The sequence below is a fragment of the Dethiosulfatarculus sandiegensis genome, from assembly GCF_000931935.2.
GTDB classification, from domain to species: Bacteria; Desulfobacterota; Desulfarculia; order Desulfarculales; family Desulfarculaceae; genus Dethiosulfatarculus; species Dethiosulfatarculus sandiegensis.
The window spans coordinates 1-57,671 of the sequence record NZ_AZAC01000029.1 but is presented as its reverse complement, the minus strand read 5'-3'; the positions used below and the strand labels follow the sequence as shown (position 1 = coordinate 57,671).

The window sequence follows — 57,671 nt, the reverse complement described above, 5'->3', positions numbered from 1 at the left end:
ACAGGGCCAGGGAGTTAGCAACCGAACATGCCAGGTTAAAGGAACGGCAAAAAAACCTGCCTTCCGGGCTCGAGCTTGTTCATCCCCTGGCTATGGCCGTGGGCCGGGCCAGGGAGCAGGGAGACCTGGATACAGCCATAGCGGAGATGCAAAACCAGGTGATTGAGCTGGAACAAAGGCTGAATCAGTCAGTTATGGACTTACCCTTTTTCAAAGGCTCCCTGGAGGAGTTGCTCACCTTTAACGCACCTTATGAAGAAACCGCAGCCGAGCATGAAGCCCTTATGGCGGAAAACCGGCGCAGGAAAGATTCCCTGGAGCAAGGCAGGGAACAGCTTTTTTCCGAGCTGAACGACCTCAAGGTAGAAATAGAAAGCCTGACTATACATGGTTCCGCTCCCACAATGGAGGAGCTGACCAAAGCCAGGCAAAAAAGGGATCAAGGCTGGCAACTGATTAAAAAGTCATGGCTTATGCATTCACCTGATCCTGAGGCAGAGGCTCGCTTCAAAGGCTCCCTTTCCCTGGATCTGGCCTATGAAGCCTCTGTAAAAAAGGCTGATCAAACGGCAGACCGCATTTTTGAGCAGAGTGAAACCGTCACCAGACTCGAGGACCGCAAGGCCAGGCAAAAAAACTGTCTCGAACGCCTGAATGAAATCAACCTCAAAATCAAGGCCCAGGAAGAAGAGGCGATGACATCCTGGCAAAAATGGGCAAACCTGTGGACCCCCCTGATGCCCGAACCGGGTGCACCCAATGAGATGCAAAGGTGGCTAAGGGATTTCAAGGAAATAAAGCAATTATCCCTGGACCGGGAAAAAGCAAAACAAAAACTGGCCCGAATTCAAAAAACAAAAGGCACTTATCAAGCGGAGTTGACCGGCATCCTGAGCCAAATCCAGGGCCCCCTGCTCTCAAGCGGCCTTGACTGGCAGGCCCTTTTGAAAATGGCCGAAGGGCTGCACGCATCCTTAATCAAGGCCGGTCAAGATCAAAAAAACGCAGAAGAGCGCATCAGCGAAGTAAATGAACAGCTTAAGCAGGCCAACTCCGAGCAGGCAGAGCACAAGGAAGCCCTGGACCTGTGGCAGGAAAACTGGGAGAGGGCCCTTGATCAGGCCGGTATGAATTCAGGCCTTACGCCGCGTCAGGCCATGGCCGAGCTCAATACAAGGACAGAATTAAGCCAAACCCTGGCCAAGGCCAATAGTGCCCGGCAAACCATTGCGGCCCTGAGACAAAAAATCTCCACTTACCAAAAACAGGTTCAAGATCTTTGCACGGCCATCGCCCCCAGGCTGTCGGACCAAAAAACCGAAGAAGCAGTGGAAGGGCTTAACCGGCTCCTGGCCGACACCAAGACAGCGCAAACCCAAAAAGAGGCTCTCTCAGAACAGCTGCAGGACAAGGAAACCAGCCTTAACGGAATTGAAGCCAGGCTCAATCAGGCCAAGGAAGTTTTGGCCAAGCTTTTGATCCAGGCAGGAGTGGAAAAAGAAGAAAATCTGCCCCTGGCGGAAGACATTTGGCTTAAGCGCGAGGCAAAGCTAAGGGAAATCAATGAGCTGACCCAAAGCCTCCTCTCCCACGCCAGCCCGGGCATGGGAGCCGGAGAACTAAGGGAAGAAGCCGCCCAGGTCAAGGCTGATGAAATTTTTGCCCTTAAGGCGGAGACCCAACAACAACTGGATGACCTGGAAGAACAAAGAGCCGGGGAACAGGAAAAAACGGCCCAGGCCAAGCTTAGGCTTGAACAGATGAATGATCAGAAAGGGGCTGCCCAGGCCAGGCAGGAAGCAGGCAACCTTCTTGCCGAAGCAAGGGATAAGACAGAGGAATACTTAAAAATTCTGTTCGCGGTAAATCTCCTTAAAATGCAGATGGAGCGCTATCTCAAAGAGAACAAAAAGCCCCTTTTAGATAAGGCCGGAGAATATTTCCGGGAACTCACCGGCGGTTCTTTCAGCGGTCTTGCCATGGGCTATGATGAAAAGGATAACCCCATTCTTTTGGGTATTCGTTCTGGAAAAAACAAAGAACAATTACCGGTGGGAGCCATGAGCGACGGCACCTGTGACCAACTTTATCTGGGTCTGCGTCTGGCCGCCCTGGAACTGCACCTGGCAGCCAGGGAACCGTTTCCCTTTATCATGGATGACGCACTGGTGCACTTTGACGACCAAAGGGCAGCCCGGGCCTTATCCGCCCTGACCAGACTTTCGGCCCAAACCCAGGTTATTTTCTTTACCCACCACCAGCACCTGGGGGAACTGGCAGGCCAAGTCGCCAAAGATGGAGAGTTGTTTATCCATCGCCTTGAGGCCTGAAAACCTCGGCCGGGGCAGTCTTTGCCCCGGCCCGCATTATTTTTATCAAATCCCCGCGGTTATTTATAAAAACCGCTTAACCGGCCCTGCCCCCCTGATTCAATCTGCCCGGTTTTGGCTAAAGCTTCAAATCATAACGCTGTTCCAAGAGATTTCCGCCCCACTGGTCTACATTGTGCTCTTGGGTAACCACAAATCCGGCATCCAGGTAAAGGACCCTGGCAGCCTCAAGCCCTTTAAAGGTCCAGAGGTTTATCTTGGGATATTTTCTTTGCCTGCAAAAATCAACTGCTTTTGCCAAAAGCAGCCTGCCCAGACCATGGCCCTGAACCTTGGGGCTGACTATAAACCAGCGTAATCTGGCCCCGTCCTGCATGGCCTCCTTACCGTCTATGAAAACACTACCGGCAAACTCCCCATCAAGGCGGGCCGCCCAGACTCCATCCCGCGAAGGCTTAAACTCGTGCATGAATTCGCCGAGTTCCATGGCCACCTGGGTCTCAAAGCTCACATCAAAATCCCAGTTTTCCGCATAAAAACTACCGTGCAGCTCAACCACACGGCCGATAAGACCGGGGTAATAACCGGAAAAGACAAACTTAGCCGTCATATCGCCCCTTTGCCCCCTTCCTTTGCCTTGCAATCTTATTTAATACCAGTATACACTAGGATATCTAGTTGCTATTGTCAACTATTAAATCTTCAGAAACACGCCCTGGCCAATTGGCATCTGACAAAGTCCAGGAAGGCCTAAATAACAAAACGCGGGCCATGAAATCACCCCAAAAATGCTATGCATTTTTGGGGACCCCGTATGACGGCCCTCCGAATTAGGAGGCTTTCCCAAGCCGAGTAATTCGAATCCACTGGCAAAACCGCGTTTTTGACACTGGATGTCAGTCAAAGTATCAAAAGGCCTAAGTAACAAAGCGCGGGCCATGGATGGCCCGCCGAATTAGGAGGCTTTCTTAAGCCGAGTAATTCGTGCAATTGTCAAAACCGCGTTTTGGACAATTGGCATCTGACAAAGTCCAGGAGGACTTCGTCAGAAAGTAATAGTTGCTTTTGTCAACTATGAAGTTGACAAAAGCAATTCCCTGGGCCAAGATGCAGATACAAACTCAAACCAAAGGATTTTTTGTGCCTTTACCAGCCGAATCGGTACGACTGTTTAACCGCTTTTACACCAGGGTTCTGGGCCTCTTAAACGAGGGATACCTCAACAGCCCTGTGTCTCTCTCTGAAGCGCGTATTCTATTTGAGGTTAATGACCACCCCAAATGTCGGGCCAAGGATCTCATCGAGATGCTGGGCATGGACCGGGGTTATATGAGCAGGACCCTCCGCAGGCTGGAACGCCAGGGTTGGATTTTACGGGAAAAAGATCCCCAGGATAAAAGGGCCAGGGGCCTCACCCTGACCAATCAAGGGCAGATGGTGTTAAATACCATTATCAATAACAGCTCCGACCTGATCAACAGCCTGATCTCACCCTTGAACCCGGAAGAAATAGAACAAATGGTCAACGCCATGGAGCTGATCCAGCGGCTTTTAAGCAAAAACCAGGACCCCAAATAGCCCTGAATAACATTTTTCTCCGACTGACCAAACCTAACCCCGGACAGCGGTCTCCGGTCTAGATTATCAGCCGCGCCGTCTTTCAGGTTATCCACATGCCAAGGCAGTATTTTGTCTGTCACCTGGGCATCCCGGGCTATGCCCGGGATTCTTTTAATGCTACAATGAAATAAATTCTATTAGGACATATATTGTTTATTATTTTTCATCCTCATGCCTGACAGCCGTAAAAGGCATAAAAAAACAATTCTCCAGGGGAATAATCAGATCCATGCGTATATTCTTCAGGATTCTGTCTATCTTGTTTTTTGTAGCGGGCTTTATTATGCTAATGCTCTCCATCATGGTCTGGGACCATGCCCTGGGAGGGTGGCTTACAGGCAAGGGCCTGTATATGGTGGAAAGTCTGGGCCTTTTCTTTTTGGGGCTGGTGCTTCTTTTCACCTCGGGACTTTGCCACCGCAAAGTCAAACGCCTGATGCAAAATTAGGCCCCTCTTTTTTATCTATACAAACCGCCTGATGCAGCCAAATGCACCGGGTGGATACCCCCATTTACCTTTCTACAGGCTATCCCGGAAACTTTGCTCCGCAGGTCCAACCTGTACGCCCTCCTTTGCGGCAATTGTTCCCCTTGCCATGGATACTCCAATTAAGGAATTAGCTGATACTCAGGATTCCTTGTTCCTGCCTCCCTGAAACAAGTTTTTTCATGGACAGATCACAGGATGCTGTTTGAAAACCTTTTCCCGGCCCGCCCTTTTTTAGAAAAACCTGGTCTTCAAATCAAAAGACGGTTAGGATCAACCCCTTTAAAAAACACTTCCCTTTCCCAGCAAAATGGAGCCAGATTTTGAGCCCTGCCAATGGTATGGATTCCGCACTGATCAAGGTCTTGGCTGGAGCTGTGTTTATCAGCTTTTCCAGTGTCATGGCCAAACTCACCCACACAGAGCCGGTGGCAGCCGCCTTTTACCGGGTCCTTTTTGCCGGGGTAGCCTTAACCGCCCTGGCCCTTCAACAAAAAAATCCGGTTCCACCGGGTAAAAAAGGCATCTGCCTGGCTGCCCTGGCAGGTTTTTTCTGGGCTCTGGACCTGGGGGTGTGGCATTGGTCTATCCTGTTCATTGGTCCGGGACTGGCAACGCTTTTACTGAATTTTCAGGTCTTCATCATGGCTGGTTTTGGCTTTTTTCTTTTTAAGGAAAAACTAAACGGCATATATTTGGGAGCCGTTTTCCTTGCCTTGGCCGGTCTTTACCTGATTGTGGGCCAAAACTGGGGCCAACTCACAACCGAATATCGCACAGGCGTCTTTCTGGCCCTTTTGGCCGCCTTGGCCTACAGCTTTTACCTTATCAGCCTGCGCCACCTGGTGGGCGCCGCCCAAAGGCTCTCGCCCTTGAGCGCCATGGCCCTGGTCTCACTTTTCTGCGCCCTGTTTCTGGGCTTGGGCTCTTGGGGCACGGGCGAGACCTTTGCCATTCCCAGGGCCATAGACTGGCTTTGGCTTTTGATCTACGGCTTAGTCTGTCACAGCCTGGGTTGGTGGTTTATCTCAAACGGACTTCCCCACATAAAGGCCTCGCTCATCGGTTTGGTGTTGCTTATGCAGCCCGCCCTTGCCTTTGTCTGGGATGTGGTGTTTTTTGCCAGGCCCTTTTCCCCAAGTGAGGCAACCGGTGCGGGCCTTGCCCTTGTCAGTATTTACCTGGGTATAAACTTTGGGAAAAACAAAACCTAGCAGGACGCAGCCTTATGAGCAGAGCAAGAAGAAATAGCGGACGCTCCGCTGGAGTTTACGGGGGTTCATTTTTCAAGGAATCAGATGTATTTTTTAACCACCCGCCTCCTATTTGTCCAGTTTTCTTATAATGTAAACTTCCGGGCTCAAAAAAACTCTTTTGAAAACGAACCGAGTATCTTTAAAATAACTTTTATTCTCAACTAGTTTAAATATATCTTAAAGCAGGCGCCAATGAACAATTCTGAGTTTCATCCTAATTCACAAATTACTTTTTCTTAAAAAGACTATTTACTGACATGCAAATCAATTTTCCTTTCACCCCCTGCCAAAAAATAAATATTCTTTTCTTTTTTCGAATGATCTTTTTTTAAAAAATAAATTGTCTCAGCCATAGCTTTTCTGGTGTCTGGGATGTAGAATGCCTCGCTTTGATTACAAACAACAACAGGGCGAGATAATTCCATGAAAACCTTAACCCCCTCCCGAAAAGCACTCCTGATGGTCGGAGTGGGCGCTGTTCTTATCAGCTTTTCCAGCATAATGGTGGGACTGACCCGTACGGCCCCCACCACAACGGCTTTTTATCGCTTTCTTTTTGGAGGGTTGGGCCTTTTACTTATTGCCCTGCTTCAGAACAAGCCTCTCTTGAATGGTTGGAAGCCCCTTGGCGTGATTATTCCCGCCGGAATTTTTCTTTGTTGCGACCTGGGCTTTTGGCACAGATCCATACATATTATCGGTCCCGGCCTGGCCACACTCATGACCAATCTGCAGGTCTTTATAGTTGCCGGAGCCGGTGTTGTTTTTTTAAAGGAAAACCCCACAAAAAACTTTTTTCTGGCTATTCCCTTGGCTGTCGGCGGACTTTATCTGATCCTGGCCCCGGACTGGCAGGACACAGGAGCGGCTTACGAGTTGGGGATCTTTTTTTCCCTGGTCTCAGCCACCAGCTATGCCTTTTACATCCTATTCTTAAGGCGCTCTACTGTAAGCCGGGGAGCTGATTCGGCCCTGGGCAACATGACCATGATATCTTTGACCAGCGCCGGGATCTTGAGCATCGTCATTTTTGGGTTGGGTGAATCTTTTGCCATACCGGAGAAAAAAGACTGGGTTTTCCTTTTAATCTACGGCCTGTTGTGCCATGGCCTGGGCTGGCTGTTCATAGCTAAAGGCATAGCGGGCATCCCCGCATCCCTGACCGGATTGGTGCTCCTGCTTCAACCCACCCTGGCCTTTGTCTGGGATGTGCTGATTTTTGACCGTTCGTTTTCCATTACTGAAGCGGCAGGAGCAGGCCTCACCCTATCCGCCGTGTACCTTGGATCAAGCGGTATGAATAAATAGCCCTTCCGCCTGAAAGCATCCTGGATTTTCAGCCTGCCTTCCGGTTAGAATCATGCCTCATAACCAAATCCCGGCCAGGCGCAAACTTGAAAATACCAGGAAAGCATAATGCAAGACTCTACCTTGAAAAACCTTCCCCTGTTACAGGTGCTGGCCGGAGCCTCTTTGATAAGCTTTTCCAGCATCATGGTCAGGCTTTCCGAGGCTGACCCCACCGCAGCCGGAGTTTACCGGGTTTTGTTTGGTGGAATCGCCCTTCTGGCCGGGGCGTTAATCCGCAGGGAAAACCTTTGGATGGGGGCCAAGGCTTTCTTCGGCGCAGCTGCGGCCGGGCTTTTCTTTTGCTTTGACATGGTGTTCTGGCACCGCTCCATCCACTATGTAGGGCCAGGTCTGGCTACTTTGATAGCCAATTTCCAGGTCTTTCTGGTGGCTGCGGCCGGGGTGCTGTTTTTTAAGGAAAAAGTCACAACCCGCCTGATCTTTTCCATTATCACCGCCCTGGCCGGGCTATACCTGATCGTGGCCCAGGACTGGGCCGCCACGGCAGGCAATTACCGGGCAGGTGTTTTACTGGGCCTTTTAGCCGCTTTAAGCTACACCTTCTATCTCTTTGCCTTACGCCGCACCATGGTTTTGCCTGTAAAGCTGCCTTTATTTGCCAACATGGCGATCATGTCTTTGGTCAGTGCTCTTTTTCTTTACATAACAGCGACTGTTACCGGAGAATCTTTGGCCATTCCCCGGCCTGTAGACTGGCTGTGGCTTTTGATCTATGGGCTGGTCTGCCACAGCCTGGGCTGGATTCTGATCGGTACGGGCATGCCTCGCATCCCTCCCTCAAAAACCGGCCTTATCCTTTTAATGCAGCCCACCCTGGCCTTTATCTGGGATATCCTGATCTTTGCCCGACCCACCACAGCCATTGAGGCCCTGGGAGCGGTTATCACCCTGGGGGCTATCTACCTTGGCGCGGTTCGGCGCTGACTACCTCGCCTGTAGCTAAACCATGCCCAACCTTTTTATTCCCGTAAAAAGATAAGCTTCTATAGCCTTCTCCAAAAGTTCCTTTTTTCACATTTAATTCCCCTTTCTCACCCCCTGTATGGCCAGGAAACCCGGGGTTCGTTACAATCCTCTGCAATTGAAATATTTTCAATTAAATCCCTCCCAAACAAAGGAACTTAAAAGAATGACATCAACCTCAATGCCCAATTTGGGTTCCGGAATGAAAAAGGAGAAGATTACCACCGCAGCTGAAGCGGTGCGTTTGATTCCAGATGGAGCCGCAGTAGCCTTTGGCGGGTTTGTTGCGACAGGCCTGCCTGAGGAGATGACCAAGGCTCTGGAAAAAAGTTTCCTGGAGACAGGGCATCCCAAGGACCTGACCCTGCTATACAGCGCCGGACAGGCCGGAGGCCATTTCGGCGGCCTGGACCGTTTGACCCACAAAGGCCTTCTCAAAAAAGTTATAGGCAGCCATTTCAGCATGGTGCCTGGCCTGCAGGAGGTGATCCGGGATAACCAGGTTCAGGGCTACAACCTGCCTTTGGGCTGCATCGCCGCCCTTTTACGGGATACAGCGGCGGGCAGGCCCGGTCTTATCACCAAGGTCGGCCTCGGCACTTTTGTCGACCCTCGTCAAACGGGCGGCAAGCTCAACCAAAGCACCACCGAAGACATTGTGGAACTGATGGAGATTGATGGGGAGGAGTATCTGCGCTTTAAACCTCTCACCATCAATGTGGCGGTCATAAGGGGCACCACAGCCGACTCCCACGGCAACATCACCATGGAAAAAGAGGCATTTGACTTGGACCACCTGGCCATGGCCACGGCTGTGCGCAACCAGGGCGGAATCGTGATTTGCCAGGTGGAGCGTATTGCCGAAAGGGGCAGCTTAAACCCCAGGGATGTGCGCATACCCGGTATTCTGGTGGATTGTGTGGTCAAGGCAGAGCCGGATAACCATTGGCTCACAGGTCTTGATGCCTATGACGCAGCACTCACCGGTGAGATCAGGATGCCCCAAACCTCGGTCCAGGCCATGGATTTGAGCGTCAAGAAAATCATCGGCCGCAGGGCCTCTTTTGAACTCACCCCCAACTCAGTGGTGAACCTGGGCATTGGAATCCCCGAGACCGTGGCCTCAGTGGCGGCAGAAGAAAAAATCCTGGACTACGTCACCCTGACCACCGAGCCTGGAGTCATCGGCGGCCTGCCTTCGAGTAGCTTGCGCTTTGGCACCGCCTCGAATACCGAAGCTATCGTGCCCATGGCCAACCAGTTTGATTTTTACGATGGCGGCGGCCTGGATGTGACCTTTTTGGGCATGGCGCAGGTGGATAAAAAGGGAAACGTCAATGTCAGCCGTTTTGGCCCTAAATTCACCGGCGCAGGCGGTTTTATAAATATCAGCCAAAACGCCAGAAAAGTGGTCTTTACCGGCACCATGACCGCCGGGGGATTCAAGGCCTCTATCGATGAAAACGGCCTTAAGATCCAACAGGAAGGCAAGGTGCACAAATTTGTGGACCAGGTGGAAGAGATAACCTTCAGCGGTGAACTGGCCGCCCAAAATGGTCGACCGGTTTATTATGTCACTGAGCGCGCAGTCTTCCGCCTGGGCAAGAACGGCCCGGAATTGATCGAGATCGCACCGGGACTGGACCTGGGAAAAGATATTCTGGCCCACATGGACTTCAAGCCGGTGATCCCCAGGGAAATCAAAATCATGGATAAAAGGCTCTTTGCCGCCCACTCCATGGGCCTTATCAACGAACTCTTTGCCATTCCCAACAAGGAGCGTCTCACCTATGATCCCGCGACCAACTTCTTCTTTGTGAACCTGGAGTTCATGAGCATCAAGAGTAACGAGCAGATCGAGGACCTTAAAGAGGCGCTTACCAACAAGCTTTCACCGGTGGGCCACAAGGTTCAGGCTATTGTCAACTACGACAACTTCTTTATCATGCCTGACCTGGTAGATGAATTCGCCCAATTGGCCAGGTATCTCATTGACAACTTCTATGCCAGCGTAACCCGCTACACCACAAACGCTTTTATGCGCATGAAACTGGGCGACGCGCTGGAGGCCAAAAAGGTGCCGGTAAACCTGTTTGAAACCAAGGAACAGGCAGCCAGGCTCTTGACTACTGAATAAGCCGTTTTTTGATTGATATCACAAAACCGCCCGGATTTTCCGGGTGGTTTTGTGCTTGCTGACAAAGTCCTCCTGGACTTTGCCAGAGGCAACTTGGCAAAAACGCGCTTCAAAAAAGCAAAAGCCTATTTCCCATCCAGGACTTTTCTGACTCCCACTAAAAATTCCTCTTTGGTAAAGGGCTTATCCATAAAAGAACTGGCTCCCAGGGCCATGGCCTTATCAACCAGGGACGAGCCTGCATGCCCACTGGCTATCAGCACCTTGATCTCCGGTTTCTGCTTTTTCAGGCTTTCAAGACATCGCACCCCGCCCATGCCCGGCATATCAAGGTCCAGAATCACCAGCTCAACCTTTTCCCTTTCTTCGCCAAACAGCTCCAGGGCCTCTTCCCCGGTGGCGGCGGCCATCACCTCGTAACCGGAGCGCAAAAGCATACCTTGGAGCATTTGCCTTATGGCCGGATCATCATCAACTAAAAGTACTGTTTCATAACCCTGGAAAGCGGCCTTACCCTCGGACCTGAAGAGATCTGTGCCCAGCCATTTACTGTGATCCAAGGCAGGCAAAATAACCTTGAATATCGAGCCCTTGCTTTTAGCGCTTTCGCAGGTGATCACCCCGGAATGGGACTTGACAATCCCAAACACCGTTGATAAACCCAGGCCGGTGCCCTTGCCCACCGGCTTGGTGGTAAAAAAGGGATCAAAAATCTTTGCCAAAAGCGAAGGTTCAATGCCGCATCCACTGTCTTCAAGGCAAAGTTCCACATATGGTCCCGGCTCCAACTCATTGGGAGGTTTCCCGTAAGTAGAGTCTAAAGAAAGGCTGTTGGTGCTTATGGTGAGCGTCCCCCCTTCGACCATAGCATCGGCCGCATTGGAGGCCAGATTCATGACAACCTGGGCCAACTGATTGGAATCTCCGAGAACCAATCCGGGCTCCGCCTTCAACTCTTCGATTATCTTGATATTTTTTGGCAGAGTTCTTTTCAGGAGCCCGATAGCCTGCCTGACCTCCAGGTTGAGGTCCACGTTTTTCATCTCAAGGGAAGCCTTACGGCTGAAAAGTAGAATCTGACGTATGAGGTTACGGGCCTTTTCCGCAGCCCCGAGAACATGATCAAGTTCAAAAGAAGGATCTTCATGACCGGCTATCTTGTCTTTGGCAATATCGGTAAAGCCAACGATCGCCCCTAGTATATTATTGAAATCATGGGCTATCCCCCCTGCCAAGGTGCCTATGGCCTCCATTTTCTGGGACTGCCGCAACTGGGCCTCAAGACGCCTGTTCTCCCTTTCGGCCGCCTTGATGCGGGATATATCCCGGATAGTCCCAACCACCAGTTTCTCGCCGGTGACCGGGTCCGTAAAAAGGGACTTCTTGGTTGAGATTATGCGGGGCTTGCCCTCTTTACCCCAATTTATCTGAACTTCCTTTAGTATGGTCCGGCCGCTCTTCAAAACCTCATTGTCATGGGCCCAGAAGACATCCACCTGTTCGGGCGGGAATATGCTGTAGTCATCCTTACCCAGGAGTTGTTTTCTGGTTCTGCCCAGCATTTGGCAGGCGGCATCGTTTAAGAGCCACCAGCGATGTTTCTGGTCCTTGACATAAAACGGATCCTCAACCGTGTCCAAGGCCCGTTGCATGAATTTTTCAGAACGACGCAAGGCCTGTTCCATGCGTTTTATTTCAGCTATGTCTTGTCGCAGCCTTTCTTGTAAAACAAAATTTTTCCTTTCGGAATATTCCATTAAATAGGCTATAAACATGCCGGCTAAATCGGCGCCGAACAGATAAAAGCAGTTATTCAACAAAGTCAATGAATCGAGCCTCATATAAAATCTGGCAACCAGATAATAACCCAGAACTATCGACCCGCAGGTTACAGAGGCATAAATAAACCTGGCCCTGATAAAGGCATATCCCCAGAGAAATATAATAATGAATCCGGCATAGGTATGCTTACCGGTCAATTCATGGTTCAGGCCATGCATATAAAGGCTGCCCATACCGGTGACCAAAATGACCAGGTTCACCCATATTTGGTAATGCTTTGTAAAACCGGGGTAAAATGAATAGATCAGCACCCCCAGGCCAAAACCGACCATCACCCCGAAGCGCACCGGCCAAAGCAGGTCTAAATTTTGCGGATTATTAATTTGATCAAGAATGCCAAAGGCCGAGACAATAAAAATACCCAGAATCAATGAGATGCGAATATAAAATTTGGACTGCTCTGCCCGCTGATCGAGATAACGGGCTTCCAGCCATTGATTTTCACCGGAAAATGCAAGCGAAAGGGGGTTTAATCTGGTAGCACGCCCCTTAAGGGAAATACCGTGCATAGACCTCCTTGCCTGGGCGATAGTGGTGTGCTTTCTTTTAAATAACCTTTTGTTTTTTCAGACTTTACCAATATAACAAGCGGAAATTCAACTACAAACTGCTTCTCAGCGGTAAATCGCTTTGCCCTGGTGGATAATGATGTTTTACTCTCTTACCTAACCTGCATTTATCCCAATGTATTTAGTAAAAACACCCAAAAGTGGGGGAAATATAATATTTGGGTGACAAGTTATCTACTTATATATATAAGTAGATAATAAGATATAAAGCCAAATTGCGCGAACAGAACACGGAATCAAGTATGCTACGCAAAAACCATGAAAAATCAGATATTTTTTTCCAAGGCCAAGAACTGGATATTAAAAGCGCGGTGCCCCTTTATTATCAGCTCAAAGAGCTGATCCAGGCGCAAATAGCAGACAATCACTGGCGGCAGGGGCAAATGATTCCTTCGGAAAACGAACTGGCCGAAGCCTTTAAGGTCTCCTCCGGAACCGTTAAAAAGGCCCTGGGGGAGCTAGTAAGTCAGGGATTGCTGACCAGGCGGCAAGGGAAGGGCACCTTTGTGGCCAAGCCCGACTTTAACAAAAGCTTTATCCGTTTTTTCCGCTTTGGTTCAAAAAAAGAAGGTGTCTTCCCCCATTCCAAGGTATTAGCCAGCGGAACGGTTGATCCTATGCCGGAAGTTGCCAAGGCCCTGAAGCTTGAACCTGGCCAAAGAACCATTTTGATCCGCCGTCTGCGCATCTTGGAAGACATCCCCCTAATGCTGGAGGATATCCACCTGCCCGAAGAAATCTTCAAAGGTTTCGACGAACTGGATATCTCCCAAAAACTACTTTATCCCATATACGACCGAAAATACCACACCCCCATAATCTGGGCCGAGGAATTTTTAAAACCGCTCACAGCCACCCAGGAGGCAGCCGGTTACCTTGCCATTGAGCCGGGACAGGCTGTTATCTCCATAGAACGCATTGCCTATACCTATCAGGATCGCCCGGTGGAGTTCCGCAAAAGCCTGGGCCGAGGTGACAAGTTCAGCTACCACATTGAGATCAGATAAGAAAAAGGATTATCAATAATGCCTCTGGTAAACCTTGAAGGCGCCTTTGACCTACATATCCATACAAATCCCTCTCTTATTCAGAGAAGCAAGGGTGATCTTGAAACGGCCCGTGACGGGGCGGAATCCCCTTTGGCCGGAATAATGCTGAAAAACCATTTTGAATCCACGGTGGGCCGGGCCGCGACCGCATCCCAAGCAGTGGAAGGCATCCAGGTTTATGGAGGCCTGGTCTTGAATACCTTTTGCGGGGGATTAAACCCCGCGGCTGTGGATACAGCCATTAAACTGGGGGCCAGACAAATTTGGATGCCGACCTTAAGCTCCAGGGCACACAAAGACAAATTCCCGGTCCAGGGAAGCTCCCAAGGCGCGAAAGACAAGGGAATCTCTGTGCTGACGGAAGACAACAAACTGAAGCCCGAGGTAAAAACAATCCTTGAACTTTGCCGGGAATCAGGGGTGATTTTAGGCACCGCCCACCTGACCCCGGCCGAAATTTACGAACTGGCACGCCTGGCGCGAACCACCGGTTTTAAAAAACTTTTGGTCACCCACCCCTATTTTGCCCCACCCAGGCTTTCGGTTAAGCAGCAAAAAGAGCTCACCAGCCTTGGGGCCAGGCTGGAACTATGCGGAGGCAACCTCTATCCCATACCCGGCCTAGCCACCTTGGATAACTACCTCGAGACCATATCCGCCATAGGAGCTCAAAACCTGATCCTCAGTTCAGACGCAGGACAGCCCCGCAAATCAAAGCCCTATGAGGTGTTAAGGGTCTTTGCCCAGTGCCTCGTGGAAAAAGGAATCAAACAAGAAGATATTGACCTGATGACCAAAAAAGTCCCGGCTGAACTGCTGGGGGATTAATCTTTTACAAAGGAAAGGGATCATGCCCGAGAGAATTGAACAACATGCCAGTCAAACCCTTAACACCCCGGACCAGGTGATAATCCCCTTTATTGAAGGTGACGGTGTGGGGCCGGATATCTGGCAGGCCTCTTGCCCCGTGTTTGACCGGGCTGTGGAGCTTGCCTATGACGGTCAGAGAAAAATTCACTGGCTGGAGGTGTTGGCCGGGGAAAAGGCCCACGCAAAAACCGGTGAATGGCTCCCCAAGGAAACCCTGGAAGAACTGAAACGCTGCCGGGTGGGGATTAAAGGCCCCTTGGCCACACCAATTGGAGGCGGCATCCGCTCCCTGAATGTGGCGATCAGAAAGGAGCTGGATCTTTACGCCTGCATCAGGCCGGTTAAATACATAGAAGGCATGCCCTCTCCTGTAAAAGAACCTCACAAAGTGGACATGATCGTTTTCCGGGAAAACACAGAAGATGTCTACGCAGGCATTGAATGGGCCGCTGAAAGCAAACAGGCCGAAGAGGTGATTGATTTTCTGAATAAACAGATGGGTCAAAAAATCCGGCACGGCTCGGCTCTGGGCGTAAAGCCCATGAGCCATCCAGGCTCGGTTCGCCTTATCCGCCGCGCTCTTGAATGGGGGCTAAAGCACAAACTGAAATCCCTCACCCTGGTGCACAAGGGTAATATCATGAAATACACGGAAGGCGCCTTTAAGGACTGGGGTTATGAACTGGCGGCCAAGGAATACGGCGCTCATACCGTGTCCGAATCCAAGGCCCAAGCCAACGAAACCAGGCTGGTTATCAAAGACCGCATAGCAGACGCCATGTTCCAGCAGATTCTCTTGAGGCCCCAGGAATATCAGGTGCTGGCCACCCCGAACCTTAACGGAGACTATCTCTCAGACGCCCTGGCCGCCCAGGTAGGCGGGCTCGGCATGGCTCCGGGTGGCAATTTCAGCGACGAGGTGGCTGTTTTTGAGGCGACCCACGGCACAGCGCCCAAATACGCGGGCCTGGATAAGATAAATCCCGGCTCAATGATCCTCTCCGGAGCCTTTATGCTGGAGCATATGGGTTGGCAAGAGGCCGCGGATTTGGTCAGGCTGGGAGTGGAGCGGGCAGTCAAGGACAAGGTTGTAACCTATGATCTGGCCAGACAGCTTGAAGGAGGCAAAGAGGTGAAATGCTCCGAGTTTGGCGAGGCTGTTTCGGAACGTATGCAGGCCAACTAGACATGAATTCCGCCCGGTTAGAAAACCGGGCGGATCTATAACCGGCGGACAAAATCCTCCTGGACTTTCTTAGAGACCGTTAGGTAAAAATGCGGCTTTGCCAAATGGCTGCCAAGGTAATATCAGCGGTCAAAAACACGGGCCAGCTTACCAACAAAAACATGCCCGCACTGAATAAATATCAAGGAATCATTAACTTGAAATCTATAACTATTACTTTTTGTTCTGGTTTAGTTAGCGACTGGCAGGGTGTTGAGAAATGGCCACTTAATACGACAAAAGGGAAAAACAGAATCATTTCTCAATTCATAAACCGGTGCCCGGGTAACGATACAGGACAAAAACCGGTTTAAGTTAAATATCCTTATCCCCCAACCTCACACTTCCAACCTACGCAAAGTCATTAAAAAACGTAACCTTAGTTTGAGTATGCTAAGACTATCCTATATCATAGCGATAAAAAAGGGAGTTACCAGATGAGGATAATTCTGTTCGCAGGCAAGGGGGGAGTGGGCAAAACCACCATCGCCGCGGCCACAGCCGTGGCTGCGGCGCAAACAGGCTGCAAAACCCTTCTGATGTCTTTGGACCCTGCCCACAGCTTAAGCGACGCCTTTGACCTTGACATCTCCCTTTTAGCCGCCCACAAGGGCAAGCCCCTTAAGTTGGACAAAAACATCTGGCTCCAGGAGCTGGATATCCACGAAGAACTGGAATCCAACTGGGGCGAGGTGCACCGCTACCTGGCCTCGGTCTTCAACACCTCAGGCATAAACGACATCTTGGCCGAAGAGCTGGCTGTTCTGCCGGGCATGGAAGAAATCAGCGCGCTTTTACATATCAACACCTATGTAAAGCAAAAAACCTATGACCTGATTATCCTGGACTGTGCGCCCACCGCTGAGTCTTTACGTTTTGTAAGCCTGCCGACCACCTTGGAATGGTACATGAACAAGGTTTTCAGCCTGCAGCGCAACATCATGAAGATCGTCAGGCCGGTGGCGGACAAAGTATCGGATATCCCCCTGCCCAGGGATTCCTATTTCAATTCCCTGGACAAGCTCTTCGGCAGGCTGAAAGGTGCGGATAAAATATTGACCGATATGGAACACACCACAGTTCGCCTGGTCACCAATCCGGAAAAGATGGTTCTAAGGGAAACCCAAAGGGCTTTTATGTTCTTCCGCCTGCACCAGCTTGCCATTGACGCCGTGATCATAAACCGCATCCTGCCCAAGGACAGCCGGGATGAAAGATTCAGGGAATGGGGCGCTATACAGGATGGATATCTCAAAAAAGCGGAAGACTATTTCAGCCCGGTTCCGATTTTCCAATGCCCCTGGCAGGAGGGCGAAATCCTGGGCATGGAAAAATTGACCCGCCTAAGCCGGGCGCTTTATCCGAAAAAAAATCCCACAGAAGTTTTTTACCGCAGGCAGCCAACCAAATTCGTAAAAGAAAACGGTCACCTGGTATTAAGGATCCATGTCCCTTTCGCCGAAAGCAAGGACCTGGACCTTACCAAAGTCGGAGATGAACTGATCATCAAAACCGCCAACTTCAAACGCAACCTCATTCTGCCCCGTTCTTTTGCCGCCCTGGAACCGGTCGGAGCGCGCACGGACGGGGATGAACTGGTTATCAGGTTTGGAGGAGAAAATGAATCAGGACAATAAAAGCAAAAAGGATCAGGGCCCGTGTCAAGTGAACTGCCCCCTGGCCAGACTGGCCGAAAAAGCTGAAAAATGTAAAGAAGAACACCGGGTTTTTTTTGATCACCTAAAAAAGGCTGAAAACGAATTCCTTTTGGCTGTGCGCTCTCTATTGGACGACTTGGTGGAAGAAAAAAAAGAACCGCCCAAAACGGCAACCAAGATCAAAATTGATCCCGAAGAGTCAAAATAGGGGTTTCCCCGGCGAACCGGCTGCGGCCATAAAACCCGTTTTCGGTTTAACGGGAATATTCAGGGGCCATAGCCAAATGCCGGGCTAAAAGCCACGGTCAGCCAAACCAGAAGCCAAGGCATACTGCTGTGACAATACCACAACCAAACCAGACCGGCGCATGAACTCAATATCCAGGTCCGGACATATAGTATGGCTTTGCCTCTTTCTGGTGTCGGCTTGCCCGGTCTCAGGTTATGCCCTTGATAAGGCTATTGTTTTGCAGTTAAATGCGGCAGAGCAAAGCTATAGCCTGGACCAGGCCCTGACCATACTAAAAGATCCCACCAGAAAGCTTACTATCTCTCACGTCAGCAGCCCCCCCTGGAGTGGGGAGTTTAAACCCGCCGGTAATACGGCACTGGTTATACAAGACCCCAAGGCTGCCTATTGGGTCAGGTTCAGACTAGCACCTTTTGCACCTCAAGAATCAAAACAGAAGAGTGAAAGACTTTTTCTGAAACTCGGTTGCCCCTTGGTGGCGCTGGTGGATTTTTATATTCCCTCAGAAACGATTTCCAGAGGGTTTAAAGTGATAAGGGGAGGATTTTTCCGAAATCAACCGGACACGTCTTATCTCACTGAATCCCTGGTTTTTCCACTGCCCAAAAACCTTGCCGAACCTCCGACTTTTTATATGCGGTTAAAGTCTCTAAATCCCGTGGTTATCCCCTTTCATCTGGAAACGGAGCGTTCACTTTTTCAAAAAGCCAGGCAGGAAACTCTTTTGCTCGGCGGTTTTTACGGCCTTTTGCTGGCCCTGATCCTGTTTAATCTCTTTTTACTTGTTTCGTTACGCATACAGGCCATCTTCTGGTATATCGCCACCCTGATTTTCACCGGCCTTTTCCAGGTGGGCATGGACGGCCTGGCCAGGGAGTTTGCCCCGGCCTGGAGCCTTTTTTTATTCAACAATAATCAACTCTGCCTCTGGCTCTCCTTTTTACACCTGACCTCGATCATGTTTGCCAAAGAACTATTACAGACCAAAACTTATTTAAAAAACTGGAATCGTTCCCTGAACATACTGGCCCTGTTGTGGCTGACCGCAGCCGGAGCTTGCCTTTTGCTACCGATTTCCCTGTTAAATGACCCCCTTGATATGCTGGTTTTACTGAGCACCCTGGCTGTATTGGGACTGGGGATCACGGGACTGATCAAAAAAATTCGGATTTCAGGCCTTTTTTTAGCGGCTGTTTTAAGTTCGGGAATCGGCGGATCTTTATTTGTTCTGACGGAATGGGGCATACTTGCCTACTCCGCCTACAGCTATTACGCGCTTCACTGCGGCTTGGCCTTGGATGCGCTCTTTTTGTCACTGGCCCTTTCCCAAACAGTCCGCTATCTCCAAAAAAAGAACAAGGTGTTCCAGAAAAAACACGATCAACTGGAGGCTATCAGCCTGACTGACAGCCTGACCGGTTTAAAAAACCGCAGATTTTTGAAAAAACAACTTCCCGAGGATATCGAGGAAGCCAAGCTTAAAAAGGCGCCTCTGGGCCTTTTGATGATGGATCTTGATGATTTCAAAACCTTTAACGACCAATTCGGTCACCAGGCCGGGGACCGGCTTCTGGCCCAATTGGGTGGTTTGATTACAACCAACATCAGAGGAAAAGACTGGGCCGGCCGCTATGGCGGTGAGGAATTTGTAGTTGTGTTAAAGGGCGCTGACCAGGACGAATCCCTGATTGTGGGCGAAAGGATCAGAACCAGCCTGGAATCTTTGGAGTTCAACCTGGCGGATTCCGGAAAAAAGGCAAGGCAAATCACCATCAGCATAGGGCTTGCCAATCTTGAGCCCCATGATAATGACCGCACCTTGATCGGCAGGGCGGATCAAGCCCTTTACCAGGCCAAGGCCAAAGGGAAGAACATTACAATAATTTCTGATTAAAATTCCGCAACCGAATAAAGCCCCTATCCATGGCCGGTTGCCCGGGAGGCTTCTTTAGAGGCCATCCGGGCAACCGGCCATGGACCAGTAGGCACAAAAAAACAAGACACATTTTTTGGGTTGTATCAAAACAAAAAATGTTCCGGGCCAGAGCGGGACAGGTGAGACGGCCCTGGCCCGGCCCAAAAAATGGGCAGACCTAAGGAAAAATTAAGATCGTATATAATTATCCTACCTGTCACTGTAATTTCAAGAATGTTTACCTGTTTTGTTCATTTATGCCTTAGGTGACATATGTCTTGATTGACATAAACAGCACCCTTGGTGTAAATTGCCCTTTATTGACAATCTGTTACCGTTTCACCCATGCAAAGAAAACCGGGCGGCGATGCAGGGCAAATATACTCAAGCACTTAAGCTACATGACATTTTGGATCAAGACGCCGGTCTTGGCCTTATTAATACACACTCCTTTGAGATGCGTCTCAGCCAGATAACCCGGAGTTTGGGCCAGGATGGATATATTTATGCCAACTGCCTCAACAGGCTCATGGAACTGGCCCTTTTTCAGGCAGGCAGCCAGGCGGACCAGGCAGAATGCGACACCGCATCCAGCCTGCTGTTCAGGCCCGCCCTGGTTTTGATACATCAGAAAGGCAAGACTGCCCCGATAATCAAAGACCCGAACCTGCCGCTGACCAGCCAGTTCAAGGAAAAAGGCGGAAACTCCCTGGAGGTGATTAACTGGCTTAAGAGAAACACCTTTGTGGAGGTGCGCACCCAACCGTTTTTGCCCAGGATCTATCAACTTCTCAAGGAAACAAACCTGATTTCCCCGGATGAGCTGAAAAAACTGCACAAAAACATGGATCAGCTGGCCTGCACCATCACCTTTATGGATTCTTTACGCCTTCCCCAGGGGATGGTTTTCAGCAAATGGCTGCAAGACAGGCCTGAGCCTGAAAAAAAGGCCCTGACAAAAAAACTCTGTTCCTTTGACCTGGATTATTTTTTTGAATTGGGTGAACTGGCCAGAAACACCCTGGACGATCCGGGCAAAGCCTTCTCAAGCCTTGATTTACCCTTGCCCCAAGAAGACAGAACTAAAGTGTTTACGCCTTACGCCGTAAATGATTGAACCCGGCTTCAAACCAACTAGTTTTTGCTTAAAAGAGCCTCCTGCACGGCTTCCAGTATCTGGGCCGCCCTCACCGGTTTGGCTAAAAATCCGGCTGCTTTTTTCTTAAGCTCCGCCAGGCTGCCCTGCAAGGCATAACCACTCATCAATAAAACTTTTAACTCAGGGTCCCTGGCCCTTAGTTCGGTAAGGCAGCGGTTGCCTCCCATCCCAGGCATGCTCACATCCAGAATTACCAGGTCAAAGGGAATCTCTGAATGGTCAAAGGCTTCCAATGCCTCTTCCCCGCTGCCTGCGGTGGCAACTCTATAACCCTTATACTTAAGCAGTTGGCCCGTGGTTTCCCTTAAGGCTTTTTCATCATCCACCACCAAAATGTAGCCTGCCTTTTCTGCTTGGACCTCACCCCCGCTCTCCAGGCTTTTTTTTGCGGGCAGAAGCATTTCCTCAGGACAACGGGGCAAATATATTGTAAATTCCGTTCCTCTTTTTAAGGCGCTCTTACACTCGACCCAACCATTATGGTTTTCGATAATGCCCATTACAGTGGAGAGCCCCAATCCCGTGCCTTTACCGACCCCTTTAGTGGTAAAAAAGGGATCGTAAATCTGTTCCAGGTGGTCTTTGGATATACCACAACCAGTATCCGACACGGTAAGCCGCACAAAAGGCGTTTTGGTCTTCCTTGTCCCCTGATCCGGCAACTTGCCGGGAATAGAAACCAGGCTGGTGATTATAGAAAGACACCCCCCCATGGGCATGGCATCTTTGGCATTGGAGGCCAGGTTCATTATCACCTGTTCCAGTTCATTGGCGTCCCCCATGATGCAGGGCCGTTCCTTTGCCAAAATCAACTCTATTTGCAACATCTTGGGCAAAGAGCAGCTCAAAAGCTCCATGGCCCGCCTGATAACCTGATTAAGGTCCAGTGGTTCGTATTGGGTGTTATGCTTGCGGCTGAAGGTGAGTATGCGCCTTACCAGGACTCCTGCCCGTTCGGCAGCGCTTATAATTTTTCCAAGCTCCACTGTGCCGTGACCGGCCCTGGGAAGTTTATTTTGAGCCAGTTCCGCATAGCCCATTATCCCCCCCAATATATTATTGAAATCATGGGCTATGCCCCCGGCCAGAGTGCCGATGGCCTCCATCTTTTTGGCCCGGGAAAGTTGCCTTTCCATGTTGGCCTTTTCCGCCTCGGCCTTTTTTCTTTGCGCAAGCATTTGATTTGCCAGACAGGCCAGGTCCTTGAACTCCCGGCTTTTGAGCTTCTCAAGGTCAATGGGTTTTCTTTTAGTGGCTGCCTGGGCAAAAAAACTTTGGAATACAGCCAGTTCCTTTGACAACCTGTTGGAAACAAAAAGCCAAAACAGGTAGATAAAAAAGGTGGCCAAAAAAACAAAAACCAAAATATTGGCTATCTTGGCCTTTATCTGTTTTGTAAGGCGTTTCTGGCGGTGGACCAATTTGAGGTCAATTTCATCTGTAAAAAAACCTGTTCCCACAAACCAGTCCCAATTTTTTATGGGCAAAACATAGCTAATCTTCTGTCTGGGACGGCCCGGATTATCTTCGGAAAACATAGTATATTGCACAAAGCCGCCGCCTTGCCGTGCGACCTGTATGAGACGCTCCACCACTTGGCTGTTTTCAGGGGTTTTAAAGGTCCACATATTTTCGGGCGCAAAACTCCCCATAAGCGTCTTGCCCTTGAAATCTCCCAAAAAAAGATACCCGCCAGGGGGCAAAATGACCTTCTCCAAGCCCTTGATCACCTCTGTCTGAATACGTTCGGTTGCCTGGTCCAGGTATTCGCCGGTTCCCAGATACCAGTTGAACGGCTTGAAATTCTTTAAAAAGGATAATTTGGTTCGCGGGGGGGCATCTGATCCCGGATCAATCAGCTCATACTGATGATAGCCCTCTTTTCCATTTTGGGCCAACGTCGTCATTTCCTTGACGTATTCCAGGCTCTTTGAAGTGAACAGATTGTCAATGGTTCCATGGACTATTTTGTCCGGACGGAGAAACCTCTCCACCCTGCCCGAAGAGTCCCCGGCAAAGTAATAGCAATCCTCATTCCAAAAACGAATCCTGCTCAAAATCCGCTTAACCAGGGCCATGGTTTCCTGCAAGTGCGCGGGGTCTTTTTGCTCCTGGTAAATACTCTCAGCCACTCCGTGAGCCAGATATACCTTATACCTAAGTTCCCGCATCAGGCGTTTATACATGCGCCGTTTGGTGAACTCGACAAATCCGGCAGCCTTTTCCACCTCTACCTTTATCTGGTTTTTGTGCTCTGCCAGTAACATTTGTTTAAGTTCACGGGATTGGAGCTTAAAATCAGAATACTCACGGTATATCCAATAGCTGCCAAGACTCCCCACTGACAAAAAAACCGCAGCCAGGTAAACGGTAATAAGCATCTTTACGGTATAAAAATTGCGTACCAAGCTATAAACCTTATAACAACTATAATTTTAGGTAATTACAAAAATTTTTAACATAGTATTTTATAACATTGCTGATAATTTGCACCTCAGCGCGGGGTATTCCTTGAAAAAAACACTTGGGGGGCAAGGTAATTTTTATGATCAGATAAAATCGTGCTTTAAAATTTAATACGGCTCCATGAACATAATCTTGCAAAAATCAATCAACCCGCTCTACGGAAATCTTTATACCCGCAGACCGGGCAGCCAACCCCGTTCCGGGACCTGTAGGGCAGACGCTTGAAAGTTGGCCCCCTGAGATCAACCAAAAGCAGATCAGTCAAGCAGGCTTCCTTTTCTCCCAGAAGGAACTTCAAGGCCTCGGAAGCCTGTATGCTTGCCAGGCAGGATGGTAGTGGCCCGAATATGCCTCCACCGCCTTTTTGCCCATACTTTGCCTTTAACTGATCAAAGGGAAACCAACACTCCAGGCAAGGGGACAGGCCTGGCCGAACCACAAGCAATTGCCCTTGATATCCAGCCACACCGGCGTGGACCCAGGGTATGACCAACTCAAGGCAGGACCTGTTTAAAACCTTGCGGGCATCTGGGTTGTCCAGGCCGTCGATTACCAGATCAACCCCTTTCAGAAGTTGAGCTGAGTTTTCTTTGCTGAGCATTTGCTCAAAAGCCTGAATCCTGCAATTGGAATTGGCCAGTGAAAGGGTATCGGCAGCAGCCTTGACCTTGCTGACGCCTTGCTTTACCTGGGGTTCGTTGTAAAGCAGCTGCCTGTGCAGGTTATCAAGGTTTGGCCTGTCTTGATCAATAAGGCGCAATTTGCCAACACCGGCCCTGACCAGAAGAGCTGCCACGGTTCCACCCAGAGCTCCCACCCCAACAACCGCGGCCTCCTTTCCAGCCAGCCTTTGCTGACCTTGCTCACCCCAATCCTCAAGCCGCATCTGAACTTCATAACGTGAATCCATTATCATCCCCCAAAAGCGGCCAGAATCAGTTCCAACCGGTCCCCAGGGGACAGCACCCGCTCCTTATATTCCCGAAAATGCACAAATCGCCCGTTCAACTCGACAATCAATTCAGGATGTCCGGGTTCAAACAGCTCTATAGCCTGGTAAAGGGTTATACCTTGCCGAACTTCCTCCCAAAAACCATTGATCATTATTTCCATGGCCTGCTCCTGGCCGGGGGGGTCAAAATAATATACTAGTATTTTACTATATTATTTAAAATGAGATAACCCCAGGGCCTAAACATCACCAATCAGGAGAACCGGCAGGTCCGGAGTTCCGCCAAAATCAAGGGTTGCCATCAGGCTGGTTGGAGTATATGATTCTATTTTAGTTATTCCAAATAAAATTAGAATTTCTTATTTTTATACGATAAATTAAAATGAGTTACGGGTCCAAAAGCTGTAGCTGTTTTAAAATATAAGGATTCCTGAATGTTAGAACGAGTTGGGATAATAGGCTGGGAAAAAATCGAAACTACTATATTAGCCGCCCTGGCTGCGGACCAAAGGCCCCTGCTAATAGGCAGCCACGGTAGCTGCAAAACAGAAGGGGCTGAAATAATAAGTGAACTTCTGCTGGGGAATAAAAGAGATTTCACTTTCAGGAACTATGAAGTGCCGATTCTCAATCCTGATGACTTATTTGGCTATCCCAACCCCAAAAGTTTATCAGACGGCAAAATAGAATTTGTGGACACTCCCTTTGCCATTTGGGGAGCCAAGGCTGCCATCTTTGATGAAATCAACCGGGCCAACCCCTTGGTTCAGGGCAAGCTGCACGAAATCATCCGCACCAAAAGGCTGATGGGCATGGACACAAACCTTGAGTTTGTCTTCAGTGCGGTGAATCCTCCCGGCATCTACGACAGTTCTTACATGGGTCTGGCCCTGGCCAGCCGTTTTGTCTGCGTGCAGATCCCGGATATCAAGGATATGTCCAGGATCGATCACATGGCGGTTCTCTTTGAATCAGGCCGCAATACCCTGTCTGAAAAAGACAAGGAATCAATTCGTCTACAATTCGAAAAATCCTTAAAACTTCAAATAACCCATGAGCAGAAAGAAGACCTGGTTCATATTTTACTAAAGGTAATCGGCAAACTTGCGGAGCTGAAGGTCAACTACAGTATGCGCCAGGCCAAGAGCGCTCTGGCCATGCTGGAAGCGGCAGTTGCGCTGCACCGGGTCGGCCTGGGCCAAGACCTGGAAAACAGCATGGTAATGGCTGATATCCTCCTGGCCACAATTCCGGAGGTTAACGATGTAGTGGCCGCCAGTGTGGATGTCTCGGCCATCAAGAATGTGGTTTTCAGCCTGGTTAAAGGATTTGTACTGAAAGACGAAATCACCATGGCAAAGAGCCTGCCAAGCCTTTTGGCCCTGGACTATGAAGACAAGGTAAGCTGGGCAAAGGCCGCCCAAAAAACCATTATGGCCACGGAAGACCTTGATGAGCTGCTCGAGGGATATGAGACACTAAAATCTTCCCGTAATTCAGGAGAACACAAGGACAAAGTTCAATTCCAGCTCATCAATAAAATCATCAGGCTTAAACTCAATACTTCCGATTCGCTGCAGGAAAGCTATAACCATATCGGACGAATTTACAAAGAATACGGCTTTGACAGATCTGAAGAACCGCAATACGCCTGTGCCAGGATTGCAACCCAATAAAGGCATAAAGGAAAGCAAATAAATCAAATGAATTGCGATCCGTTAAAAAATAGTTGCATCCTGGATGTCGGCGCTAATCTAAACACATTGAAAGGTTGTTATCTGCGCATTGGACCTGACAATCTTGAAACCAAAAACAATCTCATAAGCAAGTTAAGTCAACCGCTTAATCCTCATTCCACGCGTTTATTGGTCTCGCCTAAGCTGACTGTGTTACTGGAGACCAAAATCGGTGAGGAGCTGGAATTGATTTGGCTGCGCCCGGATTTGGAAGACATCTGGAGCTATAATCTGCAAAACGGTTTCAACTCAGTGAGTTATGAAAAATACACTCAAGATGGCCTGGCCGCCTTTGGGTCTAAGCAGCAGCAAAGTTATCTGGTCAAGGTCTTGGTTGAGCCTCTATTTAAAGATTTGGACTCCTTGGGGCTTAAAGAGGCCTGGGTGGCGTTAAGTCAGTTCATGGTCAGTAAAAACTTACCTTACAGAGCGAATAAAACGGCGGCCTGAAGTGGATTCCCTTTTGGTGGAGCTGGCTAAGAAAAATGAATTAGCCCGAGCCGGTCGGCGTCTGGATGAAATCCTCTTCAGGTTTACCAGGAACAGCCCCATTAAAAATAAGGCTCTGAATAACATATGGATGTTTTTACATCATGCTGAAGTTGTACCGGATAATCACGAATACAAAACCTCCCATATCGACTTAAAGCAAAACAAAATCACCATAAACAGGTCTTTTCTCATAGATCACATTAAAAACGTCAATGACCTGGCGTTTATTGTCCTGCGCGAACGACATCATATTGCCCTGCGTTATCTGCATGAAGTGGATATAAGCAGGATTTTATATTATCAACACAACATAAACATATCTTTACAGGCCTTTTTGGAAGACACCTATATAAACGGAATTGTCCGCAGATCTGTTGATACAGACCTGCCGGAAAGATTTTACGGTTATTTCAATGAAGAAAAGCCGGGCATGGAACGCTGGCTGATGCATCCCAAGTATTTTGATATTTACAAACCGGATTTTGATCTTTACGCCGGAACCGAAGAGGCGAAAACATACGCCATGCTCTGCAATATTTACCAATATGCAAGTAAGAGCATGCAAATAGCCAAGCAAGACCTTTCTTTTAGATACTGGGTGCAGACGGCCTATGCCTTTTTCCTGAAATATCTCAACCAAAAACAGACAGGCAAAGCATCTCTAGAAGGCGAACCTGAAACCGCTCGGGAAAACAAAAATGACAACCCCGCGGGCAGCGATCAGGAGATAGAAAAAGGCGACAGCCACTCCAAATCCGCTGGAGGCGAGGAAGAACAAAAAACCGGAGACCGCCGGGAAGGCAACACAGGCGGTTCCGGGGAATTCCTTTATCAGCCCCTAAGTGAAAGCAATTATGACGCCCTGCAGCATGACCTTAACCCGGAGGAAACAGAGTTTTCCGAACAAACGGGCCATTATCACAAATCAGGCAGCGGCACCTATTACGTATCAGCCCAAAGAATCATTCCCAAAACCAGGGAATGGGACGCTTCTTTGATAACCCAAACCAGCGACAACAACAACCTGGACTTAAACGCCCAGGTCATGCTTGAGGCTAAGGTAATGGAAGGTTTTATGAAGGCCGCGGAAGGCCTTTTGGTGCAGGCCAACCACAGGGACAAACAGATGCCGTTTGCCTATATGCCGCACAGAATCAGCCGTCCCGATGCCTTCAGTCTAAGCATGGGAGCCCAGCCGATATTCTGGCAACACCAGGTGGAGGATGTATCAAAAAAGCACTATGCCGTATATTTTGATGTCTCCGACTCCATGCTGGAGTACATCGGTTATCTGCCCTGTTTGCTAAAGGCGCTCTCCGGTGTTGACTACACGGTATATAACTTCAGCCGCCTGGTGGTGGAGATGCAAAAGCACCTGTGCGGAAGGTTTTATATTGGCAGCGGCGGCACCAGTTACAAGGCAGTGGCCGAGCACATCCTGAAAAACAAGCTGACCCATGCCTTTATTCTCACAGACGGCTGCGGCTCTGTACCAGAAGATATGCTCCCTGCCTTGCAGCAACAGTTGCGGGAATTGATCTTTATAAAGTTGGGTGATTCCCCAGAAAATTCGGAATGGGATTTTCTGGCCACCCAAATTATTGAGCCGGGATAACTCCTGTATCAAATCAATAAGCCGCCAGGCAGGGGCCGACAAAGACGATTCCCATATATTTTTCAGGCTCGGCTGTGATAACGGAAACCGCCTTTGCCAAGGTGGTCTTTATGACTTTTTCCTTGTGGGGATACCCGGCGTAGTAAACCACAGTAAGCGGGGTGGAAGGGCCGTAATGCCTGGCCAGTTTGGAAATGTATGCGGAAGGTTTTTTTAAGGCCATGAAAAGGGCCATGGTGTCGCCGCCCCTGGCCAGAGCCGCGACCAGGGGTTCATTTTCATTTACCATATCAGGTGTGGCCAGGACCACGGAGCTGTTGCAGATCAGGTTTCTTTTCAGGGCTGCCGCGGCAGAGTTAAAAGAGCTGATACCCGGGATCACCTTTACCCTGTCCTCGGGTATGAATCCTTTTATCCAGTGCCGCCAGCTGCCGAAGATGTTCGGGTCTCCGGCGGCAAGATAGGCCACATCATGGCCTTGTTTCAGCATGTTAAGCACAAGCCCGGCCTTTTGGGCCCGGGCAGATTCGAGCTCTTTTTTTATTTTGGCATCCGGCCATTCCGGATGCAGGGCGGCGAAGTTGCGGCGATGATAATCATAAGGATTAAACAAAACCTTTTTCCCGGCCAAAAAGTTCCTGAACCTGGGTCCCAGATTCTCTCCCACAATAACGGCGTCCACTTTTTGGATTAAACCGGCCGCCTGTCTGGAAAGGAATTCCGGCCCGGCCGGGCCCAGACCTATGACATAGAAGCTGCCAGCGGCAAAGGCAGAGAAAGACAGCATGCAGGTAAAGGTCGTCGTCAAAAACAAAGCCAGGGCAAGGCGTTTCATCTTCACTCCGTTTCAGGTCACAACAGTCTGATTATACGAAACATTAAGGCAGAGGAAGTCGTTCATGAACTTGATATGTTATTTTTAACATATTCTTGTCACGATTGGAAACAGCCATGTACTGGAGGTAAAAGAAGACAGGCGTTGCTTTCAGCAGCAAACCTTTTGGGAGCCAAGCCCCAGGGCGGTCAGGATAATGGAGCTTGCGCACCCCACCCCGGAGTTCACTGTAATGGCTTTTGCCGGACAATTCAAGGCGCAGGCCCCGCATTCCATGCAAGCATCCAGGCATTTGAGCGCCACCTTGCCCTTGACCAGTTTCAAAACCTGATGCGGGCAGACGCTGAGACAGGTTCCGCAACCAATGCAAAGGTCGGAAAAAAGCAGAAGAGTGCTTACATTTTTAATATAAAGCGGTGATCGGGACACTTTTCTAACCTCAACCCAAATAAGGCATTAAGAGCCAGGCGGCCAGTCCCAGGCCAAGGGCCAGTGCCTGCCGGGGAACATGGGCCTTGATCTCTTTTTCCACACCGGTCATGGAGGTAAAAGTGGAAGCGCCGGTGAAATTCATCAAGCTAAAGGAGACCAAAGAAGCTCCCAAAGGCAAAAAAGGCCATAACAACAGCCAGTCAAACCCTTGCGGCCGCATAAAAGCCAGGCAATAGGCCCACCATCCGGGCAAGCCCAAAAACCAGCCCTTGGCGGCAAAGGCCCGGCCGGGCAACCAGGGCAGGAGCAAGGGGCCCAACACAGTCCCCTGAAACAAACTCCACAAGATGTAAAGACCGGTCAGTGCGCCGACCGACTCCAAATTTTTTAAAAAAGCTCCGGGCCAGAGCAAGGCGGTCAAAATCCCGACCACAGCGGCCAGGGGAAGGCCCAGGCGCAGGCCGGGCAGCAACTCCATGGGGGTGAGCACCGCCCTTTCATAAAGCCCGAACCCTTTTTCCCGCATCTTCTGATCAGCCGAGAAACCGTTGGCCAAAAATTCCGGGATATGACGGGCCGCGACCGGCCCGTAGATGACCCTGAAACCGGCGGCCTTTTTCACCAGGTGGGCGGCCACCCCTGGCCCTGCCAACTGGGGCAGGATCAGTTGCCTGTGATTCACCAGGTTTAAAATTTTTTCCTTTGCCAGGCTCTTGACCAGGTTGTCCGTGGACATGGTCTTTTTGCCTGCCGCGCACCAGACATTGATTCCCTTGGTGTCCAGGGCCAGAATCCAGGCGTTGACCTTGCCCAAACAACGGCGAAGACAGTCAAAGGTGAGTTTGTAATTACAGGTGACCAGGACAGGTGAGTCCTGGCCGGGTTGATTAACCCCATACAACCCCGGACGCACCGGGTAGTTCATGCGGTTTATCCCCCAACGGACCAGGCATCCGTAAAGCCGGTCCTTGAGGCTTAAGTCTGTCGCCACCAGCGGCACTTGCCCAACAGGAGTTATGATTGTGTGGGTGACAAAGGATTGTTTGTCTATGGGGACAGCCGTCCAGGCTGTGGCGCGGGGTCCTCAACACACCTCATTGTTGCGCCCCGGATCAGGGCTCATCTCTGTACAGCTAAGATCGCTTTTCAAAAATAATCCCCTTTTCCAGAGCTGTTTTATGCTTCATAATCGGAATATATAACCTACTATTTTACTTGCATTTATTCCATAGTCAATCATCTTTGCGGCCTGTAACCACAAAAATCCCTGCCGCTCCCCAGGCAGATCCATCTTCAGCGCAGACCCTCAAACGGGCCAACTCCTCTTTTGTGCGCTCTTTTCGTTGCCTGGAAATCTGCTCGCGTTTAAACAGCGTGGTTAACTGCAAAAATTTTTTCAAACCCAGATCAAAACTGGTGATCACCTGAATATCCGCCCGAACCTCCCGTAATCCGGCCTCATGCATATAGCCCACCAGCTTCTGGCCCACATTACGGTCGCCGCCGTTTTCTTTCTGCCCTTTTCGAGCCGCGCTGGTAAAGGATAAAAATTCAGACAAAGGCGGATAAAGCCCCAGCCAGTCATCATCCACATCCACCACGCAGACCAGGCCTCCGGGCTTTAGTAAACGCTTTATGCTCCTCAAGGCCCTGACCGATTTTTCGAGATGCTGGAAAACAAAACGGGCATAGACAAAATCAAAGGAATCAGCCGGCAAATCCGGCTCATAGATATCACCGCACCTGAAAGAAAGATTAGCAAGGTTCAAAGCCTCTTCCCGGTCTCCAGCCCTTTGGATAAAGGCCTGGCAGCCATCCAAGCCCACCACCCGGCCAGGGGCCACAAACCTCGCCAGCTCACAGCTTATAATCCCGGTTCCGCAGGCCAAATCCAATACATCCAGCCCCGGTTTGAGGCCCAACCTGCGCCAATAGGCGCGTTCAATCTCAAGCCCGGCCCTGGCCTGGGACTCCAGGCGCTTAAGCTCATCTGTACGGTTATTGAATTCCTCAAACTCAAGGAGCCCCTTGGCGTGGACATGTCAAAACCCCTTAATCAATAAGAGACCATCTGTAATGCGGGGCAGGACAAAATTTAAGGAAAGATCCTCCTGTTCAAAGACTCAAGCGTTTTTTCAACCCGTCTTCATCAGGCTTGAGGCCCCGCAGGTGTCGGTCTGGGGATCAATACTCGAAATCATCTCGGACAGGCGCATGGCCATGACCCTCCCCAGGTTAAAGAGGATGCAGGCCTCCAGAGCGGGATTGGTTTTTCCTATTTCCTGGATAAATCTGCGGCGCAGCACAATAACCCTACCCGGCGTAAGGGAGCGTATGGTGGAGGTCCTGCGGCCCGACTCCAGAAAAAAAGCCTCTTCACCAAAGACATCTCCCTTGTTCAAAATAGCCAGCCTTCTATGCCCCACCATGGCCTCGAAAGATCCCTCCAGAATCAAAAAAACTTCCTTTTCCACCAGCTCCTCCCTGGTCACAGTCTCCCCCGCGGTCACCTCCAGAATAAAGCCTTTGCTGGAAAGAAGCTTAAGGTCGGCCGGGGCCAGGTCCTGTAAAAAGGTGGAACCTGTATGTTTCCTTTGCAGAAAATCAGTCTCCAGGCGGGTCCACACATATTCAGCGTCGAGCTGGTACTGAGCGGCATCTGCCTGCAAAAGATGCAGATAGGGTTTTATATTGAGGTGTCCCCTGCCTCCCTGGCCGAATATCTCTTTGGCCAGGCAGCTGAGCGGGGAATTGACTTCCCGAAAATAGCGCAGATCAGAGGGTATCATCAAAAGGGGCACCCTGATGCCGTCTTTGGTTGAGACCAGCCTGCCGGAATAGGGCCTGAACCCCAGGCGGCGGTAAACCCGCACCAGGCCGGGAGCGCAGTAAAGAAAAGCCAGGTGCACATTCTGCTTGCGGCACACTGTTTCGTAACAGGCCCTGGCCAGAGACGGCAGAATAAGCTTTCCCCTGAAGTTTGACCGCACCACCAGCCGGGCGGCCTCACAGATAGTCAAGTTCTCATAATCAGGGAAAAGTTCCAGGGAATAACGCTCCACCACCTCTTCCGGGATTTGGCCGGGTTGCCAGGTGGTGAGCCGCAAGGTGCCGGAAAGGTTGGGCATGGAGCCGGAATAAAGCAAAACCGTGCCCGGTTCACTGTCTCCCGGATCTTTTATCCACTGCCGTTCGTGGTCCACATTGCTGGGGTTTTTCTTGGCAAGCTCCTCCACATAGACCTTGTAGCGCAAGCCGTATATGGCTTCTTGCTCCCATCTGCTATGGGCCAGGGACACCTTCTCCAGCCTGGTCAACCAATTGGTGAACATGACTGACTCCGTTCGGATCGCCGGGGGGCAAGAAGGGCAGGCGTCCCCCGCGGGGCAGTTTTTTTGCAGATAGATTAATTTTAGCAAGGGAGCGAAAAAATACCAGGAACCAGGTAGGCATGTGGCCATAATTTCAAATTCTGTCTACAGAACAAAAAACCTGCCCGGACATGCAGGCCGGGCAGGTGAAATGTTTTTAACTTGCAGTTCGGTTTATTCTTTATCCTTATCCATAATCGCCTTGAGCACTCTTTCCGGAGTCAGGGGAAGCTCATCTACAGCCGCTCCGGTGGCATCGCGCACAGCGTTCAATATGGCCGGGATGGTGGGCATGATAGCTCCTTCACCCACTTCCTTGGCCCCAAAGGGGCCGTTGGGCTCGTTGCTCTCCACCACAATACAATTCATCCGGGGCATATCCATCACAGTGGGTATGTGGTATTCGCCCAAAGAAGGGTTCAGCACCCTGCCTTTATCATCAAACTTAACCTCCTCGAACATGCATTCGCCGAGCCCCATGGAGACCGAGCCCTCCATCTGGCCTTCCACACTGGTCAGGTTTATGGCCTTGCCGCAGTCATGGGCGTCTGTGATGTTAAGCACCCGGACCTGGCCGGTCTCCAGATCCACCTCGACCTGGGCCACCTGGGCCGAGCAGCCATAGGCAGGGGAAGTGCCCACCGCGGCCCCCTTGAACTTGCCGCCTAAAACAGGGGGCTTGTACTTGCCCGTCCCCACTATGGTGCCGAATTTAAGATAAGCCACCCGCGCGGCCTCGCTGAAGGTGAGCTCCTCTCCCCGGGGCATCCCTTCCCAACCCCTGTGTTCTTTCAGGTATTTCTGGCGAACCGCCTTGATATCGACCCCGTCACCCTGGATCCGGACCTTGCCTTCAACTATATCCAGGCGGTCTTTTTCCACATTAAGTTCCTCGGCCAGGGCGGTCAGCACCTTATCCTTGACATTTTCCCCGGCCTGTTTGGTGGCGTGACCGGTCATCAGGGTGGTGCGGGAGGAATAGGCCCCCAGGTCAACCCCATGGTCCGTATCGCCCGAGACTATGCGCACCGACTCAAGGGGTATGCCGATGGCCTCGGCCGCGATCATGGCCATGGCGGTGTCCGAACCCTGGCCGATCTCGGCCGCGCCGGTCATGACCTTGACCGTGCCTCCGTCCTCCTGAACCTTGATCGTCACTGTGCAGTGGTAGGTCTCTGAACGGTAGATGGGATAGCCCGCGCCAGAAACAAAAAACCCGGACGCCATGCCGATCCCCTGGCCGGGCGGCAGCTTGCCCCTTTTCTCCTGCCAGTCCGAGCCGTTTGCCACTGCCTCGATGCATTCCTTCATCCCCAGGGAGCTCATGGCCAGATCATTACAGGAAACATCTCCCGCTTCCATGATGTTCTTAAGCCTCAGCTCAACCGGGTCCATGCCGAGCTCCTCGGCCACCAGATCCAGCTGTTGTTCGAAAAGCGCCCTGGCGATCACCCCGCCGTGCCCCCTTTGGGCCCCGCAGGCGGGTTTGTTGGTATAGATTCTCAGGCCGTCGTATTTCATATTGGGCAGGAGATAAGGCGCACCCAAAAGTGAACCCGCATAATAGACCGTGGCAATGCCAAAGGAGGAATATGCCCCCCCCTCCAGGGTGCATTGGTGATCCAGCGCCATTATGGCTCCGTCTTTTTTGAACCCCACCTTCATGGTGTGGTTGAACTGGTGCCTGGCCCGGCAATGCAGAAACACCTGCTCCCTGGTGTAGGACATGCGCACCGGCAACCCGGTCTTGATGCTCAAAAAAGCGGCGCACATATCCAGGGGCGTGGCCTCTGCCTTGGGCCCGAATCCACCCCCCACATAGGGCTTGATCACCCGCACCTTGCCCACATCAAGGCCGGTGACCATGGAGACGGTGCGCTGCACGTAATGGGGCACCTGGGTGGAGCTGTACAGGGTGAGGCCACCGCTTAAGTCATATACCGCAACCGCCCGGTGGGGCTCGATAAAGGCTCCGTCCTGTCGCTTGTTCAACATGTTGTCCGTGCGGATGAAATCGCTTTGAGCAAAGCCCTGAGCCACGTCCCCGAACTCCTGGTGCACCTCCGCGCAGATATTGCCCGGAAAGGCATCGTGAATCACCGGCGCATCTTCGGCCAGGGCATCTTCCACGGTGAGCACATAGGGCAGGGGTTCATATTCAACCTTGATCAGCTCCAAGGCCTCTAAAGCGGTTTCCAAATCCACCGCAGCCAGACAGGCCACCTCGTCGCCCACATAACGCACCTTGTCCCTGGCCAGGAGTTCCTCATCGTAACGGGCCGGAGATACGCCGTATTTAATCTCCGGCAGGTCTCGGCCGGTGAGCACCGCCTTGACTCCGGGCAATGCCTTGGCCGCACTGGCGTCTATATCCAGTATCCTGGCGTGGGCATAAGGGCTTTGCAGGATCACCCCCACCAACTCGTCTTTGAACTCAAGGTCATCCATGAAAACAGCCCTGCCGGTGGCCTTGTCCGGCGCATCCACCCGAGGGGCCCTGGAACCTATAACCTTAAACTTCTGTCCCATGATCACGACCTCCCCATTCTGCGTCCCGCGTCTTCCACAGCCTCCAGAATCTTCTGGTATCCGGTGCAGCGGCACAGGTTGCCGGAAAGGGCCCTTTTTATCTCTTCACGCCCGGCATCGGGCTTTTTATCCAAAAGCGCCTTGGCGGAAAGAATCATTCCCGGAGAACAAAACCCACACTGTATGCCCCCGTGCTCGACCATTGCCTCTTGCACCGGGTGCATCTCATTGCCCTGGGCAAGCCCCTCGATAGTGGTAACCTCCCTGCCCTGGGCCTGAACCGCCAAAACCAGACAGGAGTTCACCGGCGATCCATCCAGAAGCACTGTACAGGATCCACAGTCTCCCACTTCGCACCCCTGTTTAAGACCGGTCAGCTTGAGATCCTTGCGCAGAACCTGGGCCAGGGTGTGATTGGAAGAAACTAAAAGTTCCAGCTCCTTGCCGTTTACCGTCAGATTTATGTGGTGCTTTTTCATATCTAAATTCCCTTGCCGGGTGTTACTCAAAATGCCCCTTGAAATCTGTTTTCCACGAGGCGATTTCTAGGCGCCTTTGGCCTGTTCCCAGGCCTGTTTCAAAGCGCGGAAGGTGAGCACCTCAATCATCCGTTTCCTGTACCAGGCAGCCCCTCTATGATCGTCAATGGGACTGGCCTCTGAAACCGCCTTGCGGGCGGCGTTTTTAAGAGCATCTTCCCCGGCCTCCGCCCCTGCCAGGGTCCCAGCCGCCTCACGGGCCAGAATCGGCCTGGGAGCCACCGCGCCCAGGGAAATAAAAACCTTGTTTACGGTCTTTTTATCTTTTTCCAAAACGAGCTTCACAGCCACGTTGACCAGGGCTATCTCCATGGCCTGGCGCAGGCCCAATTTTTCATAGCCATAGCCCACGGGCAAAGACTCCCGTTGCACGATCAGGGCAGTGACCATCTCTGATGGCCTGCGGGCCGTCTCTCCCGGCCCCAGGAAAAACTCGTCCAGATCCAAAATCCGCTCATCAGAGACGCTTTTCAGCAGTGCCTTGGCCTCCAGGGCCAAAAGGGGCAGGCACAAATCAGCGGCCGGGCGGGCGTTGACTACATTACCGCCCAAGGTGGCCCGATTGCGCACCTGCTCGCCTCCCAAACGGGAGGCACCCAGGGCGAGCACCCCGGCCAGGGACTGGACCTCGGGATTTTCAGCCAACTCAGTGGCCGTGAGCATGGGGCCAAGCCTTATTTCATTCTCTCCCACCTGAATTTCCTTTAACCCCGCAAGAGCCTCCAGTCCCACCACCTGGCTGGGTCGGGCCAGTTTTCTTTTCATATTCACCAACAGATCCGTGCCTCCGGCCAGAAGTGCGGCCTGATCCTGGTAATCAGCCAAAACCGCCAGGGCCTCTTTGATCTCCCTGGGCCGGTGATAGTCAAACCCGGGCAATAACATCGCGAGCCTCCAGGTGTTTTAGGTTTTCCATTCTCCGCCTTTCAGGCCGGGACAGGCTTGAGCCGCTGTTCCGGCTTTGTTTCTATTTGGGCTTCCTCGCCTTGCCAGCGCCTGAAAAGGTTGTGTTCAATATGAAAATGGTCCAAAGCCTTACCCACGCTTTGTCTTATGATGTCTTCTATCCCCTTGGGGTCATGATAAAATGCCGGGACCGGCGGCAGTATCAAAGCCCCCAGGTCAGCCGCCCTGGCCATAAGCTCAAGGTGGCCTTTGTGCAAAGGCGTCTCCCGCACCATCAAAACCAGGGGACGCTTTTCCTTTAAGGTCACGTCCGCCGCCCGGATCAAAAGATTGTAGTTAAAGGAATTGGCCACAGCCGAAAGGGTCTTGATGGTGCAAGGGGCTATGACCATGCCCTTGGTTCTAAAGGAGCCGCTGGCCACCGCCGCCCCCACATCCTTTACATCGTAAACACGAGTGGCCAGGGATTTGACCTCATCCAGACTGTAGTTGGTTTCAATAGCCAGGTTGCGCGCTCCGGCCTGGCTGACGATCAGATGGCTGGGATGCCGAAGCTCTTTCAGGGCCTTCAACATCTCCACCCCGTAGATAACTCCGCTGGCGCCTGATATGCCGATCACCAAAGGAAGTGTCATGATCACTCCTTAAAACCATGGCTTTGCGGAGAACCAGGCCCTGATAATGGGCCAATCCATCCACATTGTCAATATCACCCATAGGGTTTACCGAGTATGAAACCCGTTATTCCCTTAAAAGTCCCTGCAAAACAACCCCCAAAAGGTCATTGAAATTGGCCATGACCTTTTTAATGCCCGCGCTGTCCAGGTTGTCCCAATGGGCCCCGGCTGTGACCACCACCCTGGTATTAAGGGCCGAGGCCAGGGTCTGGGCCGCCTTTTGGGCCAACATGTCTTCCTTGTGCCCCACATAGGCGAATACACTGGTGGTGGCGCTCACCTTATTTGGATCAGCCAAAGAAGGTCTGGGCTGGGCCATGGCCACGGCTCCGATATGGGGAGCCTCTCCTCCTTGAATCCAGACAAGCAAGTCCGAGCCCACCCAAACCGCGGCGGCCTCGAGATCACAAACCCCGGTTTTGGTCTCAAACCTGAGCACTCGCCCCATTTTTCAACACCTCTTTGTGACTCAAGGGGGCCTCGCAGAGCTGGACCATGTCCCTTTGTTCCAAAACCCCGTAACCCGCCTCGTCCAAGGCCTCCACCACGGCGGACAGATCATCGGCCTCAAAGCGCAAGACCACCTTTTTCTCTTCCTCGCCATTGTCCGGCAAAGTAAACAGGGCGTGCAGCCTTGCCCCGGCGCGGGATGCCACCTGGGCAACATTGCTCAAGGTGTCGTTTTCAATCACAACCGGCCTTAGGGTTATGCCTTTCCAGACCTGGCTCACCCCCAGAATCTGACTAAAGGTGCGGAATATCTCTACAGAAGAACAGATGCCCACCAGGGTTTCACCATCCAGAACCGGATAAAGGCTCACCTGATCCACCGCGCCTTTACGCAACACAGCCTCCACCGAATCAGTTACCTGAACGGTTCTGGGCATGCGGATCATGATGTCCTTGACCTTTAACTGGGTAAGGAAGTAATTCATTTCATTGGGGTCTTGAGTGCGGGCCACAAAAACGTTGGAGCGATAGAGATTACGCCTGGTCACAAGCCCCCTTAAGCGGCCCTGATCCACCACAGGCAAAGCTCTCAGGCTGTGCTTATTGATGATGCGCTCAGCCTCTTCAACCAAGGTGTCGCTGTCTACTGTGACCGGGTCTTTTTTCATCCAGTTTTTCAGGATCATCTCCACCCCTCCTTTATTTTCGCTCACACCAGCCGGGCTTTTTGGGCCAGGGTCCAGGCCAGAACCGTCATGGCGTTATGCACCCTGCCTTTAGCGATCATTTCTTCCATCTCCTCGGGCCAGGCCAGAACCACCTCTATGTCCTCGCCGGGATCCTGTTCCTGGGGGCCCTGCAAGCTCACTCCCTTGGCCAGATAAAAATGGGCCTGATTGGCCAGCATGGCCGGTTGGGGCCAAAAGGTCCCCAAATGGAACACCTCTCCCCCGCCATAGCCGGTTTCCTCTCTTAACTCCCTTAAGGCGGCCAGTCCGGGATCAGGGTCATCCGGCTCCACCAGGCCTCCCGGCGCTTCCAGTCCTATCATTTGGTTGGCATGCCGGTATTGTTTCACCAAAACCACCCGGCCCTCTTGAGTGATGGGTAATAGCTGCAACCAATCCGGCATGTTAACCACCATGAACTCGTGCACCAGGCCGTTTAAGGGAGAAACGGCCTTGCGTCCCTTGACCCTGAAGAGCCCCAGGTCGGCCTTGTCTTTTTCCGAAACCAATTTCCAGGGTTTAACCATGGGCTTCTCCCTGTGCATCTGGCAATAAAAACAGCATCGCCTTAACCAGCTCATCTGAGAAAAGCGGATCTTCCAGGTTGGCATCCACCTCGCGCACCTCTACATGATCCTTGGTCTTTTTTTTTAGTTCCTTTGTAAAAAGACTGTCTTCCAAAGGCGCATGCACACTTTGCCCCTGGCAGTCAAAAGACGCCCAGCCCCTGGTGGGGATCAGAAAGGTCACCGGTCCCTTGGCCTGGTTGAGTTTTCTGGCAAACTCGCCCGCCACCTTGACCAGTTCAGCCGGCGTCAAGCGTAAGAAGGTGCGGTGTTTGTCCAAATCATATTTACGCCTTTTATAATAATCCGGTTTATAACGGGACTTGCGGGGGCTCATCAGGTTGACCCCGCTGGGGGCTATGACCTGGGGCAGGCCCATGCGGCCGGCTGTTTCCAGGCGCTCCGGCCCGGCCGCCCTCATGCCGCCCATGATCTCCTCTCCCACCCCGCCGGAGGCGATATCCAAGACCCCCTTGAAATAACCCTGGCCTATCATCTTTTCCATGGCCCGGTCACAGACCCCGGCTGCGGAATAGCCGATCACCTGCCAGCCCGCCTTTTCCAACCCCAGCCTGGCCCTTTGGGCGCATTTTTCGCAAGGCCCGAACATGCTCATGGCCAAAAGGCGCTCACCGTTTTGCATGGTCTTGCCGGGATCCAAAAGCGGAGCCCTGGCCAGGCCCACGGCGGTTTGGGCAGCCCGGTCCAGGACCGAGCGCAGAAGCGGAGAAAGACCGGCAATCTCCACCACGGTGTGCAAGAGCATAAGATCTGCGGTGCCTATGTAACGGGTTGCCATGCCCGGCAGGGCGGCGGTGCTTGAGACCAAAAGTTTGCCCAGGCCAAAGGGCAGCCCGTGCATCACCTCCCCGGCCATAAGGGAGCCGGTGGAGCCTCCCAAACCCACCACAGCCCTCAATCTGCCTTGAAAAAACATATCCCGGGCGATCTTGACGGCCCCTTTGGTCATAACGGCGGTAATCTTCGCCCTTTCCCTGGATTCTCTGATGCTGTCAATATCCCAACCACCGGCCAGGGCCACCTGCCGGGCCGGAACCCGGCAGGTGTGAGTCGAGGCCGCTCCCATTGAAAGATCCATCACCCAGACTTCGAGGCCGCCCTTTTCCATCTGCTCCTTGAGATAAAAGGTCTCGGAGGCCTTGGTGTCCAGGGTGGAGATTAAAAGCACTTGGCTTTCCATGGCTCAATGCATCCCCTGCCCCAGTTTTCGGGCAATATCCTCTTTAAGCACTTCCTTGTTGATCTTGCCCGAATCACCGACTGTGGGCATTTCCAAAGTCAATTCCAAGCGTTCGGGCAATTTGTACTTGGCAATGTTTTTGTCCAGTAAAAAGGTCTTCATGTCGTCAAAGGTAAAGGCCATGCCTCCCTTGGGCGTGACATAGGCGCAAGCCTTTTCCCCCATCTCCTCATCCGGCATGCCCACCACGGCCACGCTGGAGACCGCGGGATGGTTATTCAAAAGCCCTTCAATCTCGGCCGGATAAATATTCTGACCACCTCTTATGATCATGTCTTTTTTACGCCCCATGATCCAAAGGCAGTCCTGGTCCAGCTTTACTATGTCACCGGTGGTGGCCCAGCCGTTTTGATCAAAAACGCCCGAGGTCAACTTGGGGTCACGGTAATAGCCCGCAGGTGCGTGAGGACCCCTGAACCAAAGCTGCCCCGGCTTGCCGCCGGGCACTTCATTGCCGTCGTCATCCAAGATCTTCACCACATTGCCGGGCAAAGGCCTGCCCACGGTGGAGCGTCTTAAAAGAACGGAATCACTGACCCGGCAGCCGGAAACCGAACCCACGTCCTGGGTGCCCAGGTCGCTGGTGATAACCGCCTTGAAGCGGTCTTCCGCCTCATTGGCCACCTTGGGCGGCAGATATCCCCCGGCTGAACGGATAAAACGCAAGGCCCCAAGATCAAAGGATTCGATATCCTGCTCCAGCATGCGCACCAGATGGGTGGGAACCACCCCGATTGCGGTTACCTTTTCCCTGGCCATGACCTCAAGGGCTGTTTTGGGGTCAAACTCCTCCAGCATCACGGTCTTGGCCCCTGCCATGGGGGCTGCGAAATAGGTCAGGGTTCCGGCCGCCCCGCCTGCATGGGGGGCCACGGCCATGGTGATATCCTTTTCCGTGAGATCCCAGATCTGCACCCTGCCCTTGGCCGTACAGACCCTGGGCGAAATGGGCCACTCCACCAGCTTGGGAATGCCGGTGGTGCCGGTGGTGGAGGTAAGGAGCCCCACATCGCCCGTGGCATCCAGCCGCCTTTTATCCAAAAGCTTTGGATCGGCCTTGCCCAGATATTTTTGGGCCTCCTGAATAAGAGACTTGGTGCCTGAAGGCGCGCTTTCCGGCACGGTCTCGTCAAACAGATAGATCTGCTTCAAGGCCGGGAAACGGGCCATCAGCTCCTTATACATCTCTATGTAGTCGAACTTGCGGTAGATGTGGGGGATCACCACCATCTTGGCTTCCGTGATCTCCACCATGTATTCAAGTTCCCTTTGCCGCAGGTAGGGATAAACCGTAAGTGAAACCAGACCGGCTCTTTCAGCGGCTATCCTGGCCAAAAAACCGTAAACACTGTTCGGAGACTGGATGATCACCCTGGAGTCCTTGGGCAGGCCGGATTCCACCCAGGCCGTGGCTATGGCGTTGGTCAGATCCCTGGCCTCGGCCCAGGTGACCCGGTATCTGGAATCAACCAAGGCCTCCCGGTCCGGCAGTTCTGCTGCGTTTTTCTCGTAAAAATCAAAGAATGTTTCCTTGGTCCAAAAGCCGTCACCTAAAAATTCCTGGATCATGGCCTCGGTGTACCTGATCGGTTTCATGGTTGGCCGACCTCCTTGGGTTGCCGGGACCGGATGGGGAATTGACCCATTTGTCTCCCCATCCAGCCCCGGTTTTGGGGGGTATGACTCTGCTCGACCCGGGCTTAAGGGTGTACGAAGTCCAGGTCCGGCCCCGGCAAAGGGCCGTGGGCAACGGTTCGGTGACTACTTGCTCTCGGGTTTGGTGAGGCGGTCGATCATATCCGCCACCGGGCTGGTCTCACCCAAACCGTAATCCGCCCAACGCTCACTGACCTTGGTCAAGACTCCCCGGTCCATGAAGATTTCATTGGGCTTGTTCTGCCATTCAAAGGGGGTGCAGGCATCCAGGATAATGCGGCTGGTTACATCCCTGGCCTCTATGGGCAAACCCGGGTCCAGGGGTGTGGAACGGCCCCGGTCTATGATCTGGGCCGAACGCTTGGGATCAAACCTGGTGGAGAGCGCCCACATGATGCGGTCCCAGTCGTCGGCGTCTATGTCGTGATCAACGGTTATCACGCCCTTCATGCCGTAGTGGCCGGTAGTGCTCGCTATAACCGCGTTGCCCACCTGGTTGGAATGGCCTGGGTATTTCTGGCGCACCGAGACAATGCCCCAGAAACGGCCACAGGACTCGGGCGGGATGTAAACGCTTTCAATCCCCGGCACCCGCATGGTTTCCAGGTCGTACCAAAGGGTGGCCGTGCGGTTTAAGGACTGGATCATGTGGATATCGTTGATGGGCTTGCCCACGGTGGTGGACCACAAAATGGGATCGTTCCTGTGCAGGATGCGCTCGATCTGCAAGGCGGGCTTGGGCCATTCCTTGCCCTTGTTGCCCGAGTAATAACCGGTGTACTCGCCAAAGGGGCCTTCATCCATCAATACCTTGGGATCGATGTACCCTTCTAAAATAACCTCGGCGGTGGCCGGAAGTTTGAGCCCGGTCAGGTCGCTTTCAAAGACCGGCACCGGGGCCTGGCGCAGAGAACCGGCTACGTCATACTCGTCTGTCTGGGCGCTGACCAGGGTGGAACTGCAAAGGAACAGCACCGGGTCGCAGCCTATCACCGCGGCGGCGGGCATTTTCTTGCCCATGGCTTCATATTGTTTGAGCATGAAATCCGCATGCTTGCCCTTGATGATCTGCACGCCGACCACGTTCTTGCCGAGAATCTGCATGCGGTAAGTGCCCAGGTTGGTCCAGCCGGTCTCCGGGTCCTTGGTCACCAGGTACACGGCCGTGCCTATAAAACGGCCGCCATCCTCGGGATAGAACCAAGGAGCCGGGAACATTTCCACATTCACGTCATCGCCGGTGATCACATTTTCCATCACCTTGGGATGACTAACAATCTCAGGAGGAATCATCTTTTTGGTGGTCAGCTCCATCCACTTTTTGGAGAGTTTGCTCATGGAAAGGCTGGTGTCCTGTTCCAGGCAGATGGCCAGTCTTTTGGGAGTGGTAAAGGCGCTGGTAAAAACCGGGATGTCATAGTCCTTTACGTTTTCATAAAGCAAGGCCGGGCCCTTTTGCTCCTCATTGACCTTGGAGACATGGCAGAGCTCCAGGTTCCAGTCCACCTCCGTGGTGACCCGGTGCAGCTCGCCCTCTTTTTCCAGAGCGGCAATGTAATCTCTAAGATCTTGAATCATTTTTCTCTCCCTCTTCTAAAATGGACATCTTTCAGGGACCGGAGCCCCGGCTTTTTTTAAATTTTGCCAAGCCTTGAATGCTTGAGAGATGTCTTGATTTGAGCGCACTCCTCCCCGAGCCCCTTGGGGACTTTTTTACTAACTTGCCGATAATGCTAAAATTTCAGATTCAACCCAACTTTTTACCCGCCAAAAGATTGGCCAGGATGTGTTCAACCGCGGACTTATGTCCGGGCTGGGTTGCCTTTTTGCATTCCTTGCTGCTCCAGACCGTTTCCGGCCTGCTCTGCAAAATAAAGACGCTCCCTCTTTTGGGCATGTCCTTGTCCACCGCCCATTCAATATCCTGGGGGCAACCGTAGTGCTTTTCTATGGTCTTACCCAAGGCGGCCAACTCCAAAACATCTTCATCAATAATCGACTGGGCTTTTTGGCGCTCTTCCGGCAGGTCAAAGCGCTTGGAACAATGGGCTCCCGGATCCAGGGTGTAATAAACTTCCTTTTTGCTGATGGTCCGCTTGGTGATCTCCATGTTCACCTTATCCACCCGAAAATGATCAGGCGTAACCTCGCCCGAGACCACGGATTCGCCAAATCCGTAATTGCTGTCAATGACCACCTGGGAACGGTCGCCGTTGGCAGGGTTTAAGGTGAACATCACACCCGCGGTAAAGGAGTTGGCCATCTTCTGCACACCAACGCTGATCGCCACCACCTCATGGTCAAACCCCATCTTCACCCGATAGGCGATTGCCCTGGCGGTGAACAGGCTGGAAAAACAGCGTCTGATGTGCTCAAGCAGGCTGTCCATTCCCCTGATCCAGAGAAAGGTGTCCTGCTGCCCGGCAAAGCTGGCCCCGGGCAGGTCCTCGGCCGTGGCGCTGGAACGGACCGCCACCGGCACCGCAGGCAAACCACAGATAATACTCAACCTGCGCATGTGTTCTGCTATATGGTCTTCCAACTCCCAGGTAAAAGCCGTATTTTCAATTACCCGGCGAACATTTTCGCTGGCCTTGTCCAGGGCCCGGGAGTCTTGGTGATCCAGGTCTGAGAGTTCGGAGCGAATTTGCTTTTTAATAATCGGGTCACGCAAAAAATGCCTGTATCCCTCGGTAGTCACGGCAAAACCGGGCGGCACCCTGATCCCTGCGTTGATCAGTTCACCCAGGGATGCGTTCTTGCCCCCCACCAGAGGTACGGAGTCTTTATTGCAATCCTGAAACCAGGTTACCCAAGGTGTTTTGCTCTCCATCATGAACGCCCCCGTTTATCCGGCCCCGGCTTAAAAAGCCGGGGCCTTTTTTAGTTGCCTCAGCGTTTAATGGTGATAACGCCGGTGCTGCCGTCGACGGTAAGTTCCATGCCGGTTTTAATGATGCTGGTGGCATGGCCCGTGCCGACCACCGCCGGCAGGCCGTATTCCCGGCACACAATGGCTGCGTGACACATCACCCCGCCCACATCCGTGACCGCGGCCTTGATCTTCTGAAAGGCCGGGGCCCAGGAGGGGCTGGTGGTCGGAGCCACCAGAATTTCACCTTCCTTGAGCTGGTTAATTTCCTTGACTGTGCGGCAGACCCTGGCCTTGCCCTCAACCAGTCCGGGGCTGCCCGGGAAACCGGTGAATTCTTCTATGGTGTCGGGATCTTCAACCTCCCTGACCTTGGCCCAGGCGGTCAAGGAGTCGTTGGTCACCCCCCAGAGGACCACGGTAAAGGGCTCTTGTATCACTTCGGGCGGCACGCCAATGGCAGGCGGTGGAGTCCACTTGCGGAACTCATCCATCACCTTCTTGCGCCAGACCACTTCCTTGGGCCAGACTTTGGGTCCCCTGGGCAGAACCCCCGTGGCCCAGGCGGTGACCAGATCCCACAAAGCCTCTTTGATCTCGGCCCGCTTCAGGTACCAGACATCCTCAACCTCCTCGATAAAGCCGTGATCAACCATAATCGCGGCCACTTCCCGAATCTTGTTCCAGAAAAGGGAATGGAACCAATGCTCCACATAAAAGAGGTGATTCTCCACATAGGGGAAGACCGTACGGGCAGTTCCCAGAAGCTGATCAAATCCCGCCCTATCTTCGTCTGTCTGCAGAAGATTGCGGTATTCGCCGGTTATGCGGTCCCTTTCCTTGATCACGTCATTCATGGGACGATCAATGTTTTGCCCGGCCTGTAATTTTTCAATGTATATGCGTATGGAGGCCAGGGGGATGTCCAGATCATCGTTCCAGGATTTGTCGTGGTGGTACCAGCCCGTGCCGGTGGAGGTCCAGAACCAGGGGTAGCGGGCCTTTTCAAATTGGCTCAGCCATTCCCGGCCATTCACCTCGGCCTGCAGGGCCTCCTTAGTCTGGTCAAAGGTCTCGCATTTCAGCATCAAATCCGCTATGCCAAGCTTAATCGCCCCTTGGGCCAGACGCTTTAGCTCATCATCCGGGCGATACATGATCACGTCTATGCCCGAAACCATCTGGGTGACCCTTTGCAAAGGGATATCCGGAAAAGCCTTCTGGCAATAGTCCAAGAAGGTTACGTAGGCGGCATAGCCCAGGTTCAAAAACTCGAAATGATACTGCCAGCAGAGGATGCCCAAATCGATCAGCTTGTCATAATTGTGCAGAAGATCATACCCCTTGGATCTTCCGAGCCCCTGGGTGACAACGGACTTGTCCTCCAGGCCGGGCAGCGGTTCTATTTTCAATTCATCAAGCTGGTCGATGACCTTTTCCATCTTCTTGACCCACTTGGCCTCCAGCTCGTTCCAGTTTTGGTAATAGTAACCGGCCCTTTCCATGAAATAGCCCACCCGCTCCTCTATCTCTTCGGGATCCTGGACCGGAACAGGCGAGATGTAGATGTAGCCGTTTACTATGCGGTGATCCACACCAAAGACAGGGGGTACGGCAAAAACCCTGGTGTTGAACTGGCTCAAGCCCAGGTACCAGGCCTCATCCCAAATCATGTCAAAGGGATACATTGGCTCCGGATAATGAAGGCCATCATAAAACCAAAAGGTCTTCTCCTCGTATCCCTGCCTTTCGGGATCATCTGTCACAAATTGGTATTGATAGGGATACATCCTTTCCCACCCCTCGGTTCCGGACAGTTTGTCCAATTCCTGAGGACGGGGAAACTTCAAGGATTTGCTGGCCATGGTCCCTACTCCCTTCCTGACGGCTATAGTTTTGGCTGGATCAGATCCCCAGGCATGGATGAACCCCCTCTTGCCGACGGGACCTTAGATATTCAAAACCAAAAATTGCGGCCATAAACAGAACCAGGAGCGGATACAACAGACTTAAGCGTTTTAAAAAACTGCCTTAAGTGGATGACCAAATTCAAAGGAACTCTTTGGACAAGTAAATCTTCGCTTTTTCAGAAGAAAAACTTCAAGTCAAAAATATTTATTGCTTATATAAAATAAATTTATATATAATGGCAAAAAGTATTTAAATTACAGTGAGTTGTTTTTTTTACTACAATTCATATCGTTTTTTATCCTAAAAAAATAAACTAATAATGAAACTCAATCAGTTAGTCACCTTCTATCACGCCGCCCAAGAGATGAACTTTTCCCGGGCTGCTTCCAAGCTAAATGTCACCCAACCGGCGGTGAGCACCCAGGTGCGCCTTCTGGAAAAGGATTTGGGCATAAAGCTTTTTTCCCGACTGGGCAAAAAGCTGATACTCACCGAACCGGGCGAAGTTCTTTTGGGCTATGCCAAGAAAATAATCCAACTGGAGCAGCTGGCAGACAAACAAATGCAGCAAATGCGCATGGTGCGCAGGGGCACCCTCAAACTGGGTTCGGCCCGCACCTATGCCCGCCATCTTCTCCCCCCTTTGCTGGCCGGTTTTCAAAACCGCTTTCCCTTGGTGAACATCATTTTAAGGGAAGGAAGCTCCAAGGATATGACCAACAGCTTGAGGAATCTTGAGGTGGAGGTGGCGCTGATAGCCGAGGCGGGTGGGTTCCGCAATATCGAGTTGGAATTTTATAAAAGCGAAGACCTGGTGCTCATACTGCCCAGGGACCATGAACTGGCTTTCAAGGACGAGGTCCCGGCCCAAAGGCTGCATAACGAGCCTTTCATCATGCGGGAAAAGGGCTCAGGCACCAGGAGAGTGGTTGCAAACTTTTTCAAGCGTCACCGGGTGATACCCAAGGTGGTCTTTGAAGCCAGCAATGCGGAGGTAATCAAGGAGCAGGTGGCCCGGGGCATGGGTCTTTCCATACTTACCAGGTCTGCTGTGTATAAAGACGTCATCTCCAGGAGATTCTCCATGGCAAACCTGGCCGGTCCCAGACTTAAGCTGGAAATTTTTATTGCCATGCGGGCAGGCCATGAGCTGTCCCAACCGGCGCGCATGTTTTTGGCTCTGCTAAAGGAGCTTAAGCAATCCAGCCCGGCTCCTTCTTCGATTAAGGTATGAATCTTCACTGTGAATTATTCGGCGATCACCAGCAGGTCCCTTCCCATGGCTTTGGCCTGATAAAGGGAACTATCCGCCCTTTTTATCAAATTAACGGCACCTTCACCTGGTGAATACTGGGCAAGCCCCATGCTGACGGTGACAAAAACGTTTTTTGCCTCCCCGGGGTTGAAGCCATGGGCGCCAAATCGCTCCCTTATTCTTTCGGCCACAATCCGGGCGCTTTTCAGGTCGGTATCGGGCAGGGTTATGGAAAACTCTTCCCCGCCGAACCGGCAGCCATAATCCCGAAAACGAATACTGGCGGATATTATCTGGGCCAGTGTCACAAGCACCTTATCCCCCTCCGGATGACCATAGGTGTCATTGAAACGCTTAAAATGATCCACATCCATAATTATCAAACAAAGCTGTTGCCCCTTGGCATCTGTTTTGGCAAGATCCCCTTCCAGTTGTTCCATGAGATAGCGTTTATTAAACAGCCCGGTCAAGCCATCGGTCTCACTGGCCCTTTTATAGACGGCCTCACTTGCGGCCAGGGCGTGGGTTTGATGTTTTAAGTATTTAATCCTGTCACCAAGGGCAAAAGAGAGCAACACCGCCTCAATGGCAGGCCCCAGGGTGAACAAAATGTCACCGGGGACTTTCTTCACTATCCCGAGACTCCAAAGAACATAGATCAGAGTTCCGGCCATGAGAAAAATATTAGCCGTTAAATAATATTTAGCGGAACGGGCTCCCTCGCGACCGCAAAGCACAGCCGCCACCACCAGGCTCAAGGGGCCAAAGGCCCCGGCGAACTTGGCCAGCCAGGCGGCCCAATAAAAAAGGCCTACAAGCCCCAAGGCGATAATGACCAGGGCCATGATTTGAAAAGACCGCACCACCAAATCCCACCTGGGAACACTTTGCCAGGTGCGGAAAAACAACCGGCAAAAACTACAGGCAAAAAATATTGATCCCCCCAGAAAAAAGCGTTCCCAGGTCTGCAGTTCCAGGGGATCAATATCAATCACCGTGCCGATCTGTCCGTTCAGTAAGGGAAAGTAAAAAAGAAAGGACAGCATGTAGGCAACATAAACCAGGTATATTTTATCCCGCAGGGAAAAGAAGATAAAAAGGTTATAAAAAAGCATGCAGCCTATGGTTCCGTAGAGCATACCGAATACCAGGTAGTCATAGCTCGCGTAGGAGTAGAATCCTTTCCAGGAACGCAAGACCAGGGGCAACACCGCAGGCCGGGAGGCTTCCATTTTCAGATAATAAAATGATTGGGGCGAGGCAGGTGAATCCAAGGTGAAACTAAGGTTCCTGAACTTTACATCGTGAGGATTTTCGGTTCCCCGCCTGTCTGCCCTGACCTCTTTTAAACCGTGCTTGGCCAAGGGATCGGGGACATACAAAGTCGCCCGGTCAGCCAGAGAAGAGGCCAGCTCCAGGGTCCAGGGGCCATGGCCCAACGCCTTGAGAACATCGGGCGAAAGTTTAAAGCGCACCCAGGTTTTGGCTGGATTCACGGCAAGGGAGAGTCTTTGTGATGTATTAACCTTAAATTTCATGAAAAAGGCAGGAGATGAAATCTTGTCAACACCCAAATCTCCCTTTAGGTCGACAAATATATAAGAATTGGGAGTAAGGAACAGCTTTTCATTTAAAAAAGGCAAATGATCTAATTCGGCGTTTCTGTTCAGCCCGCAACCAAAGGTAAAAAGCATTAGAATTAAAAAAAACAAGCATAGTTTTTCTGAAAATATTAAGACTTGGCCGGTCTGATATCCAGTTGAATTTATCTGATGGTGCAGGCTGTATTGGCTACTTGTTTTCTTTATCATTTATTCAGTCTCTGAACATTTTTTAGAAATTAAAACAGATTTTTGTCTAATAGTCCGCACAAAAGAAGAATCTTGTTAACAGTGCCGTGAAGCTGACTAAAAGCTATTTTCATTATAGGTAAAGTCCATAACGGCAACGCAGCTGCTCCCGTTTATTTTCAAGCAATCAAACTCCAGTGAGAGAGTGGCGGAAAAAACAAATTAGCCACGCCATACCTTAAGCGGAGTAAGGTCCATTACAGTCAAAATCTCAAATCTTGAGACTAAAAATAATACTAATACTTTTAAATCAACAAAAACAAAATTTTTAGTGTTCTTTTAGGAAATTGTTATCAACCCCTCCGGGCAAGCCCCGCACCCCCCTCCGTCCTATGCAAGGGTTGAATCCCGGACCATGAGGATTCATATTAGTAACAGTCCAGGCGCCTCAAGCGCGGCCAACGGGTTGCTAACGAACAGCCTTGGTGAATATGAATTTAGTCAAACCAACCAGAAACAAAATGACCCTACACCGGACAAACTTTTTCCAGGCTGGACCGGTGCAGAAAAAACCTTAAGGAGTTTTAGCCATGAAGCGTTCTATGGCCTTGACCTTGGCTCTGGCTTTCATACTGAATCTGTTCACAGCCGCCGCACTTGCCGGGGATCAAAACCATAAAAAACCACATGCAAGGGGGCTGGTGGCGGCGCTGAAATATCCCGGGATCACCATAACCCCAAACGAAAAGGTGCGTATCGACCTTATTGCCCGCAATTTAGGCGGATCAGACGAAACCGTTGATTTTGAAATTCTTGAAAAGCCTGACAACTGGCGAGCCGAGATAAGGCATTTCAACCACATTGTGAGCGGAGTTTTTCTGCCCCAGGGTGACCAGGCCAGCCTGGAATTCACAGCCGAACCCATGGAACGGGGCAGACTTAGGCCTGGCGAGTATGCCTTCACCGTACTGGCCCGCACGCCGGACGGATATTACCAGCGCAAATCCAAGCTCCTGGTAACGGTTCAAGGCAAGGAAAATGTCGGCAAATCCCTTGCGATCAACACCTCCTACCCTGTATTAAAGGGGCCCGGCGACTCTGAATTTGAATTCAGCCTGGATATTGAAAACAAAGGATCCCAAGACGCCCTGTTCAACTTAACCGCCCAAGGCCCCAGGGATTGGCTGATCTCGTTCAAACCGGCCTATGAGAACAAGCAAATCTCCTCTTTAAAAATTAAATCAGACCAATCCTCAACTGTAGGGGTGAATATAATCCCCGCCCGAAACGCCCTGGTGGGCGAATATCCCATAAAAATAAAAGTTAAAGGCCCCCGCCAGGAGGCCGCCGCAACCCTTATGGTCGTCTTAACCGGCACCTATAAAATCAGTGCAGGCACTGTAAACGGGCTGCTCTCCCTCTCGGCCCAAAAGGGGGATACTTCAACCATTAACTTCATGGTGAAAAACACAGGCACAGCTCCCCAATCCCAGGTCAAATTCATGAGCTTTAAGCCGGAGAACTGGAAAATGGAGTACAAGCCTGAAAAACTGGTTAACCTGAAACCCGGCGAGGTGCGTCAGGTGGAGGCCTTTATCACCCCGGCCAAACAGGCCTTGGTCGGCGACTATTCGGTTGCCGTCAACTGCCTTGGCGACAAGGCGGACAAGGAAATGGAGTTCAGGGTAACGGTGAAGGCCTCGGCTGCCTGGGGCTGGGTGGGCATTGGCATCATAATCTTTGTCCTCCTGGGCCTGGTATTCACTTTCCGCAAACTCGGCAGGCGCTGATCATGGCTATGGTAATTGAAACCAAAGGCCTGACCAAGGCCTATGGCAACCACACAGCCGTGGACCATCTGGATCTCGAGGTTCAAAAGGGGGAGATATTCGGTTTTCTCGGGCCCAATGGAGCGGGCAAAACCACAACCCTTTTAATGCTCCTGGGCTTAAGCGAACCCAGTTTCGGCACTGCCTCGGTCCTGGGTTTTGATCCTTGCCGAAACCCGCTCCAGGTCAAATCAAAAGTAGGCTACCTGCCCGAGAACGTGGGGTTCTACCCGGAAATGACCGCCGGGGAAAACCTGGCCTATGTGGCCCGTTTAAACAATGTGCCTGAAAAACAGGTTAATGAGCTGGTCATGGAGACCCTTTTGTTGGTGGGTCTGGCTGACGAGGCTGCTAAAAAGGCCGGAGCCTATTCCAGGGGAATGCGTCAGAGGCTGGGCATAGCCGAAGTGCTGATAAAGAAACCCGAGCTTGTCTTTTTAGACGAACCCACCCTGGGCCTGGACCCGGACGGAATCAACCGCATGCTGGATTTGATCGTGGACCTAAACCGTGAACAAAATATAACCGTGCTGCTCTCCTCTCATCATCTCCACCAGGTTCAGCGCATCTGCACCCAGGTGGGGATAATGAGCCAGGGAGATATCATTGCCCAAGGCGGCATTAAAGAGCTGGCCCAACAAATCCCGGGCCGGGATGGGGAGCCGGAATCCACCCTGGAACAGATCTACATGCGCTATTTCAAGGAGGCCTGACAAAATGTGGACCATCTTTCGCAAGGAATTGGCAGATCATTTCAGTTCCATGCGTTTCACCCTGATGCTGGCCTTGATCATCATGGTCTCGGTGGTGACGGCCTATATGGTGGGCACCGGTTTGAAGGATCAGCTCACAGGCCGGGCCATGAACGAAATCATCTTCCTTTATCTCTTCACATCTTCGGGAGGTTTTTTTTCCCTGGCCGATTTTGTGGCCATCTTCGGCCCCCTGATTGGCTTGATCCTGGGATTTGACGCCATTAACCGGGAGCGCAACCAGGGCACCCTGTCCAAACTGGTGAGCCAGCCCATCCTGCGGGACTCTATTATCAACGCCAAATTCCTGGCCGGTGTGGCCACTTCCGCTATCATGCTGACTGCGCTTTTACTTCTAATCTCGGGTCTTGGCCTTTTGGTGCTCGGCGTGGTGCCGGGCCCGGATGAGGTCGGACGCCTTTTGATCTACCTGGTTATATCTATCTTTTATATCTCCTTTTGGATGGGGGTTGCGATTTTGTTCTCCATTACATTCAGGAGCACCGCATCCTCGGCTTTGGCTTCCCTGGCGGTATGGATCTTTTTCAGTTTCTTTGTGGCCTTTGGGGCCAGCCTGGCGGCAAACGCCATTGCACCCGTAGACGACCCCCAAAACGTGGAAGCAGTAATGCTCAATCAGGAGCTGACCGAGGGACTGAGCCTGTTTTCTCCCTTGGAACTTTACAATCAGGCAACCGCCACTCTTTTGGACCCCATGCGCAAGACCACCCAGTCACTGGTTCTAAGCGGCAGATTTGAGCAACTCTCCATGAACCGGTTTCAAAGTCCCCTTCCCCTGGACCAGTCGCTTCTGGTGGTTGCGCCTTATCTGACCACCATTCTGGCCATGACGGTTTTGTGTTTTGCCTTGAGCTATCTGGCATTTATGCGCCAGGAAGTGCGATCCGCCTGAAAAAACCACCGGAAACCACAAAAAGCGCCGGAGCCTGTGTTGGCTTCCGGCGCTTTTTGCAATTAATCCGGCTCCGGGGCAGAGGCCAGCAAGCTCCAATTTGCGCCTGCTCTGGGCGATTTATGGTAATTCCCTGTTTGACACCTCATTTTATTTCTCCTACAATGCCACTGATTAACCTTTACTCTAATACTCTAACTGGTGCTTACCATGTCTTATTACTTCGGCTTTACCTGAGTCCGCTTATGGGACGCTACCCGGGCCCGGTAGACGGGGGAAGCTGGAGCTTTCTTTTTTGCATTCGCAATTCTGAATTCAAACCATTCAAAACCTCGCCGACCGAACCGGGCTGATCTTAACTGCGGGCCGTGGCGCCCGAGCGGTGATCCTACTCGGAGAGGCGATAATGTCGGATTTTATTAAGCCAGAATCTTTGGCCATCTGCTGCAATGAGTTTTCTTTGCAGCGGCTGACCCGACCTGGGCCTTACGCCTTTCCCATCCGGCCGGCAACCACCTTTTGCATCCACCGCGCGAAAGCCGGAGTGGATATACCCCCATATACCAAAACCTTTGGCATACGCAGTTGGGGGCTATGGTCCGAAAAGGCCTGAGGCTGATTTCAGGCTCTCGCAAAGCAGGTGGGCGGTTTGACCGGACTTGCCGCGATTTAAAATAACCAATAAACAGTTGGCCCCTAGCTAAGCAAAACGGCAAGGAAAAGAATGACTGGTTATTCAAAAAACACGACACCCGTGGGAGCGGCCCTGGTGGTGGGAGGCGGTATAGCCGCCATCCAGGCCGCCCTTGATCTGGCCGATTCCGGATTTCTGGTTCACATGGTGGAAAAAAGCGAGGCCATTGGCGGAGTCATGTCCCAACTGGACAAGACATTCCCCACCAATGACTGTTCCATGTGCATTTTGTCCCCCAAACTGGTGGAAGCCGGACGGCACCCCAACATTGAGCTGATAACCATGGCTCAGGTGCAGGACATCCAAGGGGTTGCCGGCGACTTCACGGTAAAGGTCAGGCAAAAGGCGCGCTATATTGACATGGACAAATGCATTGCCTGCGGAGCCTGCGCGGAAAAATGCCCCACCAAGGTGGTTGATGAATTCAACCAGGGGCTGAACAAGCGCAAAGCCGCTCATGTGAAGTATCCCCAGGCAGTGCCCCTTAAATACAGCATTGATCAGGATCATTGCCTTTATTTCCAAAAGGGGAAATGCAAGGCCTGCCAGAGGTTCTGCCCGGCCGGAGCGGTTGATTTCAGCCAGGAAGACCGGGAAATAGAATTAAAAGTAGGATCAGTGGTGCTTGCCGCGGGTTTTAAGCCCTTTGATCCCACACCCCATATTCAATATTCATACAGCCGCTTTCCCAATGTGGTGACAGCCCTTGAGTTTGAGCGCATCTTAAGCGCCAGCGGCCCCTGGATGGGGCACCTGGTGCGCCCCGGCGATGAAAGGGAACCCAAAAAAATAGCCTGGCTGCAATGTGTAGGATCCAGGGATTCAAACACCTGCGACCATGGTTACTGTTCTGCTGTCTGCTGCATGTATGCCATAAAAGAGGCGATAATCGCCCGGGAGCATTCCAAGGGCGATCTTCTTACAGATGTATTTTTCATGGACATGCGCACCTATGGCAAGGATTTCGAGCGCACCTATGAGGGAGCCAAGGAAAAGGGAGTTCGCTTTATAAGAAGCCGCATCCACAGTGTGGAAGAGTTGGACGACCAAAGCCTGAAGCTGGAATACGCAGACGAAAAAGGAAATCTGAAAACCGCCCAATATGACATGGTGATTCTGAGCCAGGGCCTGGTAATGGATCCGGTCACCGCATCTTTATGCAAGAAGCTGGATCTGGAATTCAGTCCCGGCGGTTTTATCAAGACAGGAGACTTCAGCCCGGTGGCTTCCAGCAGAAAGGGCATCTATGTCTGCGGCGCCCTGGCCGGACCCAAGGATATCCCGCTTTCAGTGATGGAGGCCTCGGCCGCGGCCTGCGCCGCAGGCGGAGATTTAAGCGTTTCCAGAAAAAGCCTGATCAAAGAACCGGAAATCAAGCCGGAAAAAAATGTTCATGGCGACCCCCCCAGAGTGGGGGTGTTTGTCTGTTCCTGCGGCATAAACATAGCAGGCGTGGTGGATGTAAAGGCAGTGATGGATTTTGCCTCCACCCTGCCCCATGTATCTTATGTGGAGAACAACCTGTTCACCTGCTCCCAGGACACCCAGGACAAAATGGCCCAGGTAATCAGGGAGCAAGGGCTAAACCGCATTGTAGTGGCGGCTTGCAGCCCCAGAACCCACGAACCCCTTTTCCAGGAAACCCTCAAAGCGGCCGGATTGAACAAGTACCTTTTTGAGATGGCCAACATCAGAAACCAGGGTTCCTGGGTTCACTCAAACGACCCGGTTAAGGCCACGGAAAGGGCCAAGGATCAAGTGCGCATGGCAGTGGCCAAGGCCGCACTCCTGGAGCCGCTCACTGAATCCCGTTTATCCATATTGCCCAAGGCCATGGTTATCGGCGGCGGAATCAGCGGCATGACAGCAGCCCTTGAATTCAGCCGTCAGGGCTTTGAAACCCATCTGGTGGAAAGGGATAACGCCTTGGGCGGAAATGCCCGCTTCCTCTTAAGCTCGGCCGGCGGAGATAATATTCAGGCCCGCCTGGCGGAATTAAGAGACAAGATTGAGGCCGAGCCCAAGATCGCCCTGCATCTCGGGGCTGTCATCGAAAAGGTGGAAGGTTTTGTAGGCAACTTCAAATCCACGCTTCACACAGACCAGGGCTCGGAAACAGTAGAGCACGGCGTCTGCGTTATAGCCACCGGGGCCAAGGAACACCAGCCAACCGAATACCTCTATGGCAAGGACCCCAGGGTGAAAACACACCTGGAACTGGACGCGGCCCTTTTAAACAAGGAAATCGATCCTGAAAAATGCCGGTCAATAGTCTTTATTCAGTGCGTGGGCTCAAGGGAGCCTGAGCGCCCCTATTGCTCCAAGGTCTGCTGCACCCATTCGGTTGAAAAGGCCATCCAGTTCAAGGAGAGCAATCCCAAATGCAGGGTTACGGTGCTTTACCGGGATATGCGCACCTATGGGGAAAGGGAATTCCTCTATCAAAAGGCCAGGAAACTGGGGGTTCTCTTTGTCCGCTATGATCCCGCCCAAAAGCCCAAGGTCGAACTTCAAGGAAATGCCCTGAAGGTTGTCATAAACGACCATGTACTGGATCGACCGGTTGAATTTACTCCGGATTTCTTAGTTTTGGCCAGCGCCATCGAGAGCTTGAGGGATGAATCCCTGGCCCGTATGTTCAAGATCGCCCTTGATCAGGACGGTTGGTTCCAGGAGGCCCATGTCAAGCTGAGGCCGGTGGATTTTGCCACCGACGGCGTCTATATGGCGGGCCTGGCCCATTATCCCAAGCCGGTGGAAGAGGCGGTGGCCCAGGCCCAGGCAGCGGTGAGCCGTGCCGTAACCGTCCTTTCCCAAAAAGAAATCTGGCTCTCAGGCCAGGTGGCCGCGATCGACCAGTCCAAGTGCACCGGCTGCGGCGTCTGCTGGACGGTTTGCCCTTTCCAGGCCATAGTCCAGGACGAAAACGGCCATGCCTTGGTGCAAAGCGCCCTGTGCAAAGGCTGCGGCACCTGCGTGGCCTCCTGCCGCTCGGGCGCGCCAAACCTTTTGGGATTCAGCACTCAAGACGTCTTGGCCCAGGTGGCTGCGATGCTAAACAATAAACCTTGCGCGGAATGTGCCTAAAGGAGCCCTAAATGACGAGTAACTCAGATTTTGAACCACGTATAGCCGCCTTTTTTTGCAATTGGTGCACTTATGGCGGGGCGGACCTGGCTGGCGTGAGCAGGTTGCAATACCCGCCTAATATTCAGGTCATACGGATTCCCTGCACCGGCCGTATGAGCCCGAAATTTATTTTACAGGCCTTTCGCAATGGAGCGGACGGCGTTTGGGTCAGCGGTTGCCATCCGGGAGACTGCCACTACATTGCCGGGAACCTGTTTGCCAGAAGACGTTTTGCTATCATGAGAAATCTACTGGAATATTGTGGTCTTGAGCAAGGTCGGCTGCACTTCAGTTGGATTTCTTCGGCAGAAGCCAGTAAATTCCAAGAAACAGTTATTAAAGTTACTGAATCAGTGAGCAACCTGGGGCCTGCCAGATTCTTGCTCAAAGGTATGGAACAGGTGGCCTGATGGAGAAGCGCGCCGAAAAGATAAGGGCGGCGGCCAGAAAACTTCTGGAAGAGGGTCAGGTGGACTGTGTAATCGGTTTTACCAAGGGAAGCGTACCGTTGCGCGACCGGCCCTATTTCGCCTATACGCCCGAGGAATGTGAGAACCTCACCTGGTCCAGCTTTTGCTGCAACAACCCCGCGACCTTTGTGGTTCGGCGGGAAG

General features: G+C 51.8%; 49 protein-coding genes (1 of these 49 running past the window's edge). 25 read left to right on the top strand and 24 right to left on the bottom strand.

From position 1 onward, the window contains the following. Positions 1–2,330 carry the 3' portion of a YhaN family protein gene (locus X474_RS16465; RefSeq protein WP_044350451.1) on the top strand. The gene continues 1,192 nt to the left of window position 1, outside the view, so 2,330 of the gene's 3,522 nt are visible here — the last part of the coding sequence; its start codon lies beyond the left edge, outside the window; its stop codon occupies positions 2,328–2,330. A 118-nt stretch (positions 2,331–2,448) separates the two neighbouring features. On the opposite strand, the gene X474_RS16460 is transcribed toward X474_RS16465, so the two are convergent. After that, positions 2,449–2,940 carry a GNAT family N-acetyltransferase gene (locus X474_RS16460; protein ID WP_052515316.1) on the bottom strand — a complete coding sequence of 164 codons (492 nt, stop codon included), beginning with the start codon at positions 2,938–2,940 and terminating at the stop codon, positions 2,449–2,451. Between the two features lie 530 nt (positions 2,941–3,470). Between X474_RS16460 and X474_RS16455 the strand changes: the two genes are divergently transcribed. The 3 genes from X474_RS16455 (at position 3,471) to X474_RS16450 (ending at position 5,651) form a co-directional block, all read left to right on the top strand. After that, positions 3,471–3,908, top strand: a complete 438-nt coding sequence (locus X474_RS16455) for a MarR family winged helix-turn-helix transcriptional regulator (RefSeq protein WP_197282154.1) — start codon at positions 3,471–3,473, stop codon at positions 3,906–3,908. Positions 3,909–4,179: 271 nt separating this feature from the next. After that, positions 4,180–4,398, top strand: a complete 219-nt coding sequence (locus X474_RS26240; protein WP_156360807.1) for a hypothetical protein — start codon at positions 4,180–4,182, stop codon at positions 4,396–4,398. A gap of 362 nt (positions 4,399–4,760) precedes the next feature. After that, positions 4,761–5,651 carry a DMT family transporter gene (locus X474_RS16450; protein WP_052515314.1) on the top strand — a complete coding sequence of 297 codons (891 nt, stop codon included), beginning with the start codon at positions 4,761–4,763 and terminating at the stop codon, positions 5,649–5,651. A 287-nt stretch (positions 5,652–5,938) separates the two neighbouring features. On the opposite strand, the gene X474_RS16445 is transcribed toward X474_RS16450, so the two are convergent. Further along, positions 5,939–6,118 carry a hypothetical protein gene (locus X474_RS16445; RefSeq protein WP_044350450.1) on the bottom strand — a complete coding sequence of 60 codons (180 nt, stop codon included), beginning with the start codon at positions 6,116–6,118 and terminating at the stop codon, positions 5,939–5,941. On the opposite strand from X474_RS16445, the gene X474_RS16440 reads away from it, so the two are divergent. The 3 genes from X474_RS16440 (at position 6,117) to X474_RS16430 (ending at position 10,164) form a co-directional block, all read left to right on the top strand. Next, positions 6,117–7,001, top strand: coding sequence for a DMT family transporter (locus tag X474_RS16440; protein WP_044350448.1), 885 nt, complete (start codon positions 6,117–6,119; stop codon positions 6,999–7,001). The genes X474_RS16445 and X474_RS16440 overlap by 2 nt on opposite strands. Positions 7,002–7,109: 108 nt before the next feature. Then, the gene (locus X474_RS16435; protein ID WP_044350447.1) at positions 7,110–7,988 is read left to right on the top strand and encodes a DMT family transporter; all 879 of its coding nucleotides are present in this window, start codon (positions 7,110–7,112) and stop codon (positions 7,986–7,988) included. Between the two features lie 205 nt (positions 7,989–8,193). After that, positions 8,194–10,164 (top strand): acyl CoA:acetate/3-ketoacid CoA transferase, encoded by a 1,971-nt coding sequence (locus tag X474_RS16430; RefSeq protein ID WP_044350445.1) that lies wholly within the window; start codon positions 8,194–8,196, stop codon positions 10,162–10,164. A 125-nt stretch (positions 10,165–10,289) separates the two neighbouring features. On the opposite strand, the gene X474_RS16425 is transcribed toward X474_RS16430, so the two are convergent. Continuing rightward, a complete protein-coding gene (locus X474_RS16425) occupies positions 10,290–12,515 on the bottom strand; it encodes a hybrid sensor histidine kinase/response regulator (protein WP_052515313.1) in 2,226 nt (741 codons plus the stop codon). A gap of 302 nt (positions 12,516–12,817) precedes the next feature. On the opposite strand from X474_RS16425, the gene X474_RS16420 reads away from it, so the two are divergent. From X474_RS16420 to X474_RS16390, 8 genes are all read left to right on the top strand, one after another. Then, a complete protein-coding gene (locus X474_RS16420) occupies positions 12,818–13,582 on the top strand; it encodes a GntR family transcriptional regulator (RefSeq protein ID WP_052515312.1) in 765 nt (254 codons plus the stop codon). An 18-nt stretch (positions 13,583–13,600) separates the two neighbouring features. Next, the gene (locus tag X474_RS16415) at positions 13,601–14,452 is read left to right on the top strand and encodes a DUF6282 family protein (protein WP_044350444.1); all 852 of its coding nucleotides are present in this window, start codon (positions 13,601–13,603) and stop codon (positions 14,450–14,452) included. Between the two features lie 22 nt (positions 14,453–14,474). Further along, entirely contained in the window at positions 14,475–15,680 is a 1,206-nt protein-coding gene (gene icd / locus X474_RS16410; RefSeq protein WP_044350442.1) for an NADP-dependent isocitrate dehydrogenase, read from the top strand. A gap of 104 nt (positions 15,681–15,784) precedes the next feature. Continuing rightward, positions 15,785–16,033: a hypothetical protein gene (locus tag X474_RS26235; RefSeq protein ID WP_156360806.1), complete on the top strand. Its 249-nt coding sequence runs from the start codon at positions 15,785–15,787 to the stop codon at positions 16,031–16,033. Positions 16,034–16,156: 123 nt separating this feature from the next. Next, the gene (locus tag X474_RS16405) at positions 16,157–17,356 is read left to right on the top strand and encodes an ArsA family ATPase (protein ID WP_044350440.1); all 1,200 of its coding nucleotides are present in this window, start codon (positions 16,157–16,159) and stop codon (positions 17,354–17,356) included. Further along, complete coding sequence (locus tag X474_RS16400; RefSeq protein ID WP_044350438.1) at positions 17,340–17,585, top strand: hypothetical protein; 246 nt, start codon at positions 17,340–17,342, stop codon at positions 17,583–17,585. The genes X474_RS16405 and X474_RS16400 overlap by 17 nt, the downstream gene beginning before the upstream one ends. Positions 17,586–17,745: 160 nt before the next feature. Then, positions 17,746–19,521 carry a sensor domain-containing diguanylate cyclase gene (locus tag X474_RS16395; protein WP_044350436.1) on the top strand — a complete coding sequence of 592 codons (1,776 nt, stop codon included), beginning with the start codon at positions 17,746–17,748 and terminating at the stop codon, positions 19,519–19,521. Between the two features lie 388 nt (positions 19,522–19,909). Next, on the top strand, positions 19,910–20,659 hold the full coding sequence (locus tag X474_RS16390; RefSeq protein WP_044350434.1) for a hypothetical protein: 750 nt from the start codon (positions 19,910–19,912) through the stop codon (positions 20,657–20,659). Positions 20,660–20,676: 17 nt separating this feature from the next. On the opposite strand, the gene X474_RS16385 is transcribed toward X474_RS16390, so the two are convergent. The 3 genes from X474_RS16385 to thiS all read right to left on the bottom strand — a co-directional run bounded on the left by X474_RS16385 (position 20,677) and on the right by thiS (position 24,280). After that, positions 20,677–23,082 (bottom strand): cache domain-containing protein, encoded by a 2,406-nt coding sequence (locus X474_RS16385; protein ID WP_269433200.1) that lies wholly within the window; start codon positions 23,080–23,082, stop codon positions 20,677–20,679. Between the two features lie 230 nt (positions 23,083–23,312). Then, a complete protein-coding gene (locus X474_RS16380; protein WP_052515310.1) occupies positions 23,313–24,077 on the bottom strand; it encodes a HesA/MoeB/ThiF family protein in 765 nt (254 codons plus the stop codon). A 2-nt stretch (positions 24,078–24,079) separates the two neighbouring features. Beyond that, positions 24,080–24,280 carry a sulfur carrier protein ThiS gene (gene thiS / locus X474_RS16375; protein ID WP_044350432.1) on the bottom strand — a complete coding sequence of 67 codons (201 nt, stop codon included), beginning with the start codon at positions 24,278–24,280 and terminating at the stop codon, positions 24,080–24,082. A gap of 273 nt (positions 24,281–24,553) precedes the next feature. Between thiS and X474_RS16370 the strand changes: the two genes are divergently transcribed. The 3 genes from X474_RS16370 to X474_RS16360 are packed head-to-tail and all read left to right on the top strand — an operon-like array spanning position 24,554 to position 27,962. Then, the gene (locus X474_RS16370; RefSeq protein ID WP_044350430.1) at positions 24,554–25,795 is read left to right on the top strand and encodes an AAA family ATPase; all 1,242 of its coding nucleotides are present in this window, start codon (positions 24,554–24,556) and stop codon (positions 25,793–25,795) included. Positions 25,796–25,822: 27 nt separating this feature from the next. Beyond that, a complete protein-coding gene (locus X474_RS16365; RefSeq protein ID WP_044350428.1) occupies positions 25,823–26,305 on the top strand; it encodes a hypothetical protein in 483 nt (160 codons plus the stop codon). 1 nt (position 26,306) lies between these two features. Continuing rightward, positions 26,307–27,962, top strand: a complete 1,656-nt coding sequence (locus X474_RS16360; RefSeq protein ID WP_044350427.1) for a hypothetical protein — start codon at positions 26,307–26,309, stop codon at positions 27,960–27,962. A 13-nt stretch (positions 27,963–27,975) separates the two neighbouring features. On the opposite strand, the gene X474_RS16355 is transcribed toward X474_RS16360, so the two are convergent. The 17 genes from X474_RS16355 to X474_RS16275 all read right to left on the bottom strand — a co-directional run bounded on the left by X474_RS16355 (position 27,976) and on the right by X474_RS16275 (position 46,649). Further along, positions 27,976–28,797, bottom strand: a complete 822-nt coding sequence (locus tag X474_RS16355) for an SAM-dependent methyltransferase (protein WP_044350426.1) — start codon at positions 28,795–28,797, stop codon at positions 27,976–27,978. 150 nt (positions 28,798–28,947) lie between these two features. Next, positions 28,948–29,226, bottom strand: a complete 279-nt coding sequence (gene hgcB, locus X474_RS16350) for a mercury methylation ferredoxin HgcB (RefSeq protein WP_044350425.1) — start codon at positions 29,224–29,226, stop codon at positions 28,948–28,950. A gap of 10 nt (positions 29,227–29,236) precedes the next feature. Beyond that, entirely contained in the window at positions 29,237–30,352 is a 1,116-nt protein-coding gene (gene hgcA / locus X474_RS16345; protein WP_252989019.1) for a mercury methylation corrinoid protein HgcA, read from the bottom strand. Between the two features lie 109 nt (positions 30,353–30,461). After that, positions 30,462–31,151 carry a class I SAM-dependent methyltransferase gene (locus X474_RS16340; protein WP_052515308.1) on the bottom strand — a complete coding sequence of 230 codons (690 nt, stop codon included), beginning with the start codon at positions 31,149–31,151 and terminating at the stop codon, positions 30,462–30,464. A gap of 213 nt (positions 31,152–31,364) precedes the next feature. Further along, complete coding sequence (locus X474_RS16335; protein ID WP_044350422.1) at positions 31,365–32,561, bottom strand: N-acyl amino acid synthase FeeM domain-containing protein; 1,197 nt, start codon at positions 32,559–32,561, stop codon at positions 31,365–31,367. 213 nt (positions 32,562–32,774) lie between these two features. Next, positions 32,775–35,129: a xanthine dehydrogenase family protein molybdopterin-binding subunit gene (locus X474_RS16330; RefSeq protein WP_044350420.1), complete on the bottom strand. Its 2,355-nt coding sequence runs from the start codon at positions 35,127–35,129 to the stop codon at positions 32,775–32,777. A gap of 2 nt (positions 35,130–35,131) precedes the next feature. Beyond that, positions 35,132–35,608, bottom strand: coding sequence for a (2Fe-2S)-binding protein (locus X474_RS16325; protein WP_044350419.1), 477 nt, complete (start codon positions 35,606–35,608; stop codon positions 35,132–35,134). 66 nt (positions 35,609–35,674) lie between these two features. Continuing rightward, on the bottom strand, positions 35,675–36,553 hold the full coding sequence (locus X474_RS16320; protein ID WP_044350417.1) for an FAD binding domain-containing protein: 879 nt from the start codon (positions 36,551–36,553) through the stop codon (positions 35,675–35,677). A gap of 41 nt (positions 36,554–36,594) precedes the next feature. After that, on the bottom strand, positions 36,595–37,209 hold the full coding sequence (locus X474_RS16315) for a UbiX family flavin prenyltransferase (protein WP_044350416.1): 615 nt from the start codon (positions 37,207–37,209) through the stop codon (positions 36,595–36,597). A gap of 106 nt (positions 37,210–37,315) precedes the next feature. Continuing rightward, complete coding sequence (gene lpdD / locus X474_RS16310) at positions 37,316–37,699, bottom strand: prenylated flavin chaperone LpdD (RefSeq protein WP_044350415.1); 384 nt, start codon at positions 37,697–37,699, stop codon at positions 37,316–37,318. Then, the gene (locus X474_RS16305) at positions 37,677–38,387 is read right to left on the bottom strand and encodes a CBS domain-containing protein (protein ID WP_052515307.1); all 711 of its coding nucleotides are present in this window, start codon (positions 38,385–38,387) and stop codon (positions 37,677–37,679) included. Before X474_RS16305 ends, lpdD begins: the two co-directional genes overlap by 23 nt. Positions 38,388–38,410: 23 nt before the next feature. After that, complete coding sequence (locus tag X474_RS16300) at positions 38,411–38,956, bottom strand: NUDIX hydrolase (RefSeq protein WP_044350414.1); 546 nt, start codon at positions 38,954–38,956, stop codon at positions 38,411–38,413. Then, positions 38,949–40,196 (bottom strand): Tm-1-like ATP-binding domain-containing protein, encoded by a 1,248-nt coding sequence (locus X474_RS16295; protein WP_044350413.1) that lies wholly within the window; start codon positions 40,194–40,196, stop codon positions 38,949–38,951. The genes X474_RS16300 and X474_RS16295 overlap by 8 nt, the downstream gene beginning before the upstream one ends. Before the next feature lie 3 nt (positions 40,197–40,199). After that, positions 40,200–41,852: an AMP-binding protein gene (locus tag X474_RS16290; RefSeq protein WP_044350412.1), complete on the bottom strand. Its 1,653-nt coding sequence runs from the start codon at positions 41,850–41,852 to the stop codon at positions 40,200–40,202. A gap of 165 nt (positions 41,853–42,017) precedes the next feature. Further along, entirely contained in the window at positions 42,018–43,490 is a 1,473-nt protein-coding gene (ppcB, locus tag X474_RS16285) for a phenylphosphate carboxylase subunit beta (RefSeq protein ID WP_044350411.1), read from the bottom strand. Positions 43,491–43,659: 169 nt separating this feature from the next. Beyond that, entirely contained in the window at positions 43,660–44,748 is a 1,089-nt protein-coding gene (locus X474_RS16280; RefSeq protein ID WP_044350409.1) for a PEP/pyruvate-binding domain-containing protein, read from the bottom strand. A 56-nt stretch (positions 44,749–44,804) separates the two neighbouring features. Continuing rightward, complete coding sequence (locus X474_RS16275; protein ID WP_197282152.1) at positions 44,805–46,649, bottom strand: PEP-utilizing enzyme; 1,845 nt, start codon at positions 46,647–46,649, stop codon at positions 44,805–44,807. Positions 46,650–47,014: 365 nt separating this feature from the next. Here X474_RS16275 and X474_RS16270 point away from each other — a divergent pair, with 365 nt between their 5' ends. Further along, positions 47,015–47,929, top strand: a complete 915-nt coding sequence (locus X474_RS16270; RefSeq protein ID WP_082464436.1) for a LysR family transcriptional regulator — start codon at positions 47,015–47,017, stop codon at positions 47,927–47,929. A gap of 14 nt (positions 47,930–47,943) precedes the next feature. Here the strand turns inward: X474_RS16270 and X474_RS16265 are convergent, their stop codons facing one another. After that, positions 47,944–49,644, bottom strand: a complete 1,701-nt coding sequence (locus tag X474_RS16265) for a sensor domain-containing diguanylate cyclase (protein ID WP_231688342.1) — start codon at positions 49,642–49,644, stop codon at positions 47,944–47,946. Between the two features lie 686 nt (positions 49,645–50,330). Here X474_RS16265 and X474_RS16260 point away from each other — a divergent pair. From X474_RS16260 to X474_RS16230, 6 genes are all read left to right on the top strand, one after another. Further along, complete coding sequence (locus X474_RS16260) at positions 50,331–51,530, top strand: COG1470 family protein (RefSeq protein ID WP_044350405.1); 1,200 nt, start codon at positions 50,331–50,333, stop codon at positions 51,528–51,530. Next, positions 51,530–52,282, top strand: coding sequence for an ABC transporter ATP-binding protein (locus tag X474_RS16255; RefSeq protein ID WP_435051136.1), 753 nt, complete (start codon positions 51,530–51,532; stop codon positions 52,280–52,282). Before X474_RS16260 ends, X474_RS16255 begins: the two co-directional genes overlap by 1 nt. 4 nt (positions 52,283–52,286) lie before the next feature. Next, positions 52,287–53,234: an ABC transporter permease gene (locus X474_RS16250; protein ID WP_044350403.1), complete on the top strand. Its 948-nt coding sequence runs from the start codon at positions 52,287–52,289 to the stop codon at positions 53,232–53,234. A gap of 724 nt (positions 53,235–53,958) precedes the next feature. Beyond that, on the top strand, positions 53,959–57,015 hold the full coding sequence (locus tag X474_RS16240) for an FAD-dependent oxidoreductase (RefSeq protein WP_044350400.1): 3,057 nt from the start codon (positions 53,959–53,961) through the stop codon (positions 57,013–57,015). An 11-nt stretch (positions 57,016–57,026) separates the two neighbouring features. Then, complete coding sequence (locus X474_RS16235; RefSeq protein WP_044350399.1) at positions 57,027–57,467, top strand: hydrogenase iron-sulfur subunit; 441 nt, start codon at positions 57,027–57,029, stop codon at positions 57,465–57,467. Continuing rightward, a partial coding sequence (locus X474_RS16230) for a coenzyme F420 hydrogenase/dehydrogenase beta subunit N-terminal domain-containing protein (RefSeq protein WP_044350397.1) occupies positions 57,467–57,671 on the top strand: 205 nt, incomplete at its 3' end. The genes X474_RS16235 and X474_RS16230, both read left to right, overlap by 1 nt.

What these genes read in the sequence shown, in the direction of transcription:
- X474_RS16305 (WP_052515307.1), bottom strand. Translation starts at nt 38,387, where the DNA reads ATGATCCTGAAAAACTGGATGAAAAAAGACCCGGTCACAGTAGACAGC.
- ppcB (WP_044350411.1), bottom strand. Translation starts at nt 43,490, where the DNA reads ATGATTCAAGATCTTAGAGATTACATTGCCGCTCTGGAAAAAGAGGGC.
- icd (WP_044350442.1), top strand. Translation starts at nt 14,475, where the DNA reads ATGCCCGAGAGAATTGAACAACATGCCAGTCAAACCCTTAACACCCCG.
- X474_RS16365 (WP_044350428.1), top strand. Translation starts at nt 25,823, where the DNA reads ATGAATTGCGATCCGTTAAAAAATAGTTGCATCCTGGATGTCGGCGCT.
- X474_RS16335 (WP_044350422.1), bottom strand. Translation starts at nt 32,561, where the DNA reads ATGTTCACCAATTGGTTGACCAGGCTGGAGAAGGTGTCCCTGGCCCAT.
- X474_RS16420 (WP_052515312.1), top strand. Translation starts at nt 12,818, where the DNA reads ATGCTACGCAAAAACCATGAAAAATCAGATATTTTTTTCCAAGGCCAA.
- X474_RS16290 (WP_044350412.1), bottom strand. Translation starts at nt 41,852, where the DNA reads ATGAAACCGATCAGGTACACCGAGGCCATGATCCAGGAATTTTTAGGT.
- X474_RS16235 (WP_044350399.1), top strand. Translation starts at nt 57,027, where the DNA reads ATGACGAGTAACTCAGATTTTGAACCACGTATAGCCGCCTTTTTTTGC.
- X474_RS16390 (WP_044350434.1), top strand. Translation starts at nt 19,910, where the DNA reads ATGCAGGGCAAATATACTCAAGCACTTAAGCTACATGACATTTTGGAT.
- X474_RS16405 (WP_044350440.1), top strand. Translation starts at nt 16,157, where the DNA reads ATGAGGATAATTCTGTTCGCAGGCAAGGGGGGAGTGGGCAAAACCACC.
- X474_RS16430 (WP_044350445.1), top strand. Translation starts at nt 8,194, where the DNA reads ATGACATCAACCTCAATGCCCAATTTGGGTTCCGGAATGAAAAAGGAG.
- X474_RS16320 (WP_044350417.1), bottom strand. Translation starts at nt 36,553, where the DNA reads ATGTTATTGCCCGGGTTTGACTATCACCGGCCCAGGGAGATCAAAGAG.
- X474_RS16445 (WP_044350450.1), bottom strand. Translation starts at nt 6,118, where the DNA reads ATGGAATTATCTCGCCCTGTTGTTGTTTGTAATCAAAGCGAGGCATTC.
- X474_RS16435 (WP_044350447.1), top strand. Translation starts at nt 7,110, where the DNA reads ATGCAAGACTCTACCTTGAAAAACCTTCCCCTGTTACAGGTGCTGGCC.
- X474_RS16260 (WP_044350405.1), top strand. Translation starts at nt 50,331, where the DNA reads ATGAAGCGTTCTATGGCCTTGACCTTGGCTCTGGCTTTCATACTGAAT.
- X474_RS16460 (WP_052515316.1), bottom strand. Translation starts at nt 2,940, where the DNA reads ATGACGGCTAAGTTTGTCTTTTCCGGTTATTACCCCGGTCTTATCGGC.
- X474_RS16395 (WP_044350436.1), top strand. Translation starts at nt 17,746, where the DNA reads ATGAACTCAATATCCAGGTCCGGACATATAGTATGGCTTTGCCTCTTT.
- X474_RS26240 (WP_156360807.1), top strand. Translation starts at nt 4,180, where the DNA reads ATGCGTATATTCTTCAGGATTCTGTCTATCTTGTTTTTTGTAGCGGGC.
- X474_RS26235 (WP_156360806.1), top strand. Translation starts at nt 15,785, where the DNA reads ATGGCTGCCAAGGTAATATCAGCGGTCAAAAACACGGGCCAGCTTACC.
- X474_RS16265 (WP_231688342.1), bottom strand. Translation starts at nt 49,644, where the DNA reads ATGCTTTTTACCTTTGGTTGCGGGCTGAACAGAAACGCCGAATTAGAT.
- X474_RS16295 (WP_044350413.1), bottom strand. Translation starts at nt 40,196, where the DNA reads ATGGAAAGCCAAGTGCTTTTAATCTCCACCCTGGACACCAAGGCCTCC.
- thiS (WP_044350432.1), bottom strand. Translation starts at nt 24,280, where the DNA reads ATGGAAATAATGATCAATGGTTTTTGGGAGGAAGTTCGGCAAGGTATA.
- X474_RS16275 (WP_197282152.1), bottom strand. Translation starts at nt 46,649, where the DNA reads ATGGCCAGCAAATCCTTGAAGTTTCCCCGTCCTCAGGAATTGGACAAA.
- X474_RS16355 (WP_044350426.1), bottom strand. Translation starts at nt 28,797, where the DNA reads ATGAAACGCCTTGCCCTGGCTTTGTTTTTGACGACGACCTTTACCTGC.
- X474_RS16240 (WP_044350400.1), top strand. Translation starts at nt 53,959, where the DNA reads ATGACTGGTTATTCAAAAAACACGACACCCGTGGGAGCGGCCCTGGTG.
- X474_RS16425 (WP_052515313.1), bottom strand. Translation starts at nt 12,515, where the DNA reads ATGCACGGTATTTCCCTTAAGGGGCGTGCTACCAGATTAAACCCCCTT.
- X474_RS16250 (WP_044350403.1), top strand. Translation starts at nt 52,287, where the DNA reads ATGTGGACCATCTTTCGCAAGGAATTGGCAGATCATTTCAGTTCCATG.
- X474_RS16330 (WP_044350420.1), bottom strand. Translation starts at nt 35,129, where the DNA reads ATGGGACAGAAGTTTAAGGTTATAGGTTCCAGGGCCCCTCGGGTGGAT.
- X474_RS16400 (WP_044350438.1), top strand. Translation starts at nt 17,340, where the DNA reads ATGAATCAGGACAATAAAAGCAAAAAGGATCAGGGCCCGTGTCAAGTG.
- X474_RS16380 (WP_052515310.1), bottom strand. Translation starts at nt 24,077, where the DNA reads ATGGATTCACGTTATGAAGTTCAGATGCGGCTTGAGGATTGGGGTGAG.
- X474_RS16440 (WP_044350448.1), top strand. Translation starts at nt 6,117, where the DNA reads ATGAAAACCTTAACCCCCTCCCGAAAAGCACTCCTGATGGTCGGAGTG.
- X474_RS16415 (WP_044350444.1), top strand. Translation starts at nt 13,601, where the DNA reads ATGCCTCTGGTAAACCTTGAAGGCGCCTTTGACCTACATATCCATACA.
- X474_RS16325 (WP_044350419.1), bottom strand. Translation starts at nt 35,608, where the DNA reads ATGAAAAAGCACCACATAAATCTGACGGTAAACGGCAAGGAGCTGGAA.
- X474_RS16315 (WP_044350416.1), bottom strand. Translation starts at nt 37,209, where the DNA reads ATGACACTTCCTTTGGTGATCGGCATATCAGGCGCCAGCGGAGTTATC.
- X474_RS16280 (WP_044350409.1), bottom strand. Translation starts at nt 44,748, where the DNA reads ATGATGGAGAGCAAAACACCTTGGGTAACCTGGTTTCAGGATTGCAAT.
- X474_RS16270 (WP_082464436.1), top strand. Translation starts at nt 47,015, where the DNA reads ATGAAACTCAATCAGTTAGTCACCTTCTATCACGCCGCCCAAGAGATG.
- lpdD (WP_044350415.1), bottom strand. Translation starts at nt 37,699, where the DNA reads ATGGGGCGAGTGCTCAGGTTTGAGACCAAAACCGGGGTTTGTGATCTC.
- X474_RS16370 (WP_044350430.1), top strand. Translation starts at nt 24,554, where the DNA reads ATGTTAGAACGAGTTGGGATAATAGGCTGGGAAAAAATCGAAACTACT.
- X474_RS16385 (WP_269433200.1), bottom strand. Translation starts at nt 23,082, where the DNA reads ATGCTTATTACCGTTTACCTGGCTGCGGTTTTTTTGTCAGTGGGGAGT.
- X474_RS16300 (WP_044350414.1), bottom strand. Translation starts at nt 38,956, where the DNA reads ATGGTTAAACCCTGGAAATTGGTTTCGGAAAAAGACAAGGCCGACCTG.